58 protein-coding genes (2 of these 58 only partly in view) are annotated in these 57,259 nt (G+C 59.0%); 23 read left to right on the top strand and 35 right to left on the bottom strand.

What is annotated here, in order from left to right:
* Positions 1-19, top strand: the final stretch of a protein-coding gene (locus ACR0DJ_RS14375; protein WP_170345010.1) for a fasciclin domain-containing protein. Its footprint begins 464 nt before the window's first position; the window shows 19 of its 483 coding nt (coding positions 465-483); the start codon falls outside the window, past its left edge; its stop codon occupies positions 17-19.
* Between the two features lie 38 nt (positions 20-57).
* On the opposite strand, the gene ACR0DJ_RS14370 is transcribed toward ACR0DJ_RS14375, so the two are convergent.
* From ACR0DJ_RS14370 to coxB, 11 genes are all read right to left on the bottom strand, one after another.
* Positions 58-1,473 carry an FAD-binding oxidoreductase gene (locus ACR0DJ_RS14370; RefSeq protein WP_480685374.1) on the bottom strand — a complete coding sequence of 472 codons (1,416 nt, stop codon included), beginning with the start codon at positions 1,471-1,473 and terminating at the stop codon, positions 58-60.
* A gap of 38 nt (positions 1,474-1,511) precedes the next feature.
* The gene (locus ACR0DJ_RS14365; RefSeq protein WP_170345124.1) at positions 1,512-2,330 is read right to left on the bottom strand and encodes an MBL fold metallo-hydrolase; all 819 of its coding nucleotides are present in this window, start codon (positions 2,328-2,330) and stop codon (positions 1,512-1,514) included.
* A gap of 102 nt (positions 2,331-2,432) precedes the next feature.
* Positions 2,433-3,017 carry a GNAT family N-acetyltransferase gene (locus tag ACR0DJ_RS14360; RefSeq protein ID WP_117869702.1) on the bottom strand — a complete coding sequence of 195 codons (585 nt, stop codon included), beginning with the start codon at positions 3,015-3,017 and terminating at the stop codon, positions 2,433-2,435.
* Complete coding sequence (locus ACR0DJ_RS14355) at positions 3,017-4,279, bottom strand: M16 family metallopeptidase (RefSeq protein WP_425079778.1); 1,263 nt, start codon at positions 4,277-4,279, stop codon at positions 3,017-3,019. Before ACR0DJ_RS14355 ends, ACR0DJ_RS14360 begins: the two co-directional genes overlap by 1 nt.
* Complete coding sequence (thrC, locus tag ACR0DJ_RS14350; protein WP_171616270.1) at positions 4,276-5,664, bottom strand: threonine synthase; 1,389 nt, start codon at positions 5,662-5,664, stop codon at positions 4,276-4,278. The genes ACR0DJ_RS14355 and thrC overlap by 4 nt, the downstream gene beginning before the upstream one ends.
* Entirely contained in the window at positions 5,661-6,338 is a 678-nt protein-coding gene (locus tag ACR0DJ_RS14345; RefSeq protein WP_171616272.1) for an SURF1 family protein, read from the bottom strand. The genes thrC and ACR0DJ_RS14345 overlap by 4 nt, the downstream gene beginning before the upstream one ends.
* Positions 6,339-6,494: 156 nt before the next feature.
* Entirely contained in the window at positions 6,495-7,310 is an 816-nt protein-coding gene (locus ACR0DJ_RS14340; protein WP_170345005.1) for a cytochrome c oxidase subunit 3, read from the bottom strand.
* A 22-nt stretch (positions 7,311-7,332) separates the two neighbouring features.
* A complete protein-coding gene (locus tag ACR0DJ_RS14335) occupies positions 7,333-7,908 on the bottom strand; it encodes a cytochrome c oxidase assembly protein (RefSeq protein WP_170345004.1) in 576 nt (191 codons plus the stop codon).
* Complete coding sequence (locus ACR0DJ_RS14330) at positions 7,908-8,069, bottom strand: hypothetical protein (RefSeq protein WP_162896804.1); 162 nt, start codon at positions 8,067-8,069, stop codon at positions 7,908-7,910. The genes ACR0DJ_RS14335 and ACR0DJ_RS14330 overlap by 1 nt, the downstream gene beginning before the upstream one ends.
* Positions 8,066-9,016, bottom strand: a complete 951-nt coding sequence (gene cyoE / locus ACR0DJ_RS14325) for a heme o synthase (protein WP_170345003.1) — start codon at positions 9,014-9,016, stop codon at positions 8,066-8,068. Before cyoE ends, ACR0DJ_RS14330 begins: the two co-directional genes overlap by 4 nt.
* 88 nt (positions 9,017-9,104) lie before the next feature.
* Complete coding sequence (gene coxB, locus ACR0DJ_RS14320; RefSeq protein ID WP_170345002.1) at positions 9,105-10,016, bottom strand: cytochrome c oxidase subunit II; 912 nt, start codon at positions 10,014-10,016, stop codon at positions 9,105-9,107.
* Between the two features lie 176 nt (positions 10,017-10,192).
* Here coxB and tldD point away from each other — a divergent pair, with 176 nt between their 5' ends.
* From tldD to topA, 3 genes are all read left to right on the top strand, one after another.
* On the top strand, positions 10,193-11,614 hold the full coding sequence (tldD, locus tag ACR0DJ_RS14315) for a metalloprotease TldD (protein WP_480685373.1): 1,422 nt from the start codon (positions 10,193-10,195) through the stop codon (positions 11,612-11,614).
* Positions 11,615-11,853: 239 nt separating this feature from the next.
* Positions 11,854-12,978, top strand: coding sequence for a DNA-processing protein DprA (dprA, locus tag ACR0DJ_RS14310; RefSeq protein ID WP_480685372.1), 1,125 nt, complete (start codon positions 11,854-11,856; stop codon positions 12,976-12,978).
* 167 nt (positions 12,979-13,145) lie between these two features.
* A complete protein-coding gene (topA, locus tag ACR0DJ_RS14305) occupies positions 13,146-15,773 on the top strand; it encodes a type I DNA topoisomerase (RefSeq protein ID WP_257600227.1) in 2,628 nt (875 codons plus the stop codon).
* A gap of 64 nt (positions 15,774-15,837) precedes the next feature.
* Here the strand turns inward: topA and ACR0DJ_RS14300 are convergent, their stop codons facing one another.
* Positions 15,838-15,990 carry a hypothetical protein gene (locus ACR0DJ_RS14300; RefSeq protein ID WP_480686278.1) on the bottom strand — a complete coding sequence of 51 codons (153 nt, stop codon included), beginning with the start codon at positions 15,988-15,990 and terminating at the stop codon, positions 15,838-15,840.
* Between the two features lie 394 nt (positions 15,991-16,384).
* Here ACR0DJ_RS14300 and ACR0DJ_RS14295 point away from each other — a divergent pair, with 394 nt between their 5' ends.
* Together ACR0DJ_RS14295 and ACR0DJ_RS14290 are read left to right on the top strand one after the other, a co-directional pair.
* Positions 16,385-17,089 (top strand): CoA transferase subunit A, encoded by a 705-nt coding sequence (locus tag ACR0DJ_RS14295; RefSeq protein ID WP_480685371.1) that lies wholly within the window; start codon positions 16,385-16,387, stop codon positions 17,087-17,089.
* On the top strand, positions 17,089-17,715 hold the full coding sequence (locus ACR0DJ_RS14290; protein ID WP_152457252.1) for a CoA transferase subunit B: 627 nt from the start codon (positions 17,089-17,091) through the stop codon (positions 17,713-17,715). The genes ACR0DJ_RS14295 and ACR0DJ_RS14290 overlap by 1 nt, the downstream gene beginning before the upstream one ends.
* Before the next feature lie 37 nt (positions 17,716-17,752).
* Here the strand turns inward: ACR0DJ_RS14290 and ACR0DJ_RS14285 are convergent, their stop codons facing one another.
* Positions 17,753-18,619 (bottom strand): lytic transglycosylase domain-containing protein, encoded by an 867-nt coding sequence (locus tag ACR0DJ_RS14285; protein WP_257600224.1) that lies wholly within the window; start codon positions 18,617-18,619, stop codon positions 17,753-17,755.
* A gap of 353 nt (positions 18,620-18,972) precedes the next feature.
* Here ACR0DJ_RS14285 and ACR0DJ_RS14280 point away from each other — a divergent pair, with 353 nt between their 5' ends.
* The 15 genes from ACR0DJ_RS14280 to pdeM all read left to right on the top strand — a co-directional run bounded on the left by ACR0DJ_RS14280 (position 18,973) and on the right by pdeM (position 34,654).
* Positions 18,973-19,203, top strand: coding sequence for a Flp family type IVb pilin (locus ACR0DJ_RS14280; protein ID WP_117869713.1), 231 nt, complete (start codon positions 18,973-18,975; stop codon positions 19,201-19,203).
* A gap of 311 nt (positions 19,204-19,514) precedes the next feature.
* Positions 19,515-19,754, top strand: a complete 240-nt coding sequence (locus ACR0DJ_RS14275; protein ID WP_170344754.1) for a hypothetical protein — start codon at positions 19,515-19,517, stop codon at positions 19,752-19,754.
* 291 nt (positions 19,755-20,045) lie between these two features.
* Complete coding sequence (gene cpaB, locus ACR0DJ_RS14270; RefSeq protein ID WP_170344994.1) at positions 20,046-20,924, top strand: Flp pilus assembly protein CpaB; 879 nt, start codon at positions 20,046-20,048, stop codon at positions 20,922-20,924.
* A gap of 195 nt (positions 20,925-21,119) precedes the next feature.
* Entirely contained in the window at positions 21,120-22,526 is a 1,407-nt protein-coding gene (locus tag ACR0DJ_RS14265) for a type II and III secretion system protein family protein (protein WP_480685370.1), read from the top strand.
* Positions 22,527-22,543: 17 nt separating this feature from the next.
* Positions 22,544-23,176 (top strand): OmpA family protein, encoded by a 633-nt coding sequence (locus tag ACR0DJ_RS14260; RefSeq protein WP_480685369.1) that lies wholly within the window; start codon positions 22,544-22,546, stop codon positions 23,174-23,176.
* Between the two features lie 199 nt (positions 23,177-23,375).
* Positions 23,376-24,611, top strand: a complete 1,236-nt coding sequence (locus ACR0DJ_RS14255; protein ID WP_170344991.1) for a CpaE/TadZ family protein — start codon at positions 23,376-23,378, stop codon at positions 24,609-24,611.
* A gap of 25 nt (positions 24,612-24,636) precedes the next feature.
* Positions 24,637-26,079 (top strand): TadA family conjugal transfer-associated ATPase, encoded by a 1,443-nt coding sequence (locus ACR0DJ_RS14250; protein ID WP_170344990.1) that lies wholly within the window; start codon positions 24,637-24,639, stop codon positions 26,077-26,079.
* A gap of 11 nt (positions 26,080-26,090) precedes the next feature.
* A complete protein-coding gene (locus ACR0DJ_RS14245; protein WP_152457244.1) occupies positions 26,091-27,059 on the top strand; it encodes a type II secretion system F family protein in 969 nt (322 codons plus the stop codon).
* Positions 27,060-27,069: 10 nt separating this feature from the next.
* Complete coding sequence (locus ACR0DJ_RS14240; protein WP_257600221.1) at positions 27,070-28,044, top strand: type II secretion system F family protein; 975 nt, start codon at positions 27,070-27,072, stop codon at positions 28,042-28,044.
* Between the two features lie 72 nt (positions 28,045-28,116).
* Positions 28,117-28,644 carry a tetratricopeptide repeat protein gene (locus ACR0DJ_RS14235; protein WP_480686283.1) on the top strand — a complete coding sequence of 176 codons (528 nt, stop codon included), beginning with the start codon at positions 28,117-28,119 and terminating at the stop codon, positions 28,642-28,644.
* 30 nt (positions 28,645-28,674) lie between these two features.
* Positions 28,675-29,526, top strand: coding sequence for a tetratricopeptide repeat protein (locus ACR0DJ_RS14230; protein WP_257600220.1), 852 nt, complete (start codon positions 28,675-28,677; stop codon positions 29,524-29,526).
* Positions 29,527-29,529: 3 nt separating this feature from the next.
* Positions 29,530-30,075 carry a prepilin peptidase gene (locus ACR0DJ_RS14225; protein ID WP_480685367.1) on the top strand — a complete coding sequence of 182 codons (546 nt, stop codon included), beginning with the start codon at positions 29,530-29,532 and terminating at the stop codon, positions 30,073-30,075.
* Between the two features lie 115 nt (positions 30,076-30,190).
* A complete protein-coding gene (locus ACR0DJ_RS14220; protein ID WP_170344986.1) occupies positions 30,191-31,498 on the top strand; it encodes an ATPase in 1,308 nt (435 codons plus the stop codon).
* Between the two features lie 40 nt (positions 31,499-31,538).
* A complete protein-coding gene (locus ACR0DJ_RS14215) occupies positions 31,539-33,950 on the top strand; it encodes a ligase-associated DNA damage response DEXH box helicase (protein WP_425079786.1) in 2,412 nt (803 codons plus the stop codon).
* Positions 33,951-33,991: 41 nt separating this feature from the next.
* Positions 33,992-34,654, top strand: a complete 663-nt coding sequence (gene pdeM / locus ACR0DJ_RS14210) for a ligase-associated DNA damage response endonuclease PdeM (RefSeq protein WP_480685366.1) — start codon at positions 33,992-33,994, stop codon at positions 34,652-34,654.
* Positions 34,655-34,656: 2 nt separating this feature from the next.
* Here the strand turns inward: pdeM and ACR0DJ_RS14205 are convergent, their stop codons facing one another.
* From ACR0DJ_RS14205 to ruvC, 18 genes are all read right to left on the bottom strand, one after another.
* Positions 34,657-35,403, bottom strand: coding sequence for a LytTR family DNA-binding domain-containing protein (locus tag ACR0DJ_RS14205; RefSeq protein WP_480686277.1), 747 nt, complete (start codon positions 35,401-35,403; stop codon positions 34,657-34,659).
* A 216-nt stretch (positions 35,404-35,619) separates the two neighbouring features.
* Entirely contained in the window at positions 35,620-36,510 is an 891-nt protein-coding gene (gene folD, locus ACR0DJ_RS14200; RefSeq protein ID WP_170344982.1) for a bifunctional methylenetetrahydrofolate dehydrogenase/methenyltetrahydrofolate cyclohydrolase FolD, read from the bottom strand.
* 53 nt (positions 36,511-36,563) lie between these two features.
* Entirely contained in the window at positions 36,564-36,869 is a 306-nt protein-coding gene (locus ACR0DJ_RS14195; RefSeq protein ID WP_480685363.1) for a chorismate mutase, read from the bottom strand.
* Positions 36,870-36,930: 61 nt separating this feature from the next.
* Positions 36,931-38,607 carry a formate--tetrahydrofolate ligase gene (locus tag ACR0DJ_RS14190; protein ID WP_170344980.1) on the bottom strand — a complete coding sequence of 559 codons (1,677 nt, stop codon included), beginning with the start codon at positions 38,605-38,607 and terminating at the stop codon, positions 36,931-36,933.
* 144 nt (positions 38,608-38,751) lie between these two features.
* Positions 38,752-39,348 carry an MOSC domain-containing protein gene (locus ACR0DJ_RS14185; protein WP_480685361.1) on the bottom strand — a complete coding sequence of 199 codons (597 nt, stop codon included), beginning with the start codon at positions 39,346-39,348 and terminating at the stop codon, positions 38,752-38,754.
* A gap of 98 nt (positions 39,349-39,446) precedes the next feature.
* The gene (ftsH, locus tag ACR0DJ_RS14180) at positions 39,447-41,360 is read right to left on the bottom strand and encodes an ATP-dependent zinc metalloprotease FtsH (protein WP_257600215.1); all 1,914 of its coding nucleotides are present in this window, start codon (positions 41,358-41,360) and stop codon (positions 39,447-39,449) included.
* 75 nt (positions 41,361-41,435) lie between these two features.
* Positions 41,436-42,695: a tRNA lysidine(34) synthetase TilS gene (gene tilS / locus ACR0DJ_RS14175; RefSeq protein ID WP_480685359.1), complete on the bottom strand. Its 1,260-nt coding sequence runs from the start codon at positions 42,693-42,695 to the stop codon at positions 41,436-41,438.
* Positions 42,686-43,510: a tol-pal system protein YbgF gene (ybgF, locus tag ACR0DJ_RS14170; protein ID WP_170344976.1), complete on the bottom strand. Its 825-nt coding sequence runs from the start codon at positions 43,508-43,510 to the stop codon at positions 42,686-42,688. Before ybgF ends, tilS begins: the two co-directional genes overlap by 10 nt.
* A gap of 4 nt (positions 43,511-43,514) precedes the next feature.
* Positions 43,515-44,015: a peptidoglycan-associated lipoprotein Pal gene (pal, locus tag ACR0DJ_RS14165; RefSeq protein ID WP_480685358.1), complete on the bottom strand. Its 501-nt coding sequence runs from the start codon at positions 44,013-44,015 to the stop codon at positions 43,515-43,517.
* A 72-nt stretch (positions 44,016-44,087) separates the two neighbouring features.
* Positions 44,088-45,407 (bottom strand): Tol-Pal system beta propeller repeat protein TolB, encoded by a 1,320-nt coding sequence (gene tolB / locus ACR0DJ_RS14160; protein WP_480685357.1) that lies wholly within the window; start codon positions 45,405-45,407, stop codon positions 44,088-44,090.
* Positions 45,404-46,507 (bottom strand): energy transducer TonB, encoded by a 1,104-nt coding sequence (locus ACR0DJ_RS14155; protein WP_480685356.1) that lies wholly within the window; start codon positions 46,505-46,507, stop codon positions 45,404-45,406. The genes tolB and ACR0DJ_RS14155 overlap by 4 nt, the downstream gene beginning before the upstream one ends.
* 9 nt (positions 46,508-46,516) lie before the next feature.
* Positions 46,517-46,993: a protein TolR gene (gene tolR / locus ACR0DJ_RS14150; protein WP_152457226.1), complete on the bottom strand. Its 477-nt coding sequence runs from the start codon at positions 46,991-46,993 to the stop codon at positions 46,517-46,519.
* A 2-nt stretch (positions 46,994-46,995) separates the two neighbouring features.
* Positions 46,996-47,691, bottom strand: coding sequence for a protein TolQ (gene tolQ / locus ACR0DJ_RS14145; RefSeq protein WP_480685355.1), 696 nt, complete (start codon positions 47,689-47,691; stop codon positions 46,996-46,998).
* A gap of 109 nt (positions 47,692-47,800) precedes the next feature.
* Entirely contained in the window at positions 47,801-48,184 is a 384-nt protein-coding gene (gene ybgC / locus ACR0DJ_RS14140; RefSeq protein ID WP_425079792.1) for a tol-pal system-associated acyl-CoA thioesterase, read from the bottom strand.
* The gene (locus tag ACR0DJ_RS14135) at positions 48,181-48,804 is read right to left on the bottom strand and encodes a hypothetical protein (RefSeq protein WP_171666060.1); all 624 of its coding nucleotides are present in this window, start codon (positions 48,802-48,804) and stop codon (positions 48,181-48,183) included. The genes ybgC and ACR0DJ_RS14135 overlap by 4 nt, the downstream gene beginning before the upstream one ends.
* A 63-nt stretch (positions 48,805-48,867) precedes the next feature.
* On the bottom strand, positions 48,868-49,887 hold the full coding sequence (gene ruvB / locus ACR0DJ_RS14130; RefSeq protein ID WP_171117487.1) for a Holliday junction branch migration DNA helicase RuvB: 1,020 nt from the start codon (positions 49,885-49,887) through the stop codon (positions 48,868-48,870).
* Between the two features lie 4 nt (positions 49,888-49,891).
* Complete coding sequence (gene ruvA, locus ACR0DJ_RS14125; protein ID WP_170344968.1) at positions 49,892-50,569, bottom strand: Holliday junction branch migration protein RuvA; 678 nt, start codon at positions 50,567-50,569, stop codon at positions 49,892-49,894.
* Entirely contained in the window at positions 50,566-51,063 is a 498-nt protein-coding gene (gene ruvC, locus ACR0DJ_RS14120; RefSeq protein WP_170344967.1) for a crossover junction endodeoxyribonuclease RuvC, read from the bottom strand. The genes ruvA and ruvC overlap by 4 nt, the downstream gene beginning before the upstream one ends.
* A gap of 333 nt (positions 51,064-51,396) precedes the next feature.
* On the opposite strand from ruvC, the gene ACR0DJ_RS14115 reads away from it, so the two are divergent.
* A complete protein-coding gene (locus ACR0DJ_RS14115) occupies positions 51,397-51,612 on the top strand; it encodes a DUF1127 domain-containing protein (RefSeq protein WP_170344966.1) in 216 nt (71 codons plus the stop codon).
* A gap of 101 nt (positions 51,613-51,713) precedes the next feature.
* On the opposite strand, the gene ACR0DJ_RS14110 is transcribed toward ACR0DJ_RS14115, so the two are convergent.
* The 4 genes from ACR0DJ_RS14110 to ACR0DJ_RS14095 all read right to left on the bottom strand — a co-directional run bounded on the left by ACR0DJ_RS14110 (position 51,714) and on the right by ACR0DJ_RS14095 (position 56,612).
* The gene (locus tag ACR0DJ_RS14110) at positions 51,714-52,058 is read right to left on the bottom strand and encodes a hypothetical protein (RefSeq protein WP_257600209.1); all 345 of its coding nucleotides are present in this window, start codon (positions 52,056-52,058) and stop codon (positions 51,714-51,716) included.
* 101 nt (positions 52,059-52,159) lie between these two features.
* A complete protein-coding gene (locus ACR0DJ_RS14105) occupies positions 52,160-53,038 on the bottom strand; it encodes a 50S ribosomal protein L11 methyltransferase (RefSeq protein WP_425079796.1) in 879 nt (292 codons plus the stop codon).
* 66 nt (positions 53,039-53,104) lie between these two features.
* Positions 53,105-54,337, bottom strand: coding sequence for an MFS transporter (locus ACR0DJ_RS14100; RefSeq protein WP_480685354.1), 1,233 nt, complete (start codon positions 54,335-54,337; stop codon positions 53,105-53,107).
* A gap of 79 nt (positions 54,338-54,416) precedes the next feature.
* The gene (locus ACR0DJ_RS14095; protein ID WP_480685353.1) at positions 54,417-56,612 is read right to left on the bottom strand and encodes a primosomal protein N'; all 2,196 of its coding nucleotides are present in this window, start codon (positions 56,610-56,612) and stop codon (positions 54,417-54,419) included.
* Between the two features lie 88 nt (positions 56,613-56,700).
* Here ACR0DJ_RS14095 and fsa point away from each other — a divergent pair, with 88 nt between their 5' ends.
* Positions 56,701-57,259: the 5' portion of a fructose-6-phosphate aldolase gene (fsa, locus tag ACR0DJ_RS14090; protein WP_117869747.1), read on the top strand. Its footprint extends 95 nt past the window's final position; only the first 559 of its 654 coding nucleotides appear in the window; the start codon lies at positions 56,701-56,703; its stop codon lies beyond the right edge, outside the window.

Below are 57,259 nucleotides of genomic sequence, written 5' to 3'. Positions count from 1 at the left end.
GATCCTGCCTGCATCGTAGGAAAACACCTGGACACGGCCCAAAGCCCGGGGCCGTGTTCACCCTTTCAAGACCGCGCCGGGGTTCATGATGCCCTGCGGATCCAATGCCAGTTTGATGGCCCGCATTGCGCCCAGCTTGGCCGGATCGCCATAGCGTTCCAGATCCTCGGTCTTGAGGCGCCCCACCCCATGTTCAGCACTGACCGAGCCGTCAAAGGCGTCAACCAGATCATGTATGGCCCGCTTGATCACACCTCTTTGGTCCTCGAAATCCGATCGGCTCTGGCCTTTGGGCGGGAACACGTTGTAATGCAGATTGCCGTCACCAAGATGGCCAAAGCAATTGATCCGAAAGGGCCCGAGACCCGCAATCAAGTCTCTGCCATCGCGAATGAAGTCGGGGATTCTGGAAATCGGGATCGAGATATCATGGCTCGACACTGACCCGATCAGACGATTGGCTTCGGGGATGCGTTCGCGCACCGCCCACAAATCGGCCCGCTGCGCTTCACTTTGGGCGATTACTCCGTCCTGAACCTGACCGAGTTCGTCAGCGCGAACAAAGAGTTCCTCCAACGCGGCAAATGGTGATTGCCCGTCAGCCAGACCCAGCTCGATCAATACGCTCCACTCCGGTGGCGAGGCGAACGGTTGGCGAACATCCGGCAGAACCTCGGCCAGAAAATCAAGCCCCTGCCGGTGGATCAGCTCAAACGTGCTGACCGCCTCACCCACCCTGTCCCGCGCCAAAGCCAGCAGGTCGATCGCCGCTTCGGGAGACGCCACCTGAAACACCGCCGTCCCGATACCGGCGGGTCGCGGGAACAGCTTGAGCGATGCGGCAGTGATGATCCCCAGCGTCCCCTCGGCCCCGATCAGCAGATTGCGCAGGTCATAGCCGGTATTGTCCTTTCGCAGCCGGCTGAGGCCGTGCCAGATCTCGCCACTGGGCAACACCGCCTCAAGCCCCAGGCACAGGTCGCGCGCGTTGCCATACCGCAAAACGTTGACGCCCCCTGCATTGGTCGACAGGTTGCCCCCGATCCGGCAGGATCCCTGTGCCGCCAACGACAGAGGAAACAACCGGTTTACCGCCTCGGCTGCGGCCTGAACGTCTTGAAGAATGGCCCCGGCTTCGGCGACCAGAACGTTCTCGGTCGCAAAGACTGACCGGATGGCGGTCATCCGTTCCAACGAGATCAGCAAAGGCGCCGGATCCTCTGACATCACCTGCCCGCCAACCAGACCGGTGCCGCCGCCATAAGGCACGATCGGGACCCGCGCTTTCGCAGCCAATCCTACCAGCACCGCCACCTCTTCGGTATTGCGCGGCAAGGCCAGCAGACCGATCTGTCCGGCAAACCGACCGCGCGGTTCTTCCAAATACCGTTCTTCTACGGGGCGCAGCACCCCGTCGCCCAGTTTCGAACGGATCAGCGCGGCAAAACGGTCATCAGCGGGGTTCAAACTCATACGCATTCAATGCCCAAGCGATGCGATTGCCGCAAGCCTTATTCAAGATCAATCAGATAGCGCGGCTCAAGCACCACAACCGTGGGGCGGTCCGGAAGGTTCCGCAATGAGACGGTGATTTCCGACACCCCTTCGCGCTCGACCGGAAATGTATCCCTGATATCCGCCAGGAAGCGATCCAGCGAAAACTGCGAGAACCAGTGCATCGGAATGATGACAGAACTTTTCAGCCGTTTCAGAACCGCAATCATCTCGGGCAGAGGCATGGTGGTCCCGCCATCAACGGCGGCCATGACCACATCCAGCCGCCCAAGCGCGGCAAACTGCTCATCCGACGGGACATGATGCAAATGCCCCAGATGACCGATGCACAACCCCTCAACCTCGAACACAAAAATCGAGTTGCCGCGCTCTTCGACCCCACCATAAACAGACCGGATATCGGTCGAGACATTGCGCACCAGCATTTCTCCCAGATCCAGATGATGCTCGATACCTTTCCCGAACTCTCCCCATCCCGGCAGAACATGCGGAATGGCCGGGTCCGGATGGGCCGTCCAATGCGTGCCGTGGGCATGGTTCATCGTCACCACGTCCGGGATCAGGTTTGCGCTGCCGATAAACCCGGTAAAGTCCGTCACCGCATTCAGCCCGCCGCGGGTCTGGATCATGAAGGACGCGTGCGCGATATAGCTGATCCGCACCGAGAATTCCGGTACCGGATCCTGCCAGGCCGCCTTGTGCAGATACTCGATTCCGGGCGCCGCATCGGCAATGGCGATACAGTGGCTTGGCCGACGCTCCTGCGCAGCGGCCCCGCCCGAAATCACCATCAATGCCGCAATCAAACAGCGCATTCCCGAAGTGTAGCGCAGAACGCCCACAAGTCATGCCCCTTGTTCATCTGGCCCCAAATATCCCGGGGGAGGCGCGGCTTGCCGCGACGGGGGCAGCGCCCCCTATCCCGCGTCGGTTTTTCCGCGCCGATCGGACCGCAGGCTGGCATACAGAACATGCGTCCGCCATCGTCCGTTGATCTGCAAATAAGACTGCGCCACGCCTTCATACTTGAAGGCCGAGCTTTCCAGCAGCCCGCGCGACGCCCGGTTTTCCGGCAGGCAGGCGGCTTCGATCCGGCTCAGGTCCAAACGGGTAAAGGCATGGTGAACCATCGCGCCGATGGCTTCACGCATATACCCCTGTCGGGCAAAGGCCTGACCGGTCCAGTACCCCAATGTGCCCGCCTGCGCGGGACCGCGCCGTATGTTGTCCAGCGTGATGGCCCCAACCAAGACGTCATCCTCGCGGCGAAACAGAAAAAGCGGAATTGCCGTCCCGGCCGCTACCGAGCGTTGTGCCCAATACACACGGTTGGTAAAGGATTTGCGGCTCAGGTGGTCCTTGGCCCAGATCGGCTCCCAAGGAGTCAGATAGTCTTTCGAGGCCCGCCGCAACGCGGCCCAATCGTTGAAGTCGGAATGTACAGGCGGGCGCAAGCTGAGCCGCGCAGTCTCGAGTTTCAGCTTGCGTCTGCCCAACAGCATCACGCCGCCCGCCTCTCCTGTAGTTCGGCCAATGTCGGCGCCCCCGAAACCGGCCCGTACAGCGCCAAAGCGGCAGGTGCGTTGACGGCCATCTGCTCGGCGAATACGCGCACATCTTCGGTGCTGACCGCATCAATCCGGGCCACCGTATCTTCCAGAGACGGGACCCGCCCCCAGATCTGAACCAGCCGCGCCAAGCGTTCGGCCCGGTTTGACGGGCTTTCAAGCCCCATCAACATCCCGGCTTTCATCTGCGCACGGGCACGGGCAACCTCTTCCGTGGTCATGTCCTCGGCTGCGCGCTTCATTTCGTCAATGGTGATGGTGGCAAGCTCTGCCACCTGATCTGCCGACGTACCGGCGTAGATCGTCGTCGTACCGGTATCGGCATAGGCACCGGTCTGGGCAAAGATCGTATAGCACAGACCGCGCGACTCGCGCACCTCCTGGAACAACCGCGAAGACATGCCACCACCCAAAGCGGTGGAATAGATCTGCGCCGTATAGATCGCATCGTCGCGATAGCCCGGGCTTTCCAGCGCAAGTGCGAAATGGGCCTGCTCCAGCTCTTTCTCCTGCCGTGCTTCACCGCCGGTAAAACGCGCAGGCTCGGCGATCAGCCCGGTGCGTTGTTGCAGATGACCGAACATCTCTTCTGCCATTTTCATCAGCTGATCGTGTTCCACGGCACCGGCCGCGGACAGGATCATCTGATCGGGGCCATAATGCTCGGCCACGAACCCCGACAGATCCTCGCGCGAGAACGCACTGACCCGTTCGGTCGGGCCCAGAATGGTACGGCCCAGAGGCTGGTCGTGATAGCTCTGCTCCTGCAACCAATCAAAGATTACATCGTCCGGCGTGTCATAGGCCTGGCCGATCTCCTGCAAGATCACGCCGCGCTCAACCTCAATTTCGCGCGGGTCGAAAACCGGGTTCAGGACGATGTCGCCGATCACGTCCATCGCCAGCGCCACGTCATCCTTAAGCACCCGGGCATAATAGGCCGTCACCTCACGCGAGGTATAGGCGTTGATATACCCGCCCACATCCTCGATCGCCTCGGCGATTTGCAGCGCCGAACGCCGCTCGGTTCCCTTGAACGCCATGTGCTCAAGGAAATGCGCGATGCCGTTCTGTTCGATCCGCTCATGCCGCCCACCGGCGGTCACCCAGATGCCGATGGCCGCAGATTGCAGCCCCGGCATGTGTTCACTGACGATACGAAAGCCGTTCTTCAGTTGGTCTTGTCTGACAGTCACTCGGCGATGTGCCCTTTGATATGATCCTCGATGGCACCCAGATCGTTGGCAATCCGGGTCACCCGTTCCGGACGTTCATACAGATCAGACATGCGGGATGGAAGAGGCGGATGCACGTCGCTTGCCTTCTCGACTGCGGCCGGAAACTTGGCGGGGTGCGCAGTGGCCAAGGTGATCATCGGGGTGCCGGTGGCACGGTGTTCTTCACCGACCTTGATCCCGACCGCAGTGTGCGGGCAGACCAGTTCCGCGCTGTGGGCAAGCGTATGCCTGATCGTCGCCAGCGTTTCGTCCTCGGACACCCGGCCCGAGTCGAAAGTCTCGCGCAGCGCCTCCATCGCGCCCTGACTGACGTTGAAACCGCCGGACTTGAGCTCATCCATCAACTGCGCCACGGCTCCACCGTCCTCGCCATAGGCGTAATACAGCGCGCGCTCGAAATTCGAGCTGACCTGAATGTCCATCGACGGGCTGATCGATGGGATCGTGTCGCCCTTGAAATATCCCTCGCCCGACAGACACCGGTGCAGGATATCGTTCTGGTTGGTCGCCACGACCAGACGGTCGATCGGCAGGCCCATGCGCTTGGCCAGATAGCCCGCGAAGATGTCGCCGAAATTGCCGGTGGGCACAGTGAAGCTGACCTTGCGGTGCGGCGCGCCGAGGCTGACGGCGGATGAAAAGTAGTAAACGATCTGCGCCAGCACCCGCGCGAAGTTGATCGAGTTCACACCGGCCAGTTTGACACCGTCGCGGAAGTCGAAATCATTGAACATGTCCTTCAGCGCGGCCTGACAATCGTCGAAATCGCCATCCACGGCCAGAGCATGAACATTGCTGTCCGCAGGCGTCGTCATCTGGCGACGCTGCACCTCGGACACGCGGCCATGCGGGAACAGGATGAACACGTCCACCGCGTCCAGCCCCCGGAACGCCTCGATAGCGGCCGAGCCGGTGTCACCACTGGTCGCGCCGACGATGGTCACGCGATCTCCGCGACGCTTCAAGGCCACCTGGAACAGTTGACCGATCAACTGCATGGCGAAATCCTTGAAGGCCAGTGTCGGCCCGTGGAACAGCTCCAGCAGAAAATGGTTTTCGTTCAACTGCTTCAGCGGCGCGCGGGCGTCATGGCCGAAACCTTCATAGGCGCGGCCGATGATCTGCTTGAACTCATCCTCGGCAAAGGACCCGCTGACATAAGGCCACATCACGCGGAATGCGATGTCTTCATAGGACAACCCAGCAAGCGCCGCGATCTCGTCATGGCTCATCACGGGGATCTCGGCGGGCAGATACAGACCACCATCGCGGGCCAGACCGGTCAGCATCGCCTCTTCAAAGGTCAGTTCTGGCGCTTGGCCACGGGTCGAGATGTATTTCATTGCTCTTCTCTCTCAGAAGGGGCGCGGTTGCGCCACAGGAAATACCCGGTCATCACAGCCCAGACCAGAGCCAAGCCAAACCAGGTAATTGCATATTGCAGGTGATCGTTTGGAATTCCCGCCGTATCCACCGGCAAAGGCGTCACGTTCGGGTCGGTCTCAGACCGCGCGATCAGCAGCACCGGCTCGGCCCCCAAAGCGGCGGCCAGATTTGGCACGTCGCGGGCAAACCAGATGTTTTCATCGATATCGGGTTCAGGCGTGTAACTGTCGACCTCATCCGGCCAGTGCAGGTTGCCGGTGATCTCCATCGGGCCGGTCAGACGCGGCGTCTGCTTGGCCGTTGTCGGTACAAAACCCCGATCCACCAGAATTGTGCGGTCCTCGGTGCTGAACGACTGGATGATCCGATACCCTGCCCCCACCTGTTTGACCGAAACAAGCACATGGATTTCGCCTGGTTCCATCTCGCCCATAACCGTCACCGGAAGATATTTGTCAGAGTCTTCTGAAACCTGCCGGGGCAAGGCGGTGGGTGCGGCTGAGATTCGGCTTTCGATCTCGGCCAGCACCTCCTGCTTCCAGGCCAGACGCTGAAGCTGCCAGATGCCCAGCGACAGCAGCACGCCCAAACCGGCAAGGCCGAAGATCAGCGGGAACAGAATGCGGCGCATGTCAGGGTCAAACCTCGTTTCAGGAACCGGCGTCTTGTTAAGGGGCGTGCGGGCCAAATTGCAACCACGCAATTGTATGGGGCGCAATCTTGCGCCCGGAATAGAGAAAAAGCCGCCCCAAGGGGCGGCTTTTGCAATTGGATCACCTGACCGGTCTTACATCAGCGGAGCCTGTCCCCAGATGTAGACCGCGAAGAACAGGAACAGCCAGACAACGTCAACGAAGTGCCAGTACCAGGCGGCCGCCTCGAACCCGACATGTTTTTCAGGTGTGAAGTCGCCCTTGAGGGCCCGGATCAGGCAGACCGACAGGAAGATGGTGCCGATAATGACGTGGAAGCCATGGAAGCCGGTCGCCATGAAGAAGTTCGAATAGAACTGATCGTCGCCAAACTTCCAGCCTTCATGGGCCAGCAGCTCGTAATACTCAAACGCCTGCAACCCGGTAAAGGCGATGCCCAGAACGATACCGATGGCCAGACCGTTGATCAGCGCCTTGCGGTCATTGTCATGCACCAGCGCGTGGTGCGCCCAGGTGATTGCACAGCCTGACAGCAACAGGACCAGAGTGTTGATCAGCGGCAGGTGGAACGGGTCAACCGCGTGGATGTCCGGCTGGATGTATTCGGTGCCGGCATAGTCGTACATCGGGTACATGCGATGTTTGAAGAACGACCAGAACCAGGCAAAGAAGAACATCACCTCGGACATGACGAACAGGATGAAACCGTAACGCAGGCCGATGCGAACCACAGGAGTGTGGTCCCCCTGGCGGCTCTCGACAACGACTTCGGACCACCATGCGAACATGGTGTAGAGAACTGCAACCAGACCGGCCCAGAACATCCACGGCGTCACGCCGTGCATCCAAAGGACGGCTCCGAACAACATCACAAAGCCGCCGACAGCTCCGATCAGAGGCCAGATCGACGGGGCCAGAATGTGATAATCATGGTTTTTAGCGTGTGCCATCAGCGTCCCTCACCTACAGGCGTTAGTTCGTGTTTGTTTCTGCCTGCGCTTCAAGGGCGGCATAGCCCTCGGGCAGGTCGATTTCGTAGAATGTATACGACAGAGTGATCGTATGAACATACTTTGCTTCAAGATCTTCGACCATTTCAGGATCGACGAAGAAGGTCACCGGCATTTCTACGCGTTCACCGGGTTGCAGCACCTGCTCTTCAAAGCAGAAACAGGCAATCTTTTGAAAATACCCGCCTGCCGAATAGGGTGCCACATTGTATGAGGCCTGCCCCGCGATTGGGCGATCCGTTGGATTGTAGGCCTCATAGAAAGCCAGTCCGGTCTCGCCGATGCGCACTTCCATCTCGCGGACGACGGGCTTGAATTCCCAGGCCATGTCCTTGGCCTTGGATGCATCAAACCGTACGGTGACCGTGCGGTCCAGAATTTCTTCGGGGGCGGCTTCGGCAACACCCGTTGTTCCGCCAAATCCGGTAACGCGGCAGAACCAGTCGTAGAACGGTACCGATGCCCAGGCCAGGCTGCCCATCAGGACAACCACACCCACGGTTTGGGCGACCGTTTTCTGCGGACCAGACAGCGCCATCAGTTCTGCACCTCCTGCGTGGCCATGTTGAAATCAGTACCCGAGACCTTGACGATGGTCAGGCCAAAGATGATCACGATAAAGGCAGCCAGCGTCAGTCCAACGCCCAGATTGCGGCTGAACCGGCGCTGATGCAGTTCATGGCTTTTGCGCAGGCTCATGACCATCCTCCCAAACCATAGGGCTTCAGCAAGGCTTCGGCCAGAACAGCGCCGAAATGCAGGAAGAGATAGAGCAGCGAAAGTTTGAAAAAGCTGCGTTCGACCTTGAAGTTGTCGGCCTCCGAGTCATCCTCGGTCCGACGCGAAATTTGCCAGGCGCCGCGCAGGAACAACGCGTTCAACACCAGAGCCACGGTCAGGTAGATGGGACCACCGATGCCAGAAAACGCGGTTCCCACCGCCAGAATCGCCAGCAGGGCCGTATAGACGAGAATGTGTACACGCGTTGCACGGCGGCCGTGTGTCACGGTCAGCATGGGCACGCCCGCATCGTCATAGTCCGAGCGCATGAACAGGGCCAGAGCCCAGAAATGCGGCGGTGTCCAAATGAAGGTCAGGGCAAACATCAGCCACGGCTCAACCGCCATGGACCCGGTTGCAGCCACCCAGCCGATCACCGGAGGGAAAGCGCCCGCCGCGCCACCGATCACGATGTTCTGCGGCGTCGAGCGTTTCAGCCACATCGTGTAGACAACGACATAGAAAAAGATTGTGAAGCCCAGAAACGCGCCCGCGAACCAGTTGGTCGCAAGGCCCAGCATGATAACCGACAGGCCCGACAGGGTCAGGCCGATGGCCATCGCCTCACCCTCATCCACCTTGCCGGAGGGGATCGGGCGACCTTTGGTGCGTTTCATCACCTTGTCGATATCCGCATCCCACCACATGTTCAGCGCACCGGATGCGCCGCCGCCGATGGCGATGAACAGAATGGCGCAGAACCCGACAAAGGGGTGGACCGGAACCGGGGCCGCCAGCAGACCGACCAGCGCCGTGAACACGACCAGAGACATCACGCGCGGCTTCAGCAGGGCGAAGTAATCGCCAAAGCTGGCCTCGTCCGCGTGGGCGGTCACTGTGCTGGCATTGATGCTTGCGTCGGTCATCTCGGGTCCTTTTGGGGCGAAAGCTGCGCGGTCAGCCCGCACAGCCTGCATTTCGTGTCAGGCGGGCTTCAACCCGCCCTCAGCGTGCTCAGTTCGAAGCAACCTGATAGTTTTGCGGCAGACCCGCATATTCTTCGATCGCGCCTTGCAGCCACTGGTCATACGCTTCCTGGCTGACGACTTTGACGGTGATCGGCATATAGGCATGGTCTTTGCCGCAGAGTTCCGAACACTGACCGAAGTAGATGCCTTCTTTCTCGGCCTGGAACCACAGCTCCGCCAGACGACCGGGTACGCCATCCTGCTTCACGCCAAAAGACGGGATGGTCCAGGAGTGGATCACGTCAGATGCGGTAACCTGCATCACGACAACCTTGCCAACCGGAACGACCACGGCGGTGTCGGTGGCCAGCAGCCATTCGTCTTCGCTGTAGCCGGCATCCGCCAGCTTGGCACGCATGGCATCATCCAGAACAAACGGGGTCACGTCCGCGTCGGCCGGGCGCGCGCCCTCGTCCAGAGTGGCCGGATGACCCAGCAGGTAGCTGTCGAACGCGAATTCGTGATCGACATATTCATAGGTCCAGTACCACTGGTTGCCCACGACTTTGATGGTGATGTCGCCTTCGGGGATTTCCTGCTGTTTGAACAGAACCGGCAGCGAAAACGCACCGATAAAGACCAGAATCAGGATGGGGCCAAGGGTCCAGGCAATTTCAACCGGGGTGTAGTGCGAAAACCTTGCCGGCTTGGGGTTTACACGTTCGTTGTAGCGCACGATGCAGTAGACCAGCAGACCGGCTACCAGCAGGCAGATTGCGGTGATGATCACCAGAATCATGCCGTCCAGACGCTGAATTCCCGTGGCAAGGCTGGTAGCCGCGGGTTGGAAACCCATACCGCCGTCAACCGGCTTGCCAATAATCTCAAGCTCCTGAGCCATGGCTGGAAGGCTGGAGAGGGCTGTCATAAACCCTGAAAGCATCAAAGCATTCTTCATGTTCTGTCCTGATCGTTTGATCTTTGCGTCCCTGGCGAAAAGGTGTGAATCGGTCGCACCTCTCCCGTTGTCTTTGGCCGCGTTAAAAACCATATTCCGTCGGGTAGATAAAGCAAAATGCTTGCGTCAAACAGACGCTATTTTTGATCTGGATCAAACCCGAAAGGTCCCAACCCATGTCCGACGCCCCGTTTCGCCCCTTTGAAAGCGCTCTTCCGCACGATGAAGCGCTTGCCATTTTGCGCTCGGCCACGGACGGTGCCGAGGACGGAGAGCTGTTTGTCGAGCGGCGGAAATCCGAGTCTCTCGTGTTCGATGACGGACGTCTGCGCACCGCGTCCTACGATGCGTCGGAAGGGTTCGGGCTGCGTGCCGTACAAGGTGAAGTGGCTGGATATGCGCATTCGACAGACGTCTCGATTCCTGCCCTGAAACGGGCGGCGGAAACCGCAAGACTGGCTGTGGGGGATGGCGGCGGGGTCCTGGCGGATGCTCCGCGTTCCTCCAATACGCGCCTCTATACGGACGAAGACCCGATTGAATCCGCCGCGTTCCCGGTCAAGATCGAGACATTGCGTGAGATCGACGCCTTCGCCCGCGATCTGGACCCGCGTGTGGTTCAGGTCAGCGCCACGATCGCGGCAGCCGTGCAAGAGGTCGAAATTCTGCGCCCCGATGGTGTGATGGTCCGTGATGTGCGCCCCATGACCCGCGTGAACGTGTCGGTCATTGTCGAACAGAACGGACGCCGCGAAAGCGGATCCGCCGGAGGTGGTGGCCGGGTTGGCCTGAGCGGGTTGATCGACCCCGCCGACTGGCAGGCCAAGGTACGCGAAGCGCTGCGGATTGCGCTGGTCAACCTGGACGCAGTTCCCGCACCGGCCGGTGTCATGGAAGTCGCGCTTGGCCCCGGCTGGCCAGGCATTCTGCTGCACGAGGCCATCGGCCACGGCCTGGAAGGCGACTTCAACCGCAAGGGCAGCTCGGCCTTTGCCGGGTTGATGGGTCAGCAGATTGCTTCCAAAGGTGTGACCGTGGTGGATGACGGCGCGATTGCTGATCGTCGCGGTTCGATCAGCGTGGATGATGAGGGCACGCCCAGCGCACGCACGGTGCTGATCGAAGACGGCGTCCTGACCGGCTATATGCAGGACCGCCAGAACGCGCGGCTGATGGGGGTTGCTCCTACCGGCAACGGGCGGCGGCAGAGCTATGCACACAAACCCATGCCGCGCATGACAAACACGATCATGCTGGGCGGCGAAGCCGACCCGCAGGCTCTGGTGGCTGATATCAAGGACGGCATCTGGGCGGTTGGCTTCGGCGGCGGTCAGGTGGACATCACCAATGGCAAGTTCGTTTTCTCGTGCACCGAGGCGTATCGCGTCGAAAACGGCAAAATCGGCGCGCCGGTCAAGGGCGCCACGCTGATCGGTGACGGGCCCTCGGCCTTGAAACGCATCCGCGGGCTGGGCAACGATATGGCGCTGGACCCCGGCATGGGAACCTGTGGCAAGGACGGACAATGGGTGCCGGTGGGTGTTGGCCAGCCGACCGTCCTGATGGACGGGCTGACTGTCGGCGGATCGGCCGCCTGAGTCGGACGCGGCGCAATCCAAGAGGCGCAGGGTTAACCCAGCGCCTCTTTTTTCGCGAAGATCGCCTTTAGTGTTCAAAGCGCTCCTTCTGACTGAAAGTTTTTTATTTTATTTATTATCAATATCTTACATTCGACAACCCTGACAAGATTGCAAAAAAACACTTCTAATTTTCAACGATTCACAAGCTGTTAACTGCCTGTCCCGTAAACCAGTTCTGCAACAAGGCGGAGCAACGGATGACCGAAGAGCAGCTTTCTTCCAATCACCCCCCACTCCCACCCACCACGGAAGAGGACCGGTTTTCGTGGCTTCGTCTGTTGCGTTCTCGCAAGGTCGGTCCGGCGACATTTCGTCGGCTGCTTCGCGAACATGGCTCAGCGCAGAACGCGCTGGCCGCGCTGCCTGAAATGGCACGCGCCGCCGGTATAACAGGGTATGAAACCTGCCCCCCCGGCGTGATCGAGGCGGAACTCAGGGCCGCAAAAGCCGCCAAAGCGCGGCTTTTGTGCCTTGGGTCCGCTGAATTCCCCGCGACCCTGGCTGAACTGAACGAAGCCCCGCCGCTGCTTTGGGCGATCGGGGACCTTTCGCTGCTGCAAAAACCAGCGATTGCGATGGTCGGTGCGCGAAACTGTTCCTCGCTCGGCGCGCGGATGGCCCGTGGCCTGGCCACCGAACTGGGCAGCAAGGGGCACGTTATAGTCTCTGGCCTGGCGCGTGGCATCGATACAGCCGCGCATATGGCCGCGCTGGAGACCGGCACGGTGGCTGTCATGGCCGGTGGCGTTGATGTGATATATCCCACCGAAAACACGGAACTGGCCCATGATATCGCGTCCAGCGGCTTGCGGATTTCAGAACAACCGATGGGCGTGACGCCGCAGGCGCGGCACTTCCCGCGTCGTAACCGGATCATTTCGGGGCTTGCGCAGGCGGTTGTCGTCGTCGAGGCTGCTGCCAAGTCCGGCAGTCTGATCACGGCACGGGACGCATTGGATCAGGGGCGCGAGGTTCTGGCCGTTCCCGGCCATCCGTTCGATGCGCGGGCCGCCGGTTGCAATCTGTTGATTCGTGATGGCGCCACACTTGTCCGAACCGCTGAAGACGTCATTGAAGCCTTGCCGCGGCAGGACGACCTGTTTTCCCGGCCAACCGAACCGCCCTCGGAACCAATCGCGCGCCCTGCAAGAAACCTGCACGAGCAGATCATCGCGCGGCTTGGCCCCTCGCCCATCGCCGAAGATCAATTGCTGCGGGATATCGCGGCCTCGGCCGGTGAGCTTGGACCGGCGCTGATCGACCTTGAACTTGATGGGCGAATCCAGCGTCAGCCCGGAGGTCTGCTGTCGCTGGCAAGTTGATCGAACCCTCGTTCCGGCGTGCCCGGTTTCTGAAGATCTGTGGTAGCGCACTGAAATCACGCCGCTTTTCCACCGACGAAAGGAACGCATTGACAATTCCTGCTTGCCCCACACATTTTGCACCACCATAGAAGGCGCCAAATTCGTCGAGCGAGGATTCCCCTTAAATGCCCGTAGTTGTTGTAGAATCTCCGGCCAAAGCAAAAACAATCAATAAATACCTGGGCCCCGACTACACAGTTCTGGCCTCTTACGGCCATGTGCGGGACCTGCCGCCAAAGGATGGATCGGTCGATCCTGAGCATGACTTCTCGATGAAATGGGAGGTCGGCAACGACAGCCGCAAGCATGTCAAGGCCATTGCCGACGCGTTGAAAGAAGACAATGCGCTGATCCTCGCCACCGACCCCGACCGCGAGGGCGAGGCGATCAGCTGGCACCTACAGGAGGCGTTGACCAAACGCCGCTCGATCAAGAAGGATACGCCCGTCAGCCGCGTGACCTTCAACGCCATTACCAAGGACGCCGTGACCGAGGCGATGCAGAACCCGCGTCAGGTCGATATGCCTTTGGTCGAGGCATATCTGGCCCGCCGCGCGCTGGATTATCTGGTGGGGTTCAACCTGTCTCCGGTTTTGTGGCGCAAACTGCCGGGTGCTAAATCGGCGGGTCGCGTGCAATCCGTCTGTCTGCGCCTGATCGTCGAACGCGAGATGGAAATCGAGGCATTCAAGCCGGTGGAATACTGGTCGGTTCGGGCGCTGTTCGAGACACCGCGCGGGCAGACCTATGAGGCGCGTCTGGTCACGCTGGCCGGCAAGAAGCTGGACAAGCACGATCTGGCCAACGCGACGCAGGCCGAGCTGGCGGTTCAGGCCATCACCAGCCGCGCGCTGAGCGTGACCTCGGTCGAGGCCAAACCCGCCGCCCGCAACCCCAGCGCGCCGTTCATGACCTCGACCCTGCAACAAGAAGCCAGCCGCAAGTTCGGCATGGGTGCGCGCCACGCAATGCAGGTGGCGCAGCGGCTTTATGAGGCCGGGTACATTACCTATATGCGGACCGACGGCATCGACATGGCGCCCGAGGCCGTGGCCGCGACCCGCGAGGCCATCGCTGATCGCTACGGCGCGGAATATGTACCGGACAGCCCGCGTATCTACAAAAACAAGGCCAAGAACGCGCAGGAAGCGCACGAGTGTATCCGCCCGACGGATATGTCGCGCGATGCCAAGGCGCTGAAAGTGACAGACGAGGATCAGCGCAAGCTTTATGATCTGATCTGGAAACGTACCATCGCCTGTCAGATGGCCGCCGCGCGTCTGGAGCGCACCACCGTCGAGATCGGCAGCGACGACGGTCAGGTCGGCCTTCGCGCCACGGGCCAGGTCGTAATGTTCGATGGGTTCATGCGGGTGTACGAAGAAGGCCGGGATGACGTCGCGGACGAGGATGAAAAGCGTCTGCCACAGATCACGCAGGGCGATCCGGCCCGTTTTGCCAAGACCTCTCTGAAGGATCAGTTTGCCAAGGCGACCAGCGACAGCGGCGACAAGGTCGCGAAAGAAGCGATCCTGTCCGAGAACGAATCCGTTCTGGCCCTTCAACACCACACCCAACCGCCCCCGCGTTATACCGAAGCGACACTGGTCAAAAGGATGGAAGAGCTGGGGATCGGACGGCCTTCGACCTATGCCTCGATCGTAACGACGATCCAGGACCGGGAATATGTCCGCAAGGACAAGAACCGGCTGATCCCCGAGGAAAAGGGGCGGATCGTTACGATCTTCTTGCTGAATTTCTTCCGGCAGTACGTTGGCTATGAGTTCACCGCCAATCTGGAAAAAGAACTGGATGACGTCAGCGCCGGGGAACGCGACTACAAGGACCTGCTGGGCAAGTTTTGGCGTGATTTTTCAGCCGCGATTGGCGAGACGTCCGAGCTGCGGATTTCCGAAGTGCTGGACAGGCTCGACGAAGCTCTGGCTCCGCAGCTCTACCCGCCGCGCGAGGATGGGTCCGATCCACGTATCTGCCCGAAATGCGGTACCGGTCAGTTGCACCTGAAGACCTCGCGGACCGGTGGGTTTGTCGGATGCGGAAACTATCCGGAATGTACCTATACGCGCCCGATTGCCGGTGAAGGCGCGGAAGGTGACGAAAGGCTGCTGGGTGAAGATGCCGGGGATGAGATCTGGTTGAAATCCGGCCGGTTCGGTCCATACGTTCAGCGGGGCGAACCCACGCCCGAGAACAAAAAGCCCCCGCGCGCATCCCTTCCGCGCGGGTGGAGCAAGGATGACATGGACCTGGAAAAGGCTCTGACGCTTCTGTCCCTGCCCCGTCAGATCGGCGAACACCCCGAAGGCGGCATGATTAGCGCGAATTTCGGGCGGTTCGGTCCTTACCTGATGCATCAGCTGCCGGAGGAGGCAAAGCCGGTCTATGCCAACCTCAAAGACCCCAATGACGTGTTCGAGATCGGCATGAACCGCGCCGTTGAGTTGCTGGCCGAAAAACGGGCAAACCCCGGTCGGGGACGGCGGGCCGCGGCGAAGCCTCTGAAAGAGTTGGGTGAGCATCCGGATGGCGGCGCGATGCAGGTTCTGGACGGGCGCTATGGGCCCTACGTGAAATGGGAAAAGGTCAACGCGACGATCCCCAAGGACATCAAACCCGAGGACGTGACGCAGGAAATGGCCATCGAGCTTGTCAACGAGCGCGCTGCCAAAAAAGGCACCAAGAAAAAGGCCGCGCCCAAAAAGAAAGCAACCACCAAGAAAGCAACAACCTAGGCTGACAGGTGGTCGGGGTTGGAAAAGCCCCCTGCAATCGCCTTTTCGACATTGCGGCGGGCTGTCAGCGAATGACCTGGGCTGAGGGCCGCACCGCACTTTGAGCGTCGTCTGCCGGTCTTCCGAACCGCTTGAGCTTGGAGAGGAACCGGGCGCGGCCTGATTTCTGGGCAGCGGCGGTCAGGACATAGACGATCAGGGCTGTATTCTTGTCCACCCCCTGACAGCCGGTATCGCTGGCCAGAACGAAGGCCTCTTTGTCCTGCTGCGCACACCGTTCATTGGCGGTTGAAATTGCAGATTCAAATGAAGACTTCTCAGAGTATCCGGCACCAACAGCTTTGATCTTGTTATCATCGAGCTGAAGTACCGCCGCCTGCTCAGGCTCATAGGCTCACATAGCCAAAAGCGCAGCACCAGCGGTTGCTTCGGCACAAATTCGCTTCATGTTATCAACCTCCTATAATGGTGCGGCAGACATGTTGAGCCGCCTGATCAATTGCAACAGCTCTTTCCATTGGTAGAAATACGACCCCGCCTCCGGTTTCATTGACTTCCCCGTGACGCGACGGCACAACCTGCCCATCACCATGTCATTGGGGGAGTTTTCCATGAAGAAAGTCTATGCCAATGCCACCGAGGCGCTCGATGGGCTGCTGTCGGATGGCATGCTGATCGCCGCTGGCGGGTTTGGCCTGTGCGGCATTCCGGAATTGTTGCTTGAGGCCATCAGGGAATCGGGCGTCAAAGACCTGAGCTTTGCGTCGAACAATGCAGGTGTGGACGATTTCGGCATCGGCATCCTGTTGCAGACCAAGCAGGTCAAAAAGATGATCAGCTCGTATGTCGGTGAAAACGCCGAGTTCATGCGCCAATATCTGAGTGGTGAGCTGGAACTGGAATTCAACCCCCAAGGCACATTGGCCGAACGGATGCGCGCCGGTGGGGCGGGCATTCCCGGTTTTTACACCAAGACCGGCGTCGGCACCGTGATCGCCGAAGGGAAAGAGCACAAGGACTTCAACGGCGAGACCTACATTCTGGAAGAAGGCATTTTTGCCGATCTGGCCATCGTCAAAGCCTGGAAGGCTGACGACACCGGCAATCTGGTGTTCCGCAAGACCGCCCGCAATTTCAACGTTCCTGCCGCGACCTGCGGCAAGATCTGCGTGGCCGAAGTGGAAGAGATCGTACCGCGCGGTTCGCTGGATCCCGACTGCATCCACCTGCCCGGTATCTATGTGCATCGCATCGTTCAGGGCGAACACGAAAAGCGCATTGAACAGCGCACCACCCGCAAGAAGGAGGAAGCATAATGCCCTGGGACCGCAATCAGATGGCCGCACGCGCGGCAGAGGAACTGGAAGACGGCATGTATGTGAACCTCGGCATCGGCATCCCGACGCTGGTGGCAAACTATGTGGGTGACAAGGACATCACGCTGCAATCGGAAAACGGCATGCTGGGCATGGGCCCCTTCCCCTTTGAGGGCGAAGAAGACCCGGACCTGATCAATGCGGGCAAGCAGACGATCACCGAGTTGTCCCGCACGGCCTATTTCGACAGCGCCACGTCGTTTGCCATGATCCGCGGCGGCAAGATCGCGGCGGCAATCCTGGGCGCGATGGAGGTCGATGAGAAAGGCGATCTGGCCAACTGGATGATCCCCGGCAAGCTGGTGAAAGGCATGGGCGGCGCGATGGACCTGGTTGCAGGCGTCGGACGGGTCATCGTGGTGATGGACCACACCAACAAGCACGGCGACAGCAAGGTGCTGAAGGAATGCACCCTGCCATTGACCGGAAAGGGCGTCGTGGATCGCATCATCACCAATCTGGGTGTGCTGGATGTGGTCGAAGGCGGTCTGAAAATCGTCGAACTGGCGGAAGGTGTCAGCGAAGACGAGCTGCGCGCCGCGACGGAAGCGACAATCGTTTCCTGATCAATTGCAAAGGCCCGCCAGATCGCGGCGGGCCTTTTTAGTTGGAAGTCTGAAAAACACAGCCGTCGGAAATCAGGTCCGGCGGCGTCGTGCACAAGGCCCGCGCGATCTGGAACGCGGCGAGGACTTTTGGCACGTAGTCTCGGGTTTCAGCATAGGGCGGCACGCCGCTGTGTTTGCGTACGGCCCCCTCACCCGCGTTGTATCCAGCCAATACAAGTATTGGATCATTCCCGAACTCTTCCATCAGCCAGTTGAGGTATTTTACACCGCCCGCAATGTTCTCAGAGGGCTGAAGGCTGTCCTTTACCCCGAATCTGGCCGCCGTGGCGGGCATCAACTGCATGAGCCCCTGCGCGCCTGCGGAACTGACCGCGTCTGCGCGCCCGGCCGATTCCACCGAGATGACCGCAAGCACCAGCGCCGGTGAAACATTGGTTCCCACAGTGGAACGAAGGATCTCGATCCCGCGTTCCTTTGCGATATCTTGCAGCGATTGCAGTCGCGGTGATCTCACGTTGGTTGCGGCCAGGGCGTTGATGGCCGCGTCAAGCCGCCCGGCCCCGCCTTCATCAATGTGCGGTGAAATCCGGTTCCAGAAAGCCTTGTACGATCCATTGGGGTCTCGTTTGACCTCCGCACCGGGCGCCGGCAGCGGAGCGACTTTGGTGCGCGCGATGATTTCCGGCACCACCAGTTCAGTGCCCGTGCTGGGCGCTGAAGGCTTGGCTGCGTGTTCTTCCGGTGTGATCTGCACGGTCACACGCGGACGTTCACCGGGTTTTGGGGCTTTGACGCGTTTGTATACGCCGCGCGGCTCTGTCTCGGTCGCATTTACGGATGCGGTGCCCGATATCAGAAACGCCAGCACACCGGCGCATTGAAGTGCGTTCCGGAGATTCATTTGCCTGCCTCGTGTTTTCTTTTTAGGCGATTTGAACCCCGAATCTTCCCGCAAGGCCAGAAAAACAAAGCGAAATGGGGCAGTTTCGCCTCATTTGGCGCAATTTTGCATCGCTACAGAGCCTTCGGCTCAATCGTGGTGATTTTTTTACCCTTTATTTTCATATGGTTATCCAATTTATAACCAAAAAGTTAAGCTGCGCGAAAAAAAATCGGTGTTTGGCCCAATTCCTGCCATGCCCAACAGTCAAACATAGTCCCATACCGAGACGGACATGAGCGGACTGAGAGAGAAAGCTCTGAAAGACGCCGAGGTTTGTTAAACTCTTTTTGATCCTTTAGGAGGGACGTAACATGATCAAGTTCATCAAGAACTTCCGCAAAGACGAAGACGGCGCAGTAACAGTTGACTGGGTTGTTCTGACCGCAGCAGTCATCGGCCTGGCCGCCGTTGCATATCAGCAGATCTCGGCTGGCGCCACTGGCCTGGCAACCGGCGTAAACGAAGCGCTGAACGCCGCATCGCTGAGCACCGGCAGCAACACCGCGACAGGTGGTATCACCGGCGAAGGCAAAAGCAACTAAGTTGCTGACCTAGAGAATTTTCAAGGCCGCGCTCAACGGGCGCGGCCTTTTTTTGTGACCTGAAACTGCCCAATCTCAATTTCGCTAAATCTTGCAGGCAGGCAAGCTGTGAAGGCAATCGCGACGCCCGGGGTATTTTGCTGCAACCCCTGTGTTTCTTCTGTCCCGATCAATTCGACACACGCGCGGTCTCTGCCTGAGACCGAAATTTCCTTCGAAATCAATATTTAGCCCAAATTTCGCCATCCGCGCGAACCAGTTACGGGCCAACCTGTCGGTGGCACTGACGCGACGTATTTGGAGATAAGCACATGTTCAGGTTCCTTAATCAGTTTAAATCCGACGAAGCAGGAGCGGTGACAGTTGACTGGGTGGTATTGACCGCCGTGGTCATCGGATTGTCGGGCGCGACCTACCTTGTCATCAGCTCAAGCGTCAACAGCATGGGCGGCAATATCAACGGGGCCATGAACAGCGCCGTCGTCAGCACCGGGTCGAACACTGCACCGTCTGGTATTATCACGGCGGGAACCGCTGGCGGCGGAAACTAAGTCGCGGCAGGTGTACGCATCAGCTGTTTTCCAAAGACGTTACGTTTAATCGTTTCGACGCAAAGCGCTGCGCCCATGGGGTGCGGCGCTCTTTTGTTGCGCACGATCCGCTGGCAATCGTGAGGAAAGGCAACGCTCACCATGAATAATTGTGCGGAAGATGGCGCAGAATCTGACAATCAGGCATATTTGTCCCACATTTCGACACAATTTGCGGTTAGCAAATAGGCTGTTTCAATGTGGTTCCTTGGCCGCTAAGTATTCGACCAAACAAAAGAATGAGGTACACGCATGCGAGCAGTTTTCGGACTTGTCCTGATTGTCGGCATTGCACTGGCCGGGGGCGCCGTCTACATGGCGCGAAACTATATCGCGGAATACCAAAGCGAGTTGGCACGCCAAAGACTTGCTGCGGAAGAGGCCCTGGCCAATGCCAAAGTTGATGTCGTTCCAACTGTCACTGTCTTTGTGTCGAATCGCGCTCTGAAATACGGCGAGCGGTTGACAGAGGAAGATATCCGCGCTGTTGACTGGCCGGAAAACGCGATCCCCGAAGGTACATTCACCGAGCTCACAGCCCTGTTCCCCGAAAGCGGCGCAAATGAACGTTTCGTTTTGAGGGCAATGGAAAAAGACGAAGCGATCATGGAGGTCAAGATCACTCGTCCGGGCGAAAAAGCCGGGCTGACGTCACGTCTGGAAAAAGGTATGCGCGCCTTCGCAATCAGCGTTGACGTGGCCTCGGGCGTTTCCGGATTCCTGCGGCCCGGAGACACTGTCGACATCTATTGGACCGGTTCCAGTGGAACGATCGAAGGGAGCAGCGGCGGAATCACCCGACTGATCGAAACCAACGTGCAACTCATTGCCGTCGACCAGACCGCTGGTTCGGACGTCACCAACACGACCATTGCACGTACAGTTACGGTTGCGGCCACACCGGAACAGGTCGCCGCGCTGGCACAGGCCCAGAACACGGGGCGTCTTTCCCTGGCTTTGGTTGGCGTACAGGATGAATCCGTTGCGTCCACGATTGAGGTGGACCAAAACAAACTGTTGGGAATTCAGAAAACTGCCCCGGAACCCGAGGCAAAAATCGAAAAGGTATGCACAACACGCATCCGCCGTGGTGGCGAAATCGTAAATGTGCCTATCCCCTGCACAAATTGACGCCAATTCAGAACGTTACAGGTTCAGAGCCGCACCCTTGGTGCGGCTCATTTTTTTGCGATTGTTGCCAATTCCCCACATAAGGAAACTTACGGAAACCATTGATTATTGCAATAAATTCGGATTTCGCGCAGTCTCTCATCCCATAGGGCACAAGACCCAAAAAAACGAGGCGTGATCGGAGAGGCAGGTCACATGACAATACGTTCCTGGATCAGCGCAACCCTGCTGGGGTTGTCGCTTGTTATGGCCCCCATTGGCGACACCGCCTGGGCTGAAACTTTACGCGTGGTGAAAAAAGGGACGGTGGAAACACTTGATGTCCCGATGAACCGCGCAATCGTCGTAGAAAGCGAGCAACCTTTCGCAGAGCTCAGCATTGCCAACGCCGGCATTGCCGATATCTCTTCTTTGTCGGAGCGCACGATCTATGTTCTGGGCAAGGCCCCGGGCCTGACCACGCTGACGCTGTTTGACGGCGCGGGCAATCTTTTGGCCAATGTCCGCGTCCGGGTCGCACCGGATGTTACGGAATTCAAGGAACGTCTGCGTCAGATCCTGCCCAACGAACCCATAGAAGTTCGCACAGCCAATGATGGTATTGTTTTGTCCGGTACGATCTCCAGCTCGGCCAAACTGGCACGCGCGCTGGAACTGGCTGAACGGTATGCCCCCGATCGTGTCTCGAACCTGATGTCGGTCGGTGGTGTCCAGCAGGTCATGCTGAAAGTCCGCTTTGCCGAGATGAACCGCTCGGTCGCCAAAAGCCTGACGGCATCGCTTGGTTTCGGCGGAAGTGACGTTACGGGGGGCATCAATACGCTCAACAACCAGTTCGCGCTGAACAACGCTTTGGCGAACAACATTCCGACTGTTCAAGCCAATACAGGCGCAATCCTGTTTGGGTTCGGCGCGGGTTCGACGCAGGTTCGCCTGTTGCTGGAAGCACTGGAAGCCAAGGGGTTGGCCCGCAGCCTGGCCGAGCCGAATCTGTCCGCTCTGTCCGGCCAGGAGGCATCATTCCTGGCCGGTGGCGAAGTCCCCATTCCGGTACCGCAGGATGACGGCGTTGTGGCCATCGAATACAAGGCCTTCGGCGTCGAGATGGACTTTATTCCACGCGTCGTGGACGGCGATCTGATCAATCTTGAAATGGGCACGGCCGTTTCAAGTATCGATCAAAGCTCGGATTTCACCATCAACGGGGATTCGGTTCCCAGTTTCATCACTCGCCGGGCAAAAACAACGATCGAACTTCGCGATGGTGAAAGCTTTGCCATTGCAGGCCTGATCCAGGACAATTTCGCGGATCTGAGCAACCAGATTCCATGGTTGGGAGATGTGCCGGTTCTGGGCGCGTTGTTCCGCAGCGCCAACTACCAGCGCGAGCAAAGTGAACTCGTCGTTATCATCACGGCGCACCTGGTTTCACCGACTCGGGGCGAAACTCTTGCGCTTCCAACCGATCGGGTCAAACCGCCCAGCGAATTTGACTTGTTCTTGAACGGCCGGGTGGCGCGCACACAGCGTTCGGGCGCCGGCGGAGCGTCAGAGGTTGCCAAACAGAACTTCGGCAGCTCCTACGGCTACGTCCTAGATTGATCAGGAGGATAGGACCAATGCATAAGTGGATTATCACACTGGGTCTTTCGGTCGCTGTCGCCGCCTGTACCCGCGAGGCCGGGTACGAGATCGACGCAGGCACTTTCGGAAACGCGACGCTCAACAACGTCCAGGTTCAAAGCGGCGAGTTGACCTATGCGCAAATTCTCAGCCGCCGGTTTGCCGCTGACGTGCCCAGCCAGGTAAACTTTGCGTTCAACAGCTCGCAACTGGATGCTTCGGCTCAGCGCATTCTGTTGCAACAGGCGGACTGGATCAAACAGTTCCCCGAAGCCCGTTTCCGCGTTTACGGACATACGGACGCTGTGGGGTCAACCAGCTACAACAAAAGCCTTGGCTTACGCCGCGCGCAAGCAGTCGTCGCGTTTCTGGGGCAGCAGGGTATCTCGCGCTCGCGGCTTGAGGCGGTGGTATCATTCGGCAAAACGCAACCGCTGATCGCAACGCAGAACCGCGATCGCAGGAATCGCAGAACGGTTACCGAAGTTTCAGGATTCGTTGATCGCAACCCGCAACTTCTGGACGGCAAATACGCTGAGATCGTTTACCGCGAGTATGTGGAAAGCGCGACCTCTGTAAGCATAATTCAGGAAGTGACCGCGCAGGACGGCGCCGGCGGCGGTGGATAATACGTTTGAAATGGGCGGCATCGTCGCCCATTTCCCTACAATTGGTTCTTTTGCGCCCAATTCTTGCCCAACTTCAAAGCGACATTGTGAACAATAGGGTGACCTGCGGCCAAATTTGACCGTATTGGGGCGACAGCACATCCATCTGGCGGATTTCGTTCATATGACATGCTGAGCCCTCACGACGAGGATAGTGTTTATGACCAGCGCGACGCCGCAAGACGACAATACTGCAATCTTGGCCTGCACCATCAGTCGGGATGTTCAGAATTTCGACCTTCTGATCGAAGACATGGAAGCCATCTTGGGCGAGCGCTGGGGAGATCTGGGGTTTGCAGAAGCGTTGGCCTTTTTCAGCCAACCCGAAGCTGAAACGCTGGAATTCGTAGCGCTGGCGATCGACGGAGAAGACGAAGACAACCTGTCTCTGCTGGGTGAAATAATCACTCAAGCCAATGAAAAGAAAGTAAAAGTTGTTCTGATCGCCGAGGATGTCACTCCGGCGTCTTTGCACCAACTGCTGCGCAAGGGTGCGGACGAGTTCGTCCCCTATCCTCTTCCCGAAGGCGAATTGCAGGAAGCCATCGAGCGTATGAAGCAGCCCGACCCGGTTGCCGTGGCACAGGCGACCGCCGTTCCCCTGGCCGGTGGCGCGTCCAAGGAAGGCGCATTGTTTGTCGTTCAGGGCCTTGCAGGTGGAGTCGGCGCAACGACACTGGCCGTTAACCTGGCCTGGGAACTGGCCTGTGTCTCGGACAAAGACGCGCCGACCGTGTGCCTGATCGATCTGGACCTGCAATACGGGACCGTTTCCACCTATCTGGATCTGCCGCGACGAGAGACAGTGTTTGAAATGCTGTCGGACACGGACGCGATGGACAGCGAAGTATTCTCGCAAGCCCTTCAAACATATGAAGAAAAGCTTCAGGTTTTGACGGCGCCGTCCGACATGGTGCCGCTTGACTTGATCACTCCGGAAGACATTCAGCGCGTGATCGACATGGCGCGCGCGCATTTCGACTATGTCATTGTCGACATGCCAAAGACGCTGGTCCTGTGGTCGGAAACAGTTTTGCAGGCCGCCCATGTGTATTTCGCCATGATCGAGCTGGACATGCGGTCCGCCCAGAATGCCCTGCGCCTGAAACGTGCGTTGCAGGCAGAGGAACTGCCATTCAACAAGCTGCGCTTTGCGTTGAACCGGGCGCCGAAGTTTACCGATCTGAACGGGAAAAGCCGCGTGAAACGCATGGGGGAAAGCCTTGGAATCTCCATCGACCTGCTGCTGCCTGATGGTGGCAAACCGGTCATGCAAAGTGGGGATCATGGTCTGCCTCTGGCAAATGCGGCCGCCAAGAACCCGTTGCGCCGGGAAATCTCAAAGCTGGCGAAGTCGCTTCACAGCCTCGGCAGCAGTGCCGAAGAAGCTGCGTAAACATCATCCCAAGGGGGGATAAGCCGTGTTTTCAAGATACAAAAAGCAACCCGCAGCGCAGCCCGTCAAATCGCCGGCACAACCGGCTGAAACAGCGGCACCTTCTGCACAAGCGACACCTGTCGCGACCGCGGTGGCACGCAAACCCGTGAAAAAGAATGCAGGTGAGGTCGCAAGTTCAGACAAAGACCGCAAACGCAAGGAGCGGCTGGGTGAGATCAAGATCGAACTGCACCGCGAACTGCTGGAAAACCTGAACCTGGCCGCGCTTGAAAACGCCGGCGAAGCAGAGTTGCGCGCTGAAATCAGTGCCATCGCCAGTGAAGTTCTGGAAACAAGAAACATTGTTCTGAACCGCGAAGACCGATCCCAGCTGAACAAGGAGCTTTATGACGAGGTGACGGGTCTCGGCCCGCTCGAGGCGCTGCTTCAGGACGATACGGTCAACGATATTCTGGTGAACGGTCCACAACAGATCTTTGTGGAACGTGCCGGCAAGCTGGAACTCAGCGACATTACCTTCAAGGATGAAAAGCACCTGATGCGGATCATCGACAAGATCGTGTCCGCCGTAGGCCGCCGTGTCGATGAATCCAACCCGTATGTTGACGCCCGTCTGGCAGATGGCTCGCGTTTCAACGCCATGGTGCCCCCGATTGCGGTGGACGGATCGCTTGTTTCCATTCGTAAGTTCAAGAAAGACAAGCTGGGCATTGACGATCTGGTCAATTTCGGTGCGTTTACCGAAGAAATGGCCGCCTATTTGCAGGCCGCCGTGTCCACCCGGCTGAATATCATCGTTTCCGGGGGTACGGGCTCGGGTAAAACGACCACGCTCAACGCCCTGTCCAGTTTTATCGACGACGCCGAGCGTATTCTGACCATCGAGGATACCGCGGAACTTCAGCTGCAACAGACCCATGTGGGTCGGATGGAAAGCCGCCCACCCAACGTGGAAGGCAAAGGTGAAGTCAGCCCGCGCGACTGTCTGAAAAACGCCCTGCGTATGCGTCCTGACCGCATCATCGTCGGTGAGACGCGCGGCGCCGAAGTCATCGACATGTTGCAGGCCATGAACACCGGTCACGACGGATCTATGACCACGATTCACGCCAACTCGGCCCGGGACGGTATTTCACGTCTGGAAAACATGATCGCGATGGCCGGGATCGAAATGCCGATCAAGGCGGTCCGCAGTCAGATCGCCTCGGCTGTGAACCTGATCGTGCAAGCCAGCCGCCTACAGGACGGGTCGCGCCGGATGACCTCGATCACCGAGATCACCGGGATGGAAGGTGACGTGATTTCCATGCAGGAAATCTTTCGTTTTCAACGCGTTGGCCTGACACCCGACAACAAGATCATCGGGCATTTCACCGCCACCGGCGTCCGCAGCCACTATTCGGAACGGTTCCGTCTATGGGGCTTTGACTTGCCAGCGTCCATCTACGACCCAACCACAATGTAGGAGAACCAGGTATGCAATTGCCTATGGAGGCGATCATTTATGTCGCCATCTTTGTGGGGGTTCTTGCCTTGGTCGAGGGCATCTATCTTGTTGCCTTCGGCAAGTCCATCAGCCTGAACAGCCGAGTCAACCGACGCCTGGACATGCTGGAAAAAGGTGCCGGGCGCGAACAGGTGCTGGAACAGCTGCGCAAAGAAATGCAGCAGCATATGAAATCACAGAGCATTCCTCTGTATTCACTTCTCGCTGACAAGGCGCAAAAGGCGGCAATCGCGTTCTCTCCCCGTCAGTTGATCATGATCATGGGGCTGGTATCAGCCATGGCCTTTGTCGGATTGAGCATCGGAACCGCTACGGACACGGCACTGCGCATCGTTGTTTCCATCGCAATCGGCATTGGCGGCGTTTACGCCTGGGTCAACCACAAGGCCAAGAAACGCATGGGGATGATTGAAGAACAACTGCCCGATGCGGTTGAACTGATGGTGCGCTCGTTGCGTGTCGGTAACCCGTTCGTCTCGACGATTCAGGTGGTTGCAAACGAAGTTCAGGATCCTCTGGGAACCGAATTTGGCGTTATCGCCGATGAATGTGCCTATGGCCGCGATGTGGGCGAGGCGCTGAAGGACATGGCTGAACGTCTGGACATGCAGGATATGCGCTTTCTGGCCGTAGCCGTGGGTATTCAGCAGCAATCCGGCGGTAACCTTGCCGAAATTCTGGCCGGATTGGCAAAGGTGATCCGTGCGCGTTTTCGCCTGTTCCGTCGGGTCAAGGCGATTACGGCCGAGGCACAATGGTCCGGCAAGTTCCTGTCCGGGTTCCCTGTTGCCTGTCTGATTTTCATTCTGGTCAAGGACCCGGGCTATTACGACGAGGTGTTGGATCACCCCTGGTTTATTCCCGCGTGTTTTGTTGTCGCCATCCTGCTGACACTGAACCTGATCGTCATGAAAATCATCACCAACATCAAGGTCTGAGGGCAGCACCATGGAAATCCTGACCGGCATCAATGACCTGTTGACCCAGCACCTGGGCGAATTCGGCCCCCTGATCATTGTCGGCGTACTTGGCCTGCTTATGGTTCTGGTCGCTGTCACATTGATCATGAAGCAGCCCGAAGACCCCTTGAAGAAACTGCAAAGATCGAATGCGGCTCCTCCAAAGCAGAAAAAGGGGAAGAAAGAGCAGCTTCGAAACTCGAACCGAAACGAGCAGCTTGAGAAGTTCGCAACTTTCCTTGAGCCCAAGAACGAAGAAGAATACTCGGCCGTCGAGTTGAAGCTGCGTCAGGCGGGCTACAGGTCGAAGGATTCGGTTCGGTTCTTCCACTTTGCGCAGTTTTCTCTGGGTATCCTTGGCATTATCATTGGTGTTCTGCTGGTCACGGTTTTTTCCGGCGGCCAGGAGTTTACCGGAACACAGATGATGATCCGGGTGCTTGTCCCCGGCGCGATCGGCTATTTCGCACCCAAATACTGGATTACGCGCCGGGTTGAAGAACGGAAGGAAGCGATTACCGCCGGCTTTCCCGATACGCTTGATCTGATGCTGGTCTGCGTTGAAGCCGGTCAATCGCTGGATCAGGCCATCGTTCGCGTGGCCAGCGAAATGAGCGCGTCTTATCCGGATATCGCGCAGGAATTCGAAACCGTCGCGTATGAAATGAAGGCCGGCAAGGACAAGGACACCGTCCTGCGTGACTTCGGCGTGCGCTGTGGGGTTCAGGACGTGAACTCTTTTGTTACCGTTATGATCCAATCGGCGACATTTGGTACATCAATTGCCGAGGCATTGCGGGTTTACGCCGGTGAGATGCGCGACAAACGCGTGATGCGCGCCGAAGAGGCCGCGAACAAGTTGCCGACCAAGATGACTCTTGTCACAATGATGCTGACGGTCCCACCGCTGCTGATCATTCTGGTTGGCCCGTCGGCGAACGTTATTTCGAGTTTTGGACGCTAGGTCGGATAGAGCCATATGAAAGCTGAATTCAGGTGCTTCCCTTCCGGGTTTCGCCGAACGCTCTGGGCCACCATGGTTTTTGCCATGGTGGCTTCTTGCACAGAAGGCCTGTCACCTAACGGATTGGATGCACCGGGAATTGACGCCAAAGGTCAGGCCGAGGACAGCATCGAGGTCGGAAACAGATTGATGGCAGCCGGAGAATACGAACTGGCGCTTGAAACCTTTACCCGGGCCGCGCTGGACCAGGGTATGACGCCCCAGGTCCTGACGTCTCTGGGTACTGCGAATATTGGGCTACGCCGCTTGGGACAGGCCGAAAAACTGCTGCGCAGAGCCGTCGAAGACGACACGGACTGGCCGGTGGCCTGGAACAATCTGGGTGTCCTGCTGATGGAGAAACAGGAATACCCCGAGGCCGCGCAAGTGTTTCGGCGGGCCTATGCGCTGGACAATGGCGAAAGTGACGCAATCCGGGACAATCTGCGCTTAGCACTCGCAAAAATGGAAAATTCTGTTAATAATACCCCACAAGAACAACAAGAATACACACTGGAGCAGCTTGGCGACGGGCAATTCACGCTACGCAAGATCCAGTAATTGAGGCGAGAGCAGTAAAGGACGCAAAAAATGCGCCAGCAATTCTTGATTCCGACTGTTGTTATCAGTGGTCTGATCCTTTCGGCCTGTGCAAAGGAAACCGAAGAGGAAAAGGTTGAACGAACGTTTCAGGAAGTGAACGTTATCGACGAAACAAACCTGAACGATGTGCTTCTGAGCGCCGCAGATCCAAATGAAGCGGTGACCTATTTCCACGGTGCAGCGCTCAAAAACCCGGACCGGATCGATCTTCAACGCGGACTGGCAATTTCCTTGGGCCGCGCCAAACGCACGACCGAGGCCGTAACCGCGTGGAAGCGCGTCACAACGATGAAGGGCTCGAACGCCGCGGACAAGGTTGAATACGCGGACGCATTGGTCCGAAACGGCGACTGGTCGCAGGCCAAAACGGTTCTGGATTCGGTTCCCCCCACCTTTGAAACCTTCAAACGGTATCGCCTCGAGGCAGTCGTTGCGGATTCCCGGAAAGAGTGGAAACGCGCGGATCATTTCTATGAAACCGCTGTCGGGCTGACGACACGTCCGGGCAGCGTGATGAACAACTGGGGATATTCCAAGCTGAGCCGCGGCGAATATGCCGAAGCCGAGCGGTTGTTCTCGGAAGCTATCCGTCAGGACAACTCGCTGTTTACCGCCAAGAACAACCTGGTTTTGGCGCGGTCGGCACAAGGCAACTACAACCTGCCGGTCGTCCCCATGACACAGGTCGAACGGGCGCGTCTGCTCAATACAATGGGTATTTCAGCGGTCAAACAGGGCGACATAACCACCGCCAAAAACCTGTTCCGCGAAGCCATTTCAACCCACCCGCAGCATTTCGACGAGGCGGTCCGCTCGCTTCGGGCACTTGAAGGGGCCTGACACATGCAGATACCCGCAGTGGCAGCGGCCTGGTTTCTGCCGTTTGTGCTGCCGATCTGCTTTTACGTGGCCTTCACGGATATGCGTGAGATGCGGATCAAGAACCATGCAGTCCTTGCGCTGACGTTGGTTTACATCGTGATAGGTCTGATCGGCATCCCGCCCTGGTCCACAGGCGGCATCAGCGGCAATCTGGGGCCGTTCACCGTGTCCATGCCGGTCTATTTCTGGCAACTGCTGCATATCGTCGTGGTTTTGGTAATCGGTATCTTGCTGAATGCTGCGGGCACCATGGGCGCTGGCGATGCCAAGTTTCTGGCCGCCGCGTCGGCGTTTGTCTGGCTGGGCGATCTGAGAATTGTGCTGATGATCCTGACCGCCTGCGTTCTGGCTGCCGTGCTCACTCATCGTTTGGCCAAAATCACAAAGCTGCGCACCATTGCACCGCATTGGGAAAGCTGGGATCGGGGCAAACAGTTTCCGATGGGGTTCGCCTTGGGCGGATCATTGGCGATGTACCTGATTCTGGGCACTGTTCTCGGATCGTAAACTATCATCAGCGCGCCTTGCCGCTGCCTTTGTCCCGCCACAAAGCTGGTTCATTTTCTTCAAGACGCCCGTTTTCGGGTTCTTGGCGTGACATTTTGATGGACGAGCACCGCGCATGAATATGCAGACTTCCTCAGTTATGGCCCCCCCTGCCCCCAAGGGTCTGGGCGAAATGAAGCTTCCGCTTGTAATGATGCGGGATATTCTGCTTAAGACGATTTTTCGCAAAAACGCGAGCACAGTGTCAGAAGTGGCCGAAGCCATCTGTCTTCCGGGTTCGGTTACTCAGGAACTGATCGACATCGCGCGCGATCAGAAACTGCTTGAAGCGACCGGAACACTGAACGCCAATAGCGGCAATGAGATGGGGTATCAGCTGACCGATGCGGGCAAGGCCCGTTCGCTGGATGCGCTGAGCCAATCCGAGTATTTTGGTGCGATGCCGGTGCCGCTCGATGTCTATCGCGAGCAGGTCAAACGCCAGTCGATCCGCAACATTCAGGTCACGCGAGAACAACTCGTGGGTGCAATGGGCCATCTGGTCCTGCCCGACAGCCTGCTGGATCATCTGGGCCCGGCGGTCAGCGCGGGCCGGTCGATTCTGATGTATGGTCCTCCGGGCAACGGTAAATCCTCGATCTCGAACGGCATACGGGATGCGCTGGGTGACAACGTCTATGTGCCCTACGCCATAGAATATGCGGGTCAGGTGATCACGGTCTATGACCCGATCGTGCACACGGCGATCGAACAAGAGCCGGACGACCCCAACAGCCTGCGTCGTCGCAGGCGGTTCGATTCCCGATATGTCCAATGTGAACGCCCCACCGTCGTAACCGGTGGTGAGCTTTCGCTCAGCATGTTGGATCTGGTCTACAACCCAACCGCACGAACCTATCAGGCCCCGTTGCAACTGAAATCCACCGGTGGCATTTTCATCGTGGATGACCTTGGCCGGCAAGCCGAGCCGCCGCAGGCGCTGGTCAACCGTTGGATCGTCCCGCTGGAGGAAAACAAGGATATCCTCGGCCTGCAATCGGGTGAAAAATTCGAAGTGCCCTTCGACACGCTGGTCATCTTCTCGACCAACTTCCACCCGAACGAGATCTTCGACCAGGCTGCCCTGCGCCGGATCTTCTTCAAGATCAAGATTGACGGCCCGAACCAGGAGAACTTCCTGAAAATCTTTGCCATGGTGGCCCGCAAACGTGGAATGCCGCTGGACGAGGCGGCATTGGTGCACCTGTTGAAGGTCAAATACCCGACCATCAACAATATCTATGCCAACTACCAACCGATCTTCCTGATCGATCAGATGATCTCGATCTGCGAGTTCGAGGGCATTCCTTATCAGATGAACCCTGACCTGATTGACCGCGCCTGGGCCAACATGTTCGTAAAAGACGAGAAAATCGTCAAATAACGCCGTGCCAATCCCTACTTCGGGCGGGTAATCTGTGACCATGACGCAGATTCCCGCTCGGATTGATACGTGGTTTTCCACCAAAGGCTGGTCCATCCACCCACATCAGCAAGAGATGTTCGATCGGGCGAAGGACCCGGCAACCCTGCTGATCGCCCCGACCGGTGGCGGCAAGACCATGGCCGGTTTTCTGCCTTCCCTGTCCGAGCTGGCCGATGGAGGCCACAACGGTTTGCATACACTCTATGTCTCGCCGCTCAAGGCGCTGGCGGCGGATATCAAGCGTAACCTGCGCACCCCGGTGGACGAGATCGGCCTGCCCATTCGGATCGAGGATCGCACCGGTGACACCTCGGCCACGCAGAGAAAACGCCAAAGGGCCGATCCACCCCATATCCTGCTGACCACACCGGAAAGTCTGGCACTGCTGACCTCGTACGAGGATGCCCCGCGCATGTTCGATGGGGTGCAGCGGATCATCGTCGACGAAATCCACGCACTGGCGGAAAGCAAGCGCGGTGATCAACTGATGCTGGCCCTGGCGCGTCTTCAGCGCCTCAACCCGGATCTGCGTCGCGTCGGCCTGTCGGCCACGGTCGAAGACCCCACGGCGATTGCCCGCTTTCTGGCGCGCCACCCAGACCCCTGCCGGATCGTGCAGGCCGACCCCGGCCCGGACCCGGACATCCAGATGCTGGAAACAACCGAAATGCCGCCATGGTCCGGCGGAGGCGCGGCCTATTCCATTCCGGCTGTGCTGGACCAGATTCGGCGGCACAAGACCACGCTGATCTTTCACAACACCCGCGCGCAGGCCGAGATCTATTTTCACAGCCTGTGGCTGGCGAATGACGACGGCCTGCCCATCGGCATCCATCATGGCAGTCTTGACCGACAGCAGCGCGAGCGGGTCGAAGCCGCGATGGTGCGTGGCGAATTGCGCGCCATCGTCTGCACCGGCAGCCTCGATCTGGGCATTGATTGGGGCGATGTCGATCTGGTGATTCAGATCGGTGCGCCCAAGAACGTCAAACGGCTGGTGCAAAGGATTGGTCGGGCCAACCACCGCTATAACGCGCCTTCCAAGGCGCTGCTGGTTCCTGCGAACCGTTTTGAAGTTGTCGAATGCGTCGCTGCGCTCGAGGCCGCCAAAGCCCATGACCTGGACGGGGAACCCCGAGGCCCCGGCCCCCGCGATGTGTTGTGCCAGCACATTCTGATTGCGGCCTGTGCCGGGCCCTTTGACGCCGATGATCTGTATGTCGAGATGACATCCGCCGGACCTTATGCACAGTTGACGCGACCCGAATTTGACGCCTGTCTGGATTTCTGTGCCACCGGGGGCTACGCCTTGCGCGCCTATGATCGCTGGCAAAGGTTGCAGCAGCGTGCCGACGGGCAATGGCAATTGCGCGATCCTCGCGCTGCGTCACGCATTCGCATGAACTTGGGCACGATTCAGGATACCGACACCCTGAAGGTACGCCTGAAGCGCAGCCGTGGTGGAAAACCGTTGGGCGAAGTCGAAGAAGCCTTTGCTGCTTCGCTGACCCCCGGCGATACCTTCCTGATCGGTGGGCAGATCGTGCGCTATGAGGGCCTGCGCGAAATGGTGGTCGAGGTCAGCCGTCGCGCAGATCGCAAACCAAAGATCGCGACCTTCTCGGGCACGAAATTTGCGACTTCCACGCAACTCAGCGACCGCATTCTGCGCATGTTCGCCCAAACTGACTGGCCGCACCTGCCTTCTCATACGGCGGATTGGCTGGTCTTGCAGCGCCAAGTGTCCCGCCTGCCTCAACGCGATCGTCTGTTGATCGAAAGCTTTCCAAGTGACGCGCGAGAGCATCTGTGCGTTTACGGATTCGCTGGTCGCAATGCGCAACAGACACTGGGCCTGCTGCTGACCAAACGGATGGAGGAAACCGGTTTGGCCCCGCTGGGGTTTGTCGCCACAGACTATGCCACGCTGATTTGGGGTTTGGATGCGGTCACTGACCCGCGCCCTTTGTTTCAACCCGAAGCGCTGCGTGACGGGCTGGACACATGGCTGGCGGGCAACGCGGTTATGAAGCGTACCTTTCGCGCGTCGGCCACGATTGCCGGTCTGATCGAACGCAACATGGCCGGACAGCGTAAAACCGGACGGCAAGCCACGTTTTCGTCGGATATTCTCTATGACACACTGCTGAAATATGATCCCGATCATCTGTTGATGCAGATCACCCGCGAAGAGGCCATGCGCGGGTTGGTTGACTTCGGTCGTATCGAGGCGATGCTGGCGCGCATCGGCGACCGCATAGACCTGCTGCGTCTGGACCGCGTTTCCCCACTGGCCGCGCCGCTGTTTCTTGAGGTCGGAAAGGTGCCTGTCAAAGGGGCAGCCGAAGAAAGGCTGCTTGCCGAAGAAAGCGCGCGCCTGATGGAAGCCGCCGGGTTGGACCAGCTTTGATCCCCCTTGCGCAAGATGTGGAATCGGGCCAAGAACGTATCATGAACGTGTGCAAATTTTCCTTTGCAGGCCAGCAACTCAATGCGCTGCCGTCTGGCGCATTATGGTGGCCGGCGCGGCGACTGCTCTGTGTCTCGGATCTGCATCTGGGGAAATCCGAGCGCATGGCCCGTCGGGGCGGGGCTACGCTGCCCCCCTATGACAGTCGCGAGACGCTAGACCGTCTGGCGCGCGATCTGGAACACACCAGCGCCGAAACCGTCATCTGCCTTGGCGACAGCTTTGACGATCTCGAAGCGGCCCGGGCCTTGCCCGACGTAGAAGGGTTGAGAATTGCAACTTTGCAGGCCGGGCGTCAGTGGATCTGGATCGAAGGAAATCACGATCCCGGCCCGATCGAGATGGGGGGCTCTCATTTGGTCGAATGGCAGTGTGGCCCGCTTATCTTTCGTCATATCGCCCAGGATCGGCCACAAGGCGAGGTTTCAGGCCATTTTCATCCGAAAGCACAGATTCGGACAAAAGGCCGGCACATTTCCCGGCCCGCCTTTCTGCTGGACAGAAATCGGCTGATCCTGCCTGCCTACGGAGCTTATACCGGGGGTTTGCGCAGTTCGGATCGGGCACTTTCCGATCTTTTGGGCGCGGACGCCATGGCCATTCTGACCGGCCCGCATCCGCGGATGATTCCAATGCCACGTTAAATTCAGATCAACCCGTCTTCTTCCAACTTCGGTTTGTACTTGCGGCTCACTGGAACCAGATCGCCGTTCGCCAGGCGCAAAAAGGTTTTGCCCGCCGTTTTTTCAACCCTAACGATGGACGCGTCCACCACCCAATGTGAACGGTGCGAACAGTGCCCGGGAACCGGCTCCATCTCGGCAATTGCGTCCGTAAAGCGTGAGCGGATCGTGAACGTGCCTTCCGAGGTCACAACATCCACATTGTGATCCCTGACCGTCAGACGATGGATTTGGCCGTCGAAATCAGGCGGCAGACGCCTGATCAGGCGCGGCTTCTCGATTTCAGGCGTTGAGGCCATCAATGGATTCAGATCATTGCGCTGCACAAGAACCAGACCCGTTGCAAACAAGACCCCATACACTGCTACGGTGTGGGCGCCTGGTGCCATGTGACCTCCACACGTGAACAGGACCCATGCCAACATCCAAAGGGACGGCGTGAACAGAACCAGGATCAGTGCCGCAAATGCCAGATCACGGGCAGGAACATTCAAAAGAACAGGGTTTTTCTGCATCAGCTTGCGCGCCAACCCGGTGACCGTCAGGGCAAGAACCATCACCCCGGTCCAGAAAAGTAGACGCAATCCAAAGGTCAGATCAGCAACCAGAAACGGTGGAAACGCGTAGGCAAGCAATGGAAGAAAGACAACGCCCGCCGTCACTCGCTGTGGGGTACAAGCATTCCGGACAACTTTGATCTTGGATGTCATACCGCTTTTGTGCACGATTTATCAGAATTCAACCTTAGCACGACGAGCACTTAGGCACCTTACCTGTAACCAACTGGGAATACGGGGATATCACGATTTTCAAAGCTGTCAAACCCATTCAGGGCAAAATGACCACAGCGTGCAATGATTGTCCCACGAGGTCATGCACAACCGAGCAGTGTGCCGGGCCGACATGATCGACCCGACCAGATTACCTTACGCCGTCAAACCTTCTGGTTCGGGCAGAGCGTTGGCGCGGCAGCACGCAGTCAAAGTGTTGGCCAACAGGCAGGCAATGGTCATCGGACCTACACCGCCCGGAACCGGAGTGATGGCGCCAGCACGCTGGGACGCGCTGGCATAGTCCACGTCACCGACAAGCTTGTTCTTTCCGTCGCGTTCGATGCGGTTGATGCCTACGTCGATCACGGTCGCGCCTTCCTTGATCCAGTCACCCGGTACCATTTCAGGACGACCCACCGCAGCCACGACGATATCGGCACGGCGCACGACATCCGGCAGATCCTTGGTGCGCGAATGCGCGATGGTCACGGTGCAGCTATCGCCCAGCAGCAGCTGCGCCATCGGTTTGCCCACAATGTTCGAGCGGCCGATCACAACCGCGTCCATGCCGGAAAGCGAACCGTGGTGGTCACGCAGCATCATCAGGCAACCCAGCGGGGTGCAGGGCACCATCGATTTCTGACCGGTGCCCAGCAGGCCCACGTTCGAGATATGGAACCCGTCGACGTCTTTGGCCGGATCGATGGAATTGATCACCAGGTCTTCATTCAGGTGCTTGGGCAGCGGCAACTGGACCAGAATGCCATGCACGGCCGGGTCGTTGTTCAGCTTGTCGATCAGCGCCAGAAGATCTTCTTCCGAGGTATCGGCATCCAGTTTGTGCTCGTACGAATTCATGCCGACTTCAACAGTCATTTTGCCCTTCGAGCGGACATAGACCTGGCTGGCTGGGTCTTCGCCCACAAGAACCACGGCCAGGCCGGGAGTGATGCCGTTTTCCTCTTTCAGCTTTGCAACCTGATCGGCCACTTGCGCGCGCACTTTTGCGGCAAAGGCCTTACCGTCGATAACCTGAGCTACCATGTTTCGATCCCTTCTTTCAAAAAACGGATCGGGCGCACAAAGCGCCCGGTCTGTCAGTCGGAGCCAATCACGCGCTCTTCGCGTGCAATCGACCAGTCAATCAATATGCGCCATAGCTTCTCGGCCAGATCAGGGTCCATCCCCAGCGCATCCGAGCTTGCACGCACGCGTTGCACCACCTCTTCCACGCGTTCCGGGATACGGGCCGGAAGGCCCTCGCCCGGCTTCAGCTGCGACGCGCGGTCAATGTAACTCGCGCGTGTCACCAACATTTCGATCAGTTGGCGATCCAGCTTGTCGATCTCGGCCCGCAGGTCCTGCATCGTGTTACAGTTCTGGGGCGGTGTCAGAGTGGGCATCGTCATCTCCTCATGGCCCGGGAATGAATCCCCCGGACCACGAGATGTCTTATTCAGCAGCTTAGAACAAGCCCTCGATCTCACCTGCGTCATTGAGGCAGATGGTTTCAGCAGCCGGTTTGCGAGGCAGACCGGGCATGGTCATGATCTCGCCGCAGACGACCACGATGAAACCGGCGCCTGCGGACAGGCGAACTTCACGCACCGGAACCGAATGGCCGGTGGGCGCACCGCGCAGCGATGGGTCGGTCGAGAAGGAATACTGCGTCTTGGCCATGCAGACCGGCAGGTTGCCGTATCCGGCTTCTTCCCATTCACGCAGCTGGTTGCGGATCTTGTTGTCGGCCAGAACTTCGTCAGCGCGGTAGATACGCTTGGCGATGGTTTCGATTTTCTCGAACAGAGGCATTTCGTCGGGGTAGATCGGTGCGAAGTTCGCGGTGCCACCTTCGACGATTTCGACGACTTTCTCGGCCAACGGGGCAGACCCTTCGGAACCCAGCTCCCAGTGACGCGACAGAACCGCCTCGACGCCGTGCTCGCTGCAATAGTCTTTCACCGCCTGAACTTCGGCATCGGTATCGGTGACGAAGTGGTTGATGGCGACGACAACCGGTACACCGAAGGACTTCACGTTCTCGATGTGACGGCCCAGGTTGGCACAGCCTGATTTGACGGCTTCAACGTTTTCCGCACCCAGATCAGCCTTGGCCACGCCACCGTTCATCTTCATCGCGCGCACGGTGGCGACAAGAACAACTGCCGACGGAGCGATGCCCGCCTTGCGGCATTTGATGTTCATGAACTTCTCGGCCCCCAGATCCGCACCGAAACCAGCTTCGGTCACGACATAGTCGGCGACTTTCAGAGCGGTCTTAGTCGCGATGACCGAGTTACAGCCATGCGCGATGTTCGCGAACGGGCCGCCATGGACGAAGGCCGGGTTGTTTTCCAGCGTCTGCACCAGGTTCGGCTGCATTGCGTCCTTCAGCAGAACGGTCATTGCGCCTTCGGCCTTGATGTCACGGCAGTAGACCGGGGTCTTGTCGCGGCGGTAAGCGACGATGATGTCACCCAGACGCTTTTCCAGGTCTTTCAGGTCGTTCGCCAGGCAGAGGATCGCCATGACCTCGGACGCCACGGTGATGTCAAAACCTGCCTCACGCGGAAAGCCGTTCGACACACCACCCAGGCTGGCGGTGATCTGACGCAGGGCTCGGTCGTTCATGTCGACCACACGACGCCATGCGACGCGGCGGGTGTCGATCTCCTGCTCGTTGCCCCAATAGATGTGGTTGTCGATCATCGCCGACAGCAGCGAGTGCGCCGAGGTGATGGCGTGGAAGTCACCGGTGAAGTGCAGGTTCATCTCTTCCATCGGAACAACCTGCGCGTAACCGCCACCCGCGGCGCCGCCCTTCATGCCGAAGTTCGGGCCCAGCGAGGCTTCGCGGATACAGATCATCGCGTTCTTGCCGATGCGGTTCAGGCCGTCACCCAGACCCACTGTGGTCGTGGTCTTGCCCTCACCTGCCGGGGTCGGGTTGATTGCAGTCACGAGGATCAGCTTGCCGTCTTCGCGGTCCTGCACCGAGTTGATGAAGTTCTGGCTGACCTTCGCCTTGTCATGGCCGTAAGGCAGCAGATCCGCAGAGTCGATGCCGATCTTGGCACCGATTTCCTGAATCGGCTTTTTGTTCGCTTCGCGGGCGATTTCGATATCGGATTTGTAGCTCATTGGCCGGGGTCCTTGATTGAATACCGTGCAAAACCGACGCGGGGCGTCGGCGCTGTGCATTCCATACCCTTGTGTACAATCCCGATAGCCATGGATTCCGACATTCTGGCGTCGCGAAGCGTCGTAAGTTCGTTTCAGGGGTTTCTAATCGGAAACAAGCCCTTTTTCACAAGCCCAGGCAGGTTGATCGGGAATAAACAGTTTCAACCGATCCCCCAGTTGAATGCGCCCCGGACGTTCGACCCATCCGGTGATGCCCCGACGCCCGACCGCCGCAGGTTTGAAAGCCGCACCATGCCCCGGTTGATCCGCTTCGATCTCGCGCCCCGGCAGAACGCAAGGGGCATTTTCCATGTCCACTGTTATCGTCATCCCACTTTTTGCCTGAAGACGTGAAGACGGGGGGATATGTGAGAAATCCGGGATCCCGCGCAGCACGATGGAAGCCCCAAGATAGGACGGGTCAAGCTGGTCCAACCCCATGTCCCGGGCAATCTGCTGCAACTCCTCCTCGGACAAAACTGAAAGCTGACGCACATTGCGAATTTCAGTGCCTTTCGGGTAGAGGTTCGAGACCCTGACACAGGACGCCCGATTGTGTCCCTCGTGGCGCTCACCCTTCACATCGTCAAAGCCCAGATCCAGCGTGTCAACAGCCTTGGCCCGCAAGGAGGTTCCCGCAGGAACAAGGCCAAGCCAGACGGTTTCGGCGGCAAACTCGGTTTCGCGCAAAAATGGCATAGCCTTCCCTTTTCGATCTTTTTCTTGCGCGCATATTGCCCGGCAAAACACCGATGAAAAGAAAAAAGACCCGGACTATGCGCCGGGTCTTTTTTTGACTATGCGGAGGGTTCAGGCTCCATTCCGCCATCGGGCGGAGATTTCTTGGCCTTTGTCTTGGGAATGGCCGTGACACTGGGCGCGCTGCCTTCATCCGGCTTGTCGCCTTCGTCATCCTCGCTGGGTGATTCACCATTCATAACGCGCTTGATCTCATCCCCAGTCAGGGTTTCGTATTCAAGCAGACCCTGCGCCAGGCGTTCCCATTCTTCGTGCCGTTCGGTCAGAATCTGGTGCGCGCGCTCATAACCCTGCTGAATCAATCGCTTCACCTCTTCTTCGATCAGCTCTTTCGTATGGGCGGAAACCGAGAACCCTGCGGTGTTGCCCTGATAGCCTTCATGAGCCTCGGCATAATCGATGTTGCCGACCTTGTCCGACATTCCCCAGCGCATCACCATGGCACGCGCCAACTGGCTGGCCTGCATGATGTCCCCGGCCGGGCCGTTCGAAACGTGGTCTTCACCGTATTTGATAACCTCGGCGGCCTTGCCGGCCATGGTCATGGCCAGCTTTTGCTCACACTCATCACGGTGGTAGTTCAGGCGATCCATTTCAGGCAGCGAAACAACCATACCCAGCGCACCACCGCGCGGAATGATCGTGGCTTTGTAGACAGGATCGCACAGCGGCAGGGTCAGACCGACAACGGCATGCCCCGCCTCGTGATAGGCGGTCTTTTCCTTCTGGTCCTGTGTCAGCACCATCGAGCGGCGCTCGGCGCCCATCATCACCTTGTCCTTGGCGTTCTCGAAATCTTCCATGGTGACAAAGCGGCGACCCACGCGGGCGGCCATCAACGCGGCCTCGTTCACGAGGTTTGCCAGATCAGCCCCCGAAAAGCCCGGCGTACCGCGCGCAATGATGCGCAGATCGACATCGGGCCCCAAAGGTGTCTTGCGCGCGTGTACGCCCAAAATCTTCTCGCGGCCTTTGATGTCGGGGTTGCCGACGGTCACCTGGCGGTCGAACCGGCCGGGGCGCAGCAGCGCCGGGTCCAGCACGTCCTTGCGGTTGGTCGCGGCCAGGATGATGACGCCTTCGTTGGCCTCAAAGCCGTCCATCTCGACCAGAAGCTGGTTGAGGGTCTGTTCGCGTTCGTCGTTACCACCGCCGTAACCGGCGCCACGATGGCGGCCCACGGCGTCGATCTCGTCGATGAAAACGATACAGGGCGCATTCTTCTTGGCCTGTTCAAACATGTCCCGGACACGGGATGCACCGACGCCGACGAACATCTCGACAAAGTCGGACCCCGAAATGGTGAAGAACGGCACACCCGCCTCACCCGCGATGGCTCGGGCCAGCAATGTTTTACCGGTACCCGGAGGGCCGACCAGCAGCGCGCCTTTCGGGATCTTGCCGCCAAGGCGGCTGAACTTCTGCGGATTGCGCAGAAACTCGACGATCTCTTCCAGCTCTTCCTTGGCTTCGTCGATGCCTGCGACGTCGTCAAATGTGACGCGGCCATGCTTTTCGGTCAGCATCTTGGCCTTCGACTTGCCAAAGCCCATCGCACCGCCTTTGCCGCCGCCTTGCATCCGGTTCATGAAATAAACCCAGACACCGATCAGCAGCAGGAAGGGCAAGAGCGTGATCAGGAAAGACTGGAAGCCCGACTGCTGTTGCTTGACCGCCTGAACCGGGATGTTCTCATCGATCAAAAGCTTGGTGACCTCGGCGTCGCCGGGTTTGATCGTGACGTAAGTCGCACCGCTTTCGGTGGTATAGCGGATCTGTTCGCCGTCCAGTGTCACGTTCTTGACTTCACCGCTTTGCACGGCGCCGACAAAGTCGGAGTAAGTTCTTTCATTGCTCTGAAGCGTTCCGCCTGGTCCACTGAACAGATTGAACAGTGCAAGGATCAGCAGAAACAGAACGACCCAAAACGCGATATTGCGAGCGTTGCCCAAGGAAATTCTCCCAAAAGTTCCGGCAGGTGAGGAACTGCCAAGTTACCTCTTAAAATAGAGAGGATTGTGGTATGTTCAATGCGATAAAAAAGATGCGTGGAACTCGGGCCATTCCGGCGTCATGTCCGCGCGCCATCCGTTCGCGAATCCCGCAAGCGGAGCGGCCAGCACCGCGCCCCCCTTCCAGACCGCGGGCGTCGCGCTCAAGGCCAGCCTGGGGCGGCCTGTTTCGCGCCATTCGGGCACCTGTCGCAGCCCCTCTTCACCCAAAGCGCGGATCTTGGCACCGGAAATCTCGGGCCCGGCCAAGACCCATTTGCCATCCCAAGCTTCGTCAGGTGCCGAAACCCGAGCCTCCACGGCCTTGAATTCCCTGCAAATCCAAACACTCATCCCTTCTGGCACCAACAGGCAGCCGCTGAGCGAACCCGCCCGCCCGTCGGTTATGGCCTTCATGGCCTGCTCGACCGCCGCCTGACGCGGGGGATATCCCTGCCCTGCGATCCAGGCAATGCATCCTACCAATACGCGGCGTCGGATTTCCTTGGGTAATGCGGTAAAACCGGCCCTGTCCACCCTTACGTCGCCTTGTTCGACCTGGGCGACCTTCCCTGCGGATTCCTGCGCAAAAACACCCAGGGCTGCATGGGCCTGCGCCAGATTGTCGGCCACTCGCGACAGTGAAAGCGCGTCAATTCCCAGAGGTTTGAGGCCGGACAAGGCCTCTCGTGCCTTGATCCGGTCGAAACGAGGGTCCTGATTCGACGGATCTTCGACCCATGTTGCGCCGATACCGGACAGGTAGGTTCGCAGGTCCTTTCGGGTGATCCCCAGCATAGGTCGCAGCAATGTCACACCTTCCCGTTGCCGACTTGCCGACATACCGGACAGTCCCGTGACACCTGATGAACGACCCAGTCGCATCAACAACGTTTCCGCCTGATCATCCGCTGTATGCCCCAACGCGATGGCCTCGATTCCGCGCTGTTGCGCCCAACCGGCAAGCAGGCTGTAACGCGCCTTGCGGGCCTCATCCTGAACATTGCCGGATCCGTCCCAACCCGCCCAATGAAAAATGTCATGCGGCAACCCCAATGCAGCGGCCTGGCGGGACACTGTCACGGCCTCCTGCGCTGCGCCGGGGCGCAAGCCGTGATCGACTGTGGCCACAAAAAGGGTGATCTCTTCGTTTTGGGCGACTTGATGCAAGAGATGCATCAACGCAACGGAATCCCCACCGCCCGAGACCGCCACGCCCAGTTTACGCGGAAGCCTTTCGGGAAGCCGGGCGCGAAGTTCTGCAAGCAGGTTTTCGCCGTGTCGTTTCAAGAACACCCCAGCGCAGACATCTCTTGCGTCGCAGCCGCAAACGCCGGTGCGGATGGAAAGCGCACGCCAACTTCATTGAGCGTGATGCAGGCCTGATCGGTCTGCCCCAGACGCCCCAGCGCCGCGCCCAACTCGAACAGGGCCTCGGGGGCAAATGCTCCTTCGGAATCTCCGGTAAAGCTTGCCAAGAATGCCCGTGCCGCTTCGCGGGTGTCGCCAAGACCTTCAAGCGCATGACCCCGTTTCAGATTCGCTTCGGGCGCCAGAGGGCTGCCGGGATAGTTCGCGTCAAACTGCGCAAACAAATCAGCCGCAGTCTGGTAATCGCCATCGGCCAGTGCTTGCGATGCCGCGTCGAAATCCGCCCGCTCGCCCACGGCCAGTTCACCCTGATCGGTTTGAGATGGTGTGGCAGGCGTGATGACGGCCGTACCTACATCTGCGTCCTCTCCGCCCAGTGTGCTGGTCGGTTCGCCTGAAATCTCACAATTTGCCTCCAGCTCGCACAGGCGGAACTCCAGATCTCCGATGCGATTGGTCCCGTCCGAGACAATGTTCTGCACACGCTGGTTCAGCTGCTCGGTCTGACGGGTCAGGCGTTGCAGTTCCGCTTCAATGGCGTCAACCCGTTCGAGAATCGAACTGCCGGACAGGTTTGGCGCGGGCGATCCTGTGGTGGAAAACTCGCGCTTCAGACGCTGAATTTCCACATGCAGCACCGTCAGCTCCTGACGAATGTCGGCCAGGGTCTGTTGATCCTGTGCCTGTGCAACACCGGCCGTCGCCATGACTGCCGCCAATACCCATCCTGCCATACGCATCGTCTTACCCCAGCGTTGATCCGGTCAGCACCGTCACTGCGCGGCGGTTTTTGGAATAGCACTCCTCGGTGCTGCAAATCTCAATCGGGCGCTCCTTGCCGTAGCTGACGGTTTTGAGACGGTTGCCTGCAACACCGCGCGAAATCAGATACTCCCGAGCGGCATTTGCGCGACGCGCACCCAGCGCAAGGTTGTATTCGCGGGTGCCCTGCTCGTCCGCGTGACCTTCGATCGTGGCAACGAAATCCGGATTGGCCAGAAGCCAGTCCGCTTGCCCTTGCAACACGGTCTGCGCCTGTGGTGTCAGGGTCGACTGGTCCACTGCGAACAGAACACGATCTCCGACGGTCTGCTGGAAATACGCAGGCGAACGCGGGTCACTGGGCGAGCCCGGTACGATCGCGCCAGTGCCACCGGAACCGCCCAATGCGGATGGGTCATTGTTCGTACAGGCGGCGATCACACTCAGCGCGCCCCACGCCAGGACTTTGCTCAATACATTCATTTCAAGTGCCTCGTGTTTTGATTATTGCCGCCTGTCTACCACAGCGACGATTCGTTGTGAACTTTGCTGCGATCAATTCTGTAGTGGGCCCCATGACGGATCACTGCCGCCATCCGGGGTACGCACAGGGCGCAGGTTGCGACCCGAGATGTCCACCGAATACAGCGAGGCCCGGCCACTGGCACCTTGCGTTTCACGGGTGAACATGATGACGCGGCCATTGGGCGACCAGGTTGGGCCTTCATCCAGAAACGAGGCGGTCAACAAGCGTTCCTCTGATCCGTCCGTGCGCATCACCCCAATGTGGAAGCGGCCCTGATTTTGCTTGGTAAAGGCAATCAGATCGCCGCGCGGCGACCATACCGGCGTGCCGTAACGACCTGCGCCAAAGCTGATCCGCGTTGCCTCGCCGCCATTCGCGGGCATAACGTAAAGCTGCGGCGTACCAGAACGGTCGCTTTCAAACACGATCCGGCTGCCATCCGGCGAATAGCTGGGTGCGGTTTCAATCGCCGGAGTGTTGGTCAGACGGGTGCTTTTCCCCGAGGCCAGATCCATTTTCCACAGATCCGTGTTTCCGCCTTGAATCAGAGAATACACGATCGACCGGCCATCTGGCGAAAAGCGGGGCGAAAAACTCATGGTTCCGTCCTGCGTCTTCAGCTCCTGCCGTTTTACGCGGCCCACGTCCAGAACATAGATGCGCGGGCTGCCGCTTTCATAGCTGGTGTAAAGCAAACGATCGCCGGTAGGCGAAAAACGCGGCGCCAGAACGATTGCGGCACTGTCAGTCATGTACTGCACATTCGCCCCGTCATAATCCATGATCGCCAGTCGCTTCAGGCGCTGGTTTTTCGGCCCGCTTTCCGAAACGAAGGCCACACGGCTGTCGAAATACCCGCCCTCACCTGTGATCCGGCTATAAACTTGGTCCGCCACCTTATGCGCCATACGCCGCCAACCTTCGGTGGTACCCGCCAGTTGCAACCCATTGCCCAGTTCCTGACCCGAAAACACATCCCAGACCCGGAACCGAACCGTAAGGTTCTTGCCCGAAACATTGACCGCCCCCGTGATCAGCGCATCCGCATTGATCGCTTTCCAATCGGCAAACTGAACCGGAGCTTCGAAACTGCTGACCGGACTGATGAAGGCATCCGAAGAGATCTCGCGGAACAACCCCGTTCCCGTCAGATCAGCCGCCACCACGCGCGAGATGTCCTGTGCATATTGCGACGCTGACGGGCCATCGGGGACAAAGTTCGGTACCGCAAAGGGCAAGGGTTCGATAATGCCCTGGTCCAACTCCAGTCGCAGGGGACCGTTCTGTGCAAGAACCGGCGCAGACATCAGCGTCAGGCCGACAAAGAGGCTGGTCAGAAGTTTCATCATTTGATCCGCATCCTCTCGGGATTGAATGTAATCTCAACATCCTGCCAATGAGCGTATTTGTCAGCAGGCAAGTCATATCCTCTGGCCCCGCAGCGCAAAATCGCGCGCCGGGCGGCCTGATAGGCCTGATTGGCCGCGCCAGCAGACCCACCAGAACTGTCCAGCATCCGAATGCTGCCATCCACAACCGTACCATCACGGTTCAGCGAAAAAGCCACAACGACCACGGTGCTCAGCGCATCCGTAGACAAAGAGCCCACGTTCCAGCATTTGGACACGGCCAGTCGCATTGCGTCCTTCTCGCCGCTGGTCAGCGGTGGGCCGGAAGGCTCGGTTCCGCCGCCCAAAGCTTCGGCCAGAGCGTCATTGATCGCGGCCTCGTCGGCCTGCGCGTCAGGTTCAGGTGCCGCCTCGGGCGTCTGCGCCACAACAGGTTCGGGCGGTGGGCTTGGGCGGTTCGGACGCACCCGCGGTCGCGGTGACGTAAGCGGAGACTGCTCTTTGGTTTCCTCTGCCTCGGTCACGATTTCGGGGGCCGCTTCTTCCGGCGCAGTCTGATCCTGTTGTTCCTGCTGAACCTCGGCGCCTTCGTCCAGAGACACCGGCGGCGTTTCGAAATCATCCGGTTTTGCCTCGGGCGGTGGTGGCGCTATGGCCTCGGGGGCGACACGATCCGACGGGCGCGGCTGCGCCTCGGGCCCTGGTGGCACAGGCTGTGCAACAGGTTCGACCTCGGGCTCTGTCAGTACCGGCGGCTCATCCGGCACGTCCGGTTCCGGCGGCGCTTCGACGATAACAGGAGCGGGCTCAGGTTCGGGTTCGGCGGGCACGACGGGTTCAGGGCGCGGCTGTTCCTCGACTACAGGTTCGGGCGGCTTGGTCTCAGCCTGTGGTTCGGGCGGCTGTTGCAATGCCGTCGGCACCTCCTGGATCGCAGGCGCATCCCGCTGCGCCGTCATGGCCGCGAATTGTTCAGCGGTGATCACGGTCACATCCTGTACGGCCATCGGCAACGGCTCGGACCGGAAGGTGCCGCTGAACAGCGCCGCTCCGATCAGGCTGACATGCGCAATCGCCGAAATCTTGGTGCCGGTATCCACCGTGCGGCCTCACTCTCCACCTTCATCCAGCGTCGGCCCGCCCGTATCGGTCACAAGCCCAACGTTGGAAAACCCGCCTGCGTTCAGTGCACCCATGACCTGCATGACCTGCGCGTAAGGAATCGCGCCATCGGCGCGCAGGAAAACCCGGTCACTGCTCCGCTCTGCGGCGATGGCACGCAGTTTGCCGATCAGCTCTTCGCGCAACACGTCAGTTGTTTGAATTTGCACCCGTCCATCTGCCGTCAGGGTCACGGTCAACGGTTCTTCATTGTCACCGGGCAAAGCACTGGCAGCGGTCTTGGGCAGATCCACCGGAACACCGACGGTCAGCAGTGGCGCGGCCACCATGAAGATAATCAGCAAAACCAGCATGACATCCACAAACGGGGTCACGTTGATCTCGGCCATGGGCTGCGCGCGACCGCGACGTCGACCGCGTCTGCGCCCGTTTCCACCCGAGGATTGCTGAACCGCCGCGCCCATTGTCAGCTGTCCAACTGGCGCGACAGGATGGTGGCGAATTCATCGGCAAAGGCTTCGTACCCGCCCACGATGCGGTCACAGTCTGCACTGAGCTTGTTGTAAAAAATTACTGCCGGGATCGCCGCCAGAAGGCCCAGCCCCGTCGCCATGAGGGCCTCGGCAATACCTGGGGCCACGACCGCCAGGTTGGTATTCTGCTGCTCTGCGATTTCGATAAAGGCATTCATGATGCCCCAGACGGTACCAAACAGGCCGATGAACGGCGCAGTCGATCCAACCGTGGCCAGAATGGGCAGACCTTTCTGCAAAGTCTCTGCCTCTTTCGCAATGGCCACATCCATGGACCGGTCTATCCGCGCGGTCGCTCCGGCAATCAATCCCCCGTCATTTCGGTGCGACCTGCGCCATTCAATCATGCCGGCAGCAAAAATCTTTTCGGAACTGCCATCCGGCTGGGTTCCGATCTGCTCGAACAACTCGTCCAAAGGGCTGCCGGACCAAAAGCTCTCGTCAAATGCCTGCGCCTCGCGACGGGCCGCGCGGTAATTGATCAGCTTCTGGATGATGATGCCCCAGGACCAGATGGATGCGCCGATCAGCATCAACATCACCAATTTGACGATAAAGGTCGCGCGGGCATACAGCCCCCACATGGAGAAATCGATCTCCTGCGCCAGCGCCAGCGTTTCAGCTTCCATGAACCTGCTCTTTGTTTTGCCTGACGGCCGTTTGTTTGGCCTTGTTTTGCCAAACGCTAACGCAGTTGGGGCTGAAATGCCAACAGAACCACCCCTGAGACGCAAATTGTTACATCAATGCGCGAATCTCTGCCGGAAGCCGGATCGGCCTGCCGTCCTTGTTGATGCAAACGGCAGTGACCGAGGCGCGAAAAATCTCGGTCTCGCCACGCCGGACCAGCTGCGCCATGGTCAGCCGCACACCCGAGATTTCCGTGACTTCGGTTTCAACGATCAACTCGTCATCAAACCTGGCGGTCGCAAGGTAATCGGCCTCGACCCGCCGCACGACCCACACAATGCCCTCTTCCCGCATCGCGTTCTGGTCATTGCCCAGATTGCGCACCCAATCCGAACGCGCACGTTCGATATACCGCAAATAGTTCGCGTGATAGACGACGCCCCCCATGTCGGTGTCTTCATAATATACGCGAACCGGATAGGTATGTTTCATTGCAGTGGCTCCAGCCGGGCAAACAACCTGAGCGCATGAGACGCATCCTGCGCAGAACCCGGCAAAACCGGATCATAGGCTGCCCGAATCAACGCAGCAATATCGGGGCGCAGGATCGTCATTTCACCTGCCACAGCCAACGGAGATTGCGTCCGAAACGCAGTATCGGACCAAAGCAGGATGGTCTGCACCACCTGGCTCAGCGCCAGCGTTTCCGCCGGTATCTTGGACAACTGCGTGTCCATGCGCAGAAAAACAAAAGCCGCTCGGATCGCGCCATCTTCTTCGAACCGGAAAATGCGGTACTGGTTTGCATCCGCTTCAACCAAGCGCCCGACCAACGGTGCCAGTTCGGGAATCAGACGATCAAGATCCGGCACGTCCAGCAGCTCTTGCCAATCCCGAAAGAAGAAGATCATGCAGTTGGCACCAAGCTCGGGGTCGGTTTCGGCCATTTTGTGACCGGCCAAGGTGACAACCGCCTCGAAGGCACCCTTCACAGTGGACAGCGTTTCATCTTCAACACCAAACACAATCGGCACGATCGGCCGCCCCCAACGCGCAAACAGAAACTCACCGCTTTCGCGCGTGAACAGCGCCTCAATCTCTTCCGGTGTCACGCCCCGCCCTTCATCTTTTCGAAAATACTCTCGCCGAAGGCATAAATTTTCCAAGCGCAAGCTTCAACCAAACAGATCGCTCTGCCGCTTGGGCGCAGCCATTCCCAAATGCGTCCAGGCCTTCTGCGCCAACATCCGCCCACGCGGTGTTCGCTGGATCAACCCCTGTTGCAACAGATAGGGCTCGATCACTTCTTCCAGCGAATCCCGGCTTTCCGATAGCGCCGCCGACAAGGTCTCAATCCCAACCGGCCCGCCGGCATAGTTTTCGGCGATCAGTTTCAGATAACGCCGGTCGGCGCCATCCAGCCCCAGTTTGTCTACACCCAGGCGCGTCAGTGCGCCATCCGCAAGACCGCGCGTGATCCGCCCATCCCCTTCGACAATGGCGAAGTCCACCACCCGGCGCAGCAGACGTCCGGCGATGCGCGGTGTCCCGCGCGACCTGCGCGCAATCTCGCGTGCGCCCTCATCATCCGCCGGAGCGCCGAGTTTCCGCGCGTTTCGGGTTACGATCTCATGCAGCTCGTCCACGGTGTAGAACTGCAACCGGGTCGGAATACCAAACCGGTCGCGCAAAGGTGTGGTCAGCAAACCCATGCGCGTCGTGGCCCCGACAAGCGTGAAGGGTTGCAACTCGATCCGTACGGTTCGCGCAGCGGGCCCCTCGCCGATCACCAGATCAAGCTCGAAATCTTCCATCGCGGGGTAAAGCACCTCTTCCACCGCCGGGTTCAGGCGGTGGATTTCGTCGATGAACAGGACATCACGTGCTTCGAGATTGGTCAGGATCGCAGCCAGATCACCCGCTTTCGCCAGAACCGGCCCGGACGTCATGCGAAAATTCACCCCCAGTTCACGCGCCATGATCTGCGCCAGCGTCGTCTTGCCCAACCCCGGAGGGCCATGGAACAACGTGTGATCCATCGCCTCGCCCCGTTGGCGGGCAGATTGGATGAAGATGCGCAGATTGGCGCGTGCCTCGGCCTGACCGATGAACTCATCCAAGCCCTGCGGGCGCAATGCGCGGTCGTTGTCCTCGGGCAATGGGTCCGGGCGCACAGTGGGATCAGCGTCTACCATTCATTCAGCCTTTCGGAGCCAGCAATTGCAGGGCAGCACGGATCAAACCCGCTTCGTCTGCATCCGGGTTGTTGGCGGCCGCCTCGGCAACCGCGGCTGCTGCATCCGACGGCCCATAACCCAGATTGGACAAGGCTGACAGCGCACCCGCTGATGCCGCAGCGGCCCCGGAGGCCGGTTTTGGCGTTCGCTTCGCAACAGGCGCTGCCTCGACAGGCTCGACAACTTCGATCGAAGGGCCATCCATAGCATCGGTCACCGTGCCACCCATGGCCATGACGCCCGGCGCCTTGTCCTTGAGGTCCAGAACAATCCGCTGCGCCGTTTTCGGCCCCACGCCTTTCGCCGCCTTGACCGCCGCCCAATCTCCCAGTGCGATTGCGCGGCTGACACCGTCCGGCCCCAGCGCGCTGAGGATCGCCAGAGAGACTTTCGCTCCGACCCCCTGAACCGAGCACAAAAGGCGGTGCCATTCCTTCTCGACCAGCGAGAGAAAGCCATAAAGCTGCATCAGGTCCTCGCGCACGACCATATCCGTATAGATCGAAACCGCCTCGCCCACACCCGGCAGTGCGGCCATGGTCCGATCAGAGCAATAGACGATGTAGCCAACGCCACGCACATCGATCAGCACGTGATCCGCCGCGCGGTAGTCCAAGCGACCTGTCAGTTTGCCAATCATGCCCGCACCTCTTTCACACGCACCTGTTGCGTCTTGCCGTAATAGGCATGGCAGATCGCAATCGCCAGAGCATCTGCCGCATCCGGCCCTTTGGGCTGACATCCGGGCAATTGCAGTTTGACCATGTGCAGCACCTGCTCTTTCTCGGCATGACCCACACCAACCACGGTCTTTTTGACGCGGTTGGGTGCGTATTCCCCCACCGGCAATCCGGCCTGTGCCAGCGTCAGCAGCGCAACACCCCGCGCCTGGCCCAGTTTGAGCGTACCGGCGCCATCCTTGTTCACAAAGGTCTGTTCGATGGCCGCCTGGTCCGGTCGGTGATCGGCGATGACTTCGACAATCTGGTTGTGAAGAGACAGCAGCCGCTCACCCAGATCATCCCCATCCGACTTGCACAAACCGTTGGCCACATGACTCAGGCGGCTGCCATTTGATTCGATGACGCCCCACCCCAGGGTCCTAAGCCCCGGATCAATGCCCAGAATTCGCATGTTTTGCCTCGGCCTGCTCGGGTTCTGTGATCTTTTTCCAACGCCTAGCACGAAGCGTGAACATTTTCCAAGCGAATTGACCCAAGGCCTGAAAACGACACACCTGTCCCATGGGCGACTCAACGCGCCATTTGCGACTTCAAAAAGTCTGAATTCGACACTTTTGTGAACGCGTTTTCACCAATTTTTTAAGGGGATTTCAGCCTTTTCGAGCATTGCAGGAAACGCATAGGACACATGCAAAAACTGAACTTGTGCAGGTGATTTGGCGGCACTAGATGCCGGGCAGATCGCAAGACTGCAAAGTGAACACCAACCAGAAGGAAACAGGATATGGCTGCACTGGACACCACCCGCTTCGCCTCCACTGGCTCGTTCGGCCTCGTTGGCCGTATCGGCGCATTTTTTGTATCGGCCGTGAACGCCGCCGTCGAATGGAATGACGCCCGCGTTACCCGCAACGCGCTGACCGGTCTGAGCGATCGTGAACTGGAAGATATCGGCCTGTGCCGTGGCGACATCGACGCCATCGCTCAAGGTCGCCGGTAATACCGACCACCACTCGCATTCGCCCCTACTTCCTCCCTTAAGGGGCAAACAGAAACACCGCGCGCCCCAGGCACGCGGTGTTTTTTTCCGAAAACCGAGATTCAGTACATAATCTTGTTGAGTTGGGCGGCAATCGCCTGTGACACCGGGTCGATCTGCATCACCCAGGCACCTGCTTTTTCGACCGATGTGCCTTCGTTCAAACTGTCGATCCGGTATTGGTATCCGGTCGGGCCAAGGCTGGACAAAAGAAACGCTTTGAACGCTATGACACCCAACAGCGTAAGCAACAGCACCCTGGCCGGCACTGCCGAGCTTACCCGCTGCGGTTTCATGACGACCAGACCATCCCTGCGCATCGTCGCGCGATAGCCACGGCTCATCTTTTGATGTTTTTTGTTCAGGCGATTAACGCGCTGAGTGAACTCCAGTTGTTTACCCGTCATGGCAGCCTCCAAAAACCGCCCCCCTCGACTTCAGTCAGAAAACGGTAAAAAGAGATTACGACAAAAACGTGGCAAAATTCCACAAAACTCCTGCAAATGGCCTAGTTTGCGCCCTGTTTCATTAAGATTAGGGTCGTCCACTCACCAATCTCATCCCTATGAGCAAGATTGAACTCATTTTGAGAATAAACGGACACCACATCATCGGCCTGTTCGTTGAGGATCCCCGACAGGATTGCATACCCTCCGGGACGCAGATTCGCCGCGATTTCCGGCGAGAGGGCGACCAGAGGACCTTTGAGAATATTGGCAAAGATCAGGTCGTAGGGCGCGTGAGCCCTGAGATCGGGGTGATCGAAACCCGCGGCTTCCACGCACTGCACGGCACCGGACATCCCGTTCGCCTTGAGGTTGGCTTCGGCCACGTCAACGGCCACTTCATCAATGTCGCTGGCAATGATGTCACCGTCCCAGACCCGGGCTGCGGCCATGGCCAGAACGGCGGTGCCGCAGCCGATATCCGCCACTTTCGTCGCGGTGAAGCCTTCGTCCAGCAATCTGTCAAAGGCCTTGAGGCAACCCAACGTCGTACCATGGTGGCCGGTGCCAAAGGCCATTGCGGCCTCGATCAGCAAAGGGATGCGGCCTTCGGGCAGCTTGTCGGCATCATGGCTTCCATAGACAAAGAAACGCCCCGCCTCGACGGGCGCAAGCTCGCGTCGCACATGCGCAACCCAGTCGGTTTCCGGCAGCTCTGAAACAACAAACGGTTTGGCGTCGAATGCCGCGGCCAAAACCGCCAGTGCGGTTTCGTCCGGGGCTTCGGTGAAATATCCGCCGACCTCCCACAGGCCGGATCCGTCTTCGACCTCGAACACACCAACGCCGGTTGGTTCCGGCTCCAGACGTTCCATCGCCTCGCCCAGACCTTCGGCGGCCTTCTTACCTGTCAGCGTCGTCAGTGCGGTGAATGTGGGCATTGGGGCCTCCTGTCTCGATTGACACCGCGCCTAGGACGCCGCGCCGTCAAGGTCAAGCGCCGAGGCCTATTCCGCAGGGGCCGGAGCGTATTTGGTCAGGATGGTTTCGTTGCCCGGCTCGGGGTGACGCGGGATCAACAGGGACAGCAGCAGCGAAACGATCGCCATCGCCGTGGCCAGGCCAAACACGGCGCCCGGCGACACGACCCAAAGCAGGCCAAGCAAAGCGGGCAAAAACACCGCCGCAATATGATTGATCGTGAAGGCCACCGCAGCGGTCGGCGCGATATCAGCAGGGTCGGCGATTTTCTGGAAATAGGTTTTCAACGCCAAAGCCAGCGCAAACAGCACGTGGTCGATCACATAAAGGGTCGCCGCAAGCAGAACACCCCAGCCGAACCAATAGATGCCGCCATAGGCTGCGAACACGATGGCCAGACCGGTGTATTCGAATATCAGCGTGCGCCGCTCACCGAACTTTGCAACCGCCTTTCCCAGCAATGGGGCGGCCATCATGTTGATCATCAGGTTGATCAGGTAAAGGCTGGTGAGCTCATGCACTTCAAAGCCGAATTTCTCGACCATCATGAACCCGGCAAAGACGACAAATATCTGCCGCCGCGCGCCTGCCATGAACTGCAATGCATAATACAGCCAATACCGGCGGCGCAGGATCAGCTTCTTGGTCTGCGGCGTGGGCGCATCGAATTGCGGATAGGCGAACAGACAGAACAGGGCCAGCGCAGCCGTAACACCACCCGACGCCATGAATACAAAGTTGTAGGACAGATCAAAGCGATCCCAGGTCAGTACGATCAGCCCATACACCACCATGGTCGCCGCCGATCCCATCGCAACCAGCCATCCCAGCACCTGCGGAGCACGATCCTTGGGCAGCCACTGCAATTGAAGCGACTGGTTCACGGTCTCGTAGTAATGGAACCCGATCGAGCTGAACAAGGTCACGAAAAGCAACCCGCCCAGGCTGGGGAACCAAGCGGTCACCGCCGTTGCGACACCAAGCATCATCAGAGAGATCATCGCCAGCACCTGCTCGCGAATGAAAATGATGACGGCAATCACGCCAACCGCCAGAAACCCCGGAATCTCGCGCACGGTATGCAGCAGACCGATATCCGCGCCATCAAAATTCGCCACCTCAATAACGAAGTTGTTCAGCAGCGCGCTCCATGCGTTGAACGCAATGGGCATGGTCAGCGCCATCATGAACAACAGCGTGATGGGGCGGCGCCAGAACGGCAGGCTCTTAGCCTCGGCAAGGGGCATGGGTTTCAGCATGAGCCCCCTCTACGCCCATTTCACCGCTTTGGCGAGAGGGAAGCGGTCCGCGCACAATCACCCTGCACAGATGCAGAGGTCAATAAAAATTCTGTGGGTCAATATCGACGGTCAGACGGATATCACCCTTCAGACGCAATGGGGCGATCCAGCGGGCGATGGCATCCTGAATCGGCGCCCCTTTCGGGGCTTTCACCAACAAGCGTACTCTGTGGCGGCCACGTATACGTGCGATGGGTGCCGGCGCCGGGCCAAAGACCTGAGCGCCGATCTGCGTCAAAGGTGTATCGTTGCGTGCCATTGCATTGCCGATATCGAAAACCGGCCCGACCTCGGGGCCCGACAACACGATCCCGGCCATGCGACCATAGGGCGGCACGCCTGCCGCCTGCCGACCCGCTGCCTCGGCTTTCCAGAACCCTTCCTCGTCACCCGACAGGATGGCCCGGATCACCGGGTGTTCCGGTTGAAATGTCTGCAACAACGCCTGCCCCGGCTTGTCCGCCCGTCCCGCGCGCCCGGCCACTTGCCGCATCAATTGAAACGTACGCTCAGCCGCGCGCAGGTCCGCGCCATGCAGGGAAAGGTCAGCGTCGATCACACCGACCAATGTGAGTTTGGGAAAGTTGTGGCCCTTGGCCACCAGCTGCGTACCGATGATAATATCGGCATCCCCGGCGGCGATCTCTTCAATCTTGGCCTTCAAGGCCCGCGCCGAACCGAACAGATCAGAGCTCAGCATCGCGATGTTTGCCTCTGGGAAGGTCGCCTCGGCTTCTTCCGCCAGCCGTTCGATCCCCGGCCCGACCGGGGCCAGCTTGCCTTCCACGCCGCAAGAGGGGCAGGCTTCGGGCATCGGCTTGGTTTCACCGCATTGGTGGCACATCAGCCGCTTGAGAAACCGATGCTCGACCATGCGTGCGTCGCAATGATCACAGGCGATCTGCTCACCGCAGGCCCGGCACAACGTGACCGGCGCATAGCCACGGCGGTTGATGAACAATAGCGATTGTTCGCCTTTTTCAATCCGCTGCTGCACCGCTTGCCGCAAAGACGAAGAAACCCACGTTCCGGGCGTCATCTGTTCGGCCCGCATGTCGATGGGCTTCATCTCGGGCAATACGGCCGCTCCGAAGCGCGAGGTCAGGTCGAGCCGTTCATATTTGCCGGCCTCGGCATTGGCCCAGCTTTCCAGCGAAGGCGTCGCACTGGCCAGAATCACCCGCGCGCCACAGATCGCCGAGCGCAGAACTGCCATGTCACGGGCGCTGTAATGCACGCCGTCTTCCTGTTTGTAGGACGTGTCGTGTTCTTCGTCGACGACCACCAGCCCCAGATCGCGGAATGGCAGAAACAGCGCCGACCGGGCGCCCACAACCAGTTGCGCATTCCCCTGTCCGACCATCCGCCAGACCCGGCGCCGTTCCGTCATGGTCGCGCCGGAATGCCATTCCGCCGGGCGCGCACCGAACCGCGCCTCGACCCGGGTCAGAAATTCTGCGGTCAGGGCAATCTCGGGAAGCAGAACCAAGGCCTGCCGCCCCATGCGCAACGCCTCGGCCACGGCCTCCAAATAGACCTCGGTCTTGCCGGAACCGGTAACGCCTTTCAGCAGCGTGGTGCCGTAATCGCCGGTCCGCTGCCCGGCCTGAAGCCGTTTGACCGCCGCTGCCTGATCCGCGGTCAGGTCTTTCCCGGGCAGGTCCGGATCAAGATGCGGATAAGGCAGGTCGCGCGGGCTGTCCTCTTCGCGCACGGCGCCTTGTTTGACCAACCCCTTGACAACAGATGACGTTACACCTGCCTGTTCGGCGAGTTCCTTCAAGGTAAAGGCCAGCCCGCCATAATCCCGCAATACCTCCAGAACCCGGTTCCGGGCATCGGTCATTCGGTCAGGTTCAGTATCCCCCAGCCGGTAGACCTTGCGCATAGACGGCGGATCGCCCAGGCCCGGTGCCCGCGTCGCCAGACGCAGCATCGCAGGCATTGGCGTCAGAGTGTAATCGGCAACCTTCTCCAGAAACACCCGCATTTCTTCACGCATCGGAGCAACTTCGAGAACCCGGATCACCGACCGCGCCTTGCTCAGATCAAAACCACCCTGCCCTGGCCCCCAGACCACCCCCAGCACCTTGCGCGGGCCCAAAGGAACCTCGACAAACGCGCCCAGAACGCACCCGCCTTCGGGCGCTTTGTAATCCAGCGTCCGGTCAAGCGGCTGCGTTGTCAGCACCGCAACCAGCTCTCCTTGGTCGAAAAATCCGTTAGCGCTCACGGCATGTCCTTCGCAGGGGGTTCCAGCAGGGGTCTCTTTGAGGTAAAGCCATCCGCGACCAAGGCCAACCCATCAAAGGACTGCCCTCATGAAATTCTTCGTAGACACAGCCGAAATCGACGCCATCGCCGAACTGAACGATCTGGGCATGGTGGACGGCGTAACCACCAACCCTTCGCTGATCCTGAAATCGGGTCGCGACATTCTGGAAGTAACCAAAGAGATTTGTGAGCTGGTCGACGGCCCGGTATCGGCAGAGGTTGTCGCTACCGAAGCTGACGACATGATCGCCGAAGGCCGCAAGCTGGCCAAGATCGCGCCGAATATCGCCGTGAAGGTTCCGCTGACATGGGCGGGCCTGAAAACCTGCAAAACGCTCAGCGACGAAGGCCAGATGGTCAACGTGACCCTCTGTTTCTCGACCAATCAGGCGATTCTGGCTGCAAAGGCGGGCGCGACATTCATCTCGCCATTCATCGGACGGCTTGACGATATCAACCTCGACGGCATGGACCTGATCGCAGACATCCGTCAGGTCTATGACAACTACGGGTTCGAGACCGAAATTCTTGCCGCATCGATCCGTACCGTCAACCATGTGACCGACAGCGCCCGCATCGGGGCCGACGTGATCACCGCGCCGCCTG

It is taken from the genome of Ruegeria sp. BF10 (genome assembly GCF_056538725.1).
Note: the sequence above shows the minus strand (reverse complement) of the source record. Positions and strands in the feature narration are given on the sequence as shown.

Bases quoted from the DNA above. Each gene is read 5' to 3' on its own strand.
- ACR0DJ_RS14370 (WP_480685374.1), bottom strand. From the start codon at position 1,473: ATGAGTTTGAACCCCGCTGATGACCGTTTTGCCGCGCTGATCCGTTCG.
- ACR0DJ_RS14365 (WP_170345124.1), bottom strand. From the start codon at position 2,330: ATGCGCTGTTTGATTGCGGCATTGATGGTGATTTCGGGCGGGGCCGCT.
- ACR0DJ_RS14360 (WP_117869702.1), bottom strand. From the start codon at position 3,017: ATGCTGTTGGGCAGACGCAAGCTGAAACTCGAGACTGCGCGGCTCAGC.
- thrC (WP_171616270.1), bottom strand. From the start codon at position 5,664: ATGAAATACATCTCGACCCGTGGCCAAGCGCCAGAACTGACCTTTGAA.
- ACR0DJ_RS14345 (WP_171616272.1), bottom strand. From the start codon at position 6,338: ATGCGCCGCATTCTGTTCCCGCTGATCTTCGGCCTTGCCGGTTTGGGC.
- ACR0DJ_RS14340 (WP_170345005.1), bottom strand. From the start codon at position 7,310: ATGGCACACGCTAAAAACCATGATTATCACATTCTGGCCCCGTCGATC.
- ACR0DJ_RS14335 (WP_170345004.1), bottom strand. From the start codon at position 7,908: ATGGCGCTGTCTGGTCCGCAGAAAACGGTCGCCCAAACCGTGGGTGTG.
- ACR0DJ_RS14330 (WP_162896804.1), bottom strand. From the start codon at position 8,069: ATGAGCCTGCGCAAAAGCCATGAACTGCATCAGCGCCGGTTCAGCCGC.
- cyoE (WP_170345003.1), bottom strand. From the start codon at position 9,016: ATGACCGACGCAAGCATCAATGCCAGCACAGTGACCGCCCACGCGGAC.
- coxB (WP_170345002.1), bottom strand. From the start codon at position 10,016: ATGAAGAATGCTTTGATGCTTTCAGGGTTTATGACAGCCCTCTCCAGC.
- tldD (WP_480685373.1), top strand. From the start codon at position 10,193: ATGTCCGACGCCCCGTTTCGCCCCTTTGAAAGCGCTCTTCCGCACGAT.
- dprA (WP_480685372.1), top strand. From the start codon at position 11,854: ATGACCGAAGAGCAGCTTTCTTCCAATCACCCCCCACTCCCACCCACC.
- topA (WP_257600227.1), top strand. From the start codon at position 13,146: ATGCCCGTAGTTGTTGTAGAATCTCCGGCCAAAGCAAAAACAATCAAT.
- ACR0DJ_RS14295 (WP_480685371.1), top strand. From the start codon at position 16,385: ATGAAGAAAGTCTATGCCAATGCCACCGAGGCGCTCGATGGGCTGCTG.
- ACR0DJ_RS14290 (WP_152457252.1), top strand. From the start codon at position 17,089: ATGCCCTGGGACCGCAATCAGATGGCCGCACGCGCGGCAGAGGAACTG.
- ACR0DJ_RS14285 (WP_257600224.1), bottom strand. From the start codon at position 18,619: ATGAATCTCCGGAACGCACTTCAATGCGCCGGTGTGCTGGCGTTTCTG.
- ACR0DJ_RS14280 (WP_117869713.1), top strand. From the start codon at position 18,973: ATGATCAAGTTCATCAAGAACTTCCGCAAAGACGAAGACGGCGCAGTA.
- ACR0DJ_RS14275 (WP_170344754.1), top strand. From the start codon at position 19,515: ATGTTCAGGTTCCTTAATCAGTTTAAATCCGACGAAGCAGGAGCGGTG.
- cpaB (WP_170344994.1), top strand. From the start codon at position 20,046: ATGCGAGCAGTTTTCGGACTTGTCCTGATTGTCGGCATTGCACTGGCC.
- ACR0DJ_RS14265 (WP_480685370.1), top strand. From the start codon at position 21,120: ATGACAATACGTTCCTGGATCAGCGCAACCCTGCTGGGGTTGTCGCTT.
- ACR0DJ_RS14260 (WP_480685369.1), top strand. From the start codon at position 22,544: ATGCATAAGTGGATTATCACACTGGGTCTTTCGGTCGCTGTCGCCGCC.
- ACR0DJ_RS14255 (WP_170344991.1), top strand. From the start codon at position 23,376: ATGACCAGCGCGACGCCGCAAGACGACAATACTGCAATCTTGGCCTGC.
- ACR0DJ_RS14245 (WP_152457244.1), top strand. From the start codon at position 26,091: ATGCAATTGCCTATGGAGGCGATCATTTATGTCGCCATCTTTGTGGGG.
- ACR0DJ_RS14240 (WP_257600221.1), top strand. From the start codon at position 27,070: ATGGAAATCCTGACCGGCATCAATGACCTGTTGACCCAGCACCTGGGC.
- ACR0DJ_RS14235 (WP_480686283.1), top strand. From the start codon at position 28,117: ATGGTTTTTGCCATGGTGGCTTCTTGCACAGAAGGCCTGTCACCTAAC.
- ACR0DJ_RS14230 (WP_257600220.1), top strand. From the start codon at position 28,675: ATGCGCCAGCAATTCTTGATTCCGACTGTTGTTATCAGTGGTCTGATC.
- ACR0DJ_RS14225 (WP_480685367.1), top strand. From the start codon at position 29,530: ATGCAGATACCCGCAGTGGCAGCGGCCTGGTTTCTGCCGTTTGTGCTG.
- ACR0DJ_RS14220 (WP_170344986.1), top strand. From the start codon at position 30,191: ATGAATATGCAGACTTCCTCAGTTATGGCCCCCCCTGCCCCCAAGGGT.
- ACR0DJ_RS14215 (WP_425079786.1), top strand. From the start codon at position 31,539: ATGACGCAGATTCCCGCTCGGATTGATACGTGGTTTTCCACCAAAGGC.
- pdeM (WP_480685366.1), top strand. From the start codon at position 33,992: ATGAACGTGTGCAAATTTTCCTTTGCAGGCCAGCAACTCAATGCGCTG.
- ACR0DJ_RS14205 (WP_480686277.1), bottom strand. From the start codon at position 35,403: ATGACATCCAAGATCAAAGTTGTCCGGAATGCTTGTACCCCACAGCGA.
- folD (WP_170344982.1), bottom strand. From the start codon at position 36,510: ATGGTAGCTCAGGTTATCGACGGTAAGGCCTTTGCCGCAAAAGTGCGC.
- ACR0DJ_RS14195 (WP_480685363.1), bottom strand. From the start codon at position 36,869: ATGCCCACTCTGACACCGCCCCAGAACTGTAACACGATGCAGGACCTG.
- ACR0DJ_RS14190 (WP_170344980.1), bottom strand. From the start codon at position 38,607: ATGAGCTACAAATCCGATATCGAAATCGCCCGCGAAGCGAACAAAAAG.
- ACR0DJ_RS14185 (WP_480685361.1), bottom strand. From the start codon at position 39,348: ATGCCATTTTTGCGCGAAACCGAGTTTGCCGCCGAAACCGTCTGGCTT.
- ybgF (WP_170344976.1), bottom strand. From the start codon at position 43,510: ATGCGTATGGCAGGATGGGTATTGGCGGCAGTCATGGCGACGGCCGGT.
- pal (WP_480685358.1), bottom strand. From the start codon at position 44,015: ATGAATGTATTGAGCAAAGTCCTGGCGTGGGGCGCGCTGAGTGTGATC.
- tolB (WP_480685357.1), bottom strand. From the start codon at position 45,407: ATGATGAAACTTCTGACCAGCCTCTTTGTCGGCCTGACGCTGATGTCT.
- tolR (WP_152457226.1), bottom strand. From the start codon at position 46,993: ATGGGCGCGGCGGTTCAGCAATCCTCGGGTGGAAACGGGCGCAGACGC.
- tolQ (WP_480685355.1), bottom strand. From the start codon at position 47,691: ATGGAAGCTGAAACGCTGGCGCTGGCGCAGGAGATCGATTTCTCCATG.
- ybgC (WP_425079792.1), bottom strand. From the start codon at position 48,184: ATGAAACATACCTATCCGGTTCGCGTATATTATGAAGACACCGACATG.
- ruvB (WP_171117487.1), bottom strand. From the start codon at position 49,887: ATGGTAGACGCTGATCCCACTGTGCGCCCGGACCCATTGCCCGAGGAC.
- ruvA (WP_170344968.1), bottom strand. From the start codon at position 50,569: ATGATTGGCAAACTGACAGGTCGCTTGGACTACCGCGCGGCGGATCAC.
- ruvC (WP_170344967.1), bottom strand. From the start codon at position 51,063: ATGCGAATTCTGGGCATTGATCCGGGGCTTAGGACCCTGGGGTGGGGC.
- ACR0DJ_RS14115 (WP_170344966.1), top strand. From the start codon at position 51,397: ATGGCTGCACTGGACACCACCCGCTTCGCCTCCACTGGCTCGTTCGGC.
- ACR0DJ_RS14110 (WP_257600209.1), bottom strand. From the start codon at position 52,058: ATGACGGGTAAACAACTGGAGTTCACTCAGCGCGTTAATCGCCTGAAC.
- ACR0DJ_RS14105 (WP_425079796.1), bottom strand. From the start codon at position 53,038: ATGCCCACATTCACCGCACTGACGACGCTGACAGGTAAGAAGGCCGCC.
- ACR0DJ_RS14100 (WP_480685354.1), bottom strand. From the start codon at position 54,337: ATGCTGAAACCCATGCCCCTTGCCGAGGCTAAGAGCCTGCCGTTCTGG.